This is a genomic window from Tractidigestivibacter sp. (assembly GCF_057241865.1).
Map to the genome: position 1 here is coordinate 1 of NZ_DBHHPX010000008.1, position 57,671 is coordinate 57,671.

Sequence of the window (57,671 nt, forward strand, 5' to 3'; positions counted from 1 at the left end):
CGTTTACCCAGTTCATATAGGGTAAACGGCCTTCTTTTGCTGCCAAAGTCAGGTTTATGCATCCGTCGTTATGGCATCGGGCACGGCTTCCGAGGGAGCCTGGTTGGGGGCGAGAGGCGCGGCCGGCTCCTTAGCAGCCGCCTCGTCCAGCGCCAGGACCTGCTCGACATAAATCTTTGCGGCAAGGCTTACAACCGCGGCCTCGATGGTCCTGTCAAGGGGCGAATCGACCCGCATGCCGTTGGCATCACGCAGGTCTATCACGGGTTCGACCGCCGGCGCCACGAAATCCGGTCCCACGGCAAACTGCTCGGCAAGCGCACATTCCAGCGCCTTGCAGAGCTCATCGTAGGTGTGCGCAAGGTCGAGGTTCTCCTCGTCCACACGGTGGATGAGATTCGCCACCTGCTCGATCGAGAGTATGCGCTTGAAGAGGCACACGCAGGTCACGTAGCAGATGTGACGCTTGGTGTAGCGGTGCTTGACAGGCGCGGGAACCACGTGGCGCTTCACGTAGTTGTTCACCATGGAGCCCGTGACCAGGGGGCCTTCGTCTGGCAGGCGCATGAACGAGAGCTCCTCGTCAACCAAGGAGAGCAGCTGGTCCAGGTAGAGCTCTATGCGCGGGAGTTCCGAGAGGCGCGAGATGTGGACGCCCGTCATTCGATCCGCAAGGTTGCAATACGCGCTGGAGCTGCTGGAGTGACGTGCGTGGTCCTGCTCGTCTGCCATCGTTACTCCTCTCCACGACGTCTTGAATTCTATTGATTAGATTATCTAGTATCAAAAACTAGATGCAATGGCTATAGTTGTTACAATAAAAAAATCGGATGCGCCCTCTTCTCCGATGTTCTTTGGAGGGAACGTTGAATAGCCAGAAGATCGCAGTCATCACCGACTCGGGCACGGATACACCCACGGTCTTCGCGCGTGAGCACGATGTTCGCGTCGTTCCGTTGCGTATAAACTTCTCGGACGGCTCGACGTACGAGAGCGGCGTTAGCATCACGCCCGAGCGGCTCATCGAGCGTATGGCCACCGAGACGCCCACGACCTCGCTCCCCTCGCCCGCAACCATCCGCCGCGAGTTTGACCGCGCGCACGACGACGGGTACGTGGCGGCGATCTTCGTGAGCATCTCGTCGGGTCTCTCGGCCACCTGTGACACCGTGCGCATGGTTGCCGACCAGCTGGACGGCTTCCCCGTAGTCGTGGTGGACACCAAGAGCATCGGCATTGGCGCAGGCCTCGTTGTGATGGAAGCCGTTCGGATGGTCGAGGACGGCATCACGCTGCAACACATCGGGGCGATGCTCGAGCTGGTGGCGCGCAAGAACTCCGTGTTCTTCTCGGTAAAGAGCCTGGATTACCTCTACAAGGGCGGGAGGATTGGCACCGCCGTGTACCGGCTGGGATCCGTACTCAACATCAAGCCTGTAATCACCTGTAACGAAGGGGGCTCCTACGTGGTGGTGCGCAAGGCGCGCGGGTGGGAGCGGTCCATCGACACGCAGGTCTCCCTGGTTGAAGAGCAGGCGAGAAAGTACGACAAGGTGCGCATGGCCATTTGCTGCTCAAGTGCGTGCGAGATGTTCGACGAGCTTGAGGAACGGTTGCTTGCCCAAATCGATAACGCCGTGGAGATCATACGGTCCGGCGTCTCGGCCGACCTTCTCGTGCACACTGGCCCCGAGGTCGTGGGCATCTGCATCCAGGGGGCGTAGGGGCGACGCGCGGGCATTGGCAACGCAGGGCCTCCTTTTGCGCTTCTCGACGATAGACACCCCCGGCGTCACGCTCGTTTAGCGCACCGCGCTTTGCCTGAGAACCAAGGGTTCGGGATGGCGGGACGTAGCTCTCTAGCGCTGGAATCGCAAAATGACGGTTTGTGGCAGTTTCGGGAAAGTCTTTTATATATTACATGTGTGGTGGCAATTTCCTGACCTGCGGTTTATCAGACCTCAAACCATTTTGTACTTTGGGGGTCCCCGAAAAACTGCCACCAACCGCCAATTCGTGCCATTGGGGGAGTCCGCCGGGGCCAAGAGGGGTGATGACGGGTCATGCGCTCGGAAAGTCGCAGCTCACAACGCAGGCCCCTCGGGAGTGCGGTGGCAACCTCAACGAGCGCACCTTCCTACTCCCCCAGGCGCGTCACCATGCACTCCACGATGGCGGCGCAATGCTCGGCCGCGGCCGTCTCAAAAGCGGAGTACTCCATGGGCGTTGTCGACCCCGGCTTGTCAGAGATCGCACGCACCACCACGAACGGCACGCGGTTGAGCCACGCCGCCTGTGCAACCGCGGCACCCTCCATCTCGCAGCACATCCCGCCAAAGTCGCGAGCAAGACGCTCCCTCTCGCCAGCATCCGCCACAAAGACGTCACCCGAGACCACGCGCCCCTCGAAAGCCCGCACGTCGCCCGCGACGTCGTGCACGGCGGCAACCGCCTGCGCACGCAGGCCCTCGTCTGCCGAGAAGCCCACGCATCCCAGCTGCGGGATCTCGCCCGGTTCGTAGCCAAATACCGTTGCGTCCACGTCGTGGTAGCGGCAGTCGGTCGAAACCACAACGTCTCCCACGTCGATACGCGCGTCGAGCGACCCGGCTATGCCCGTGTTGACCACGTGGGTCACGCCGTAACGGTCGACCAGCACCTGCACGCACATGCCAGCGTTGACCTTGCCCACACCCGATCGCACGACAACCACCGGCACGCCGTCAAGCGTCCCTGAGTGGAAGTCCATGCCCGCAACAGTCGAGACCGACTCGCCCTCAAGGCTTGCCACAAGGCGCGACACCTCGACCCCCATGGCGCCAATAATACCAACTTTGATATGAACGCGGGCGTCGCTACGCATCATGGCTCTCCTCGTCCTTCCCGCCGTCGAGCAGTGCCGGATACGTGAGGTGCGCGTCGTCGATAACCTCAAGCGTGTTGGCGAGGTAACGGCGCGCCCACCAGTGCGCCAGGTTGAGGTCGGCATCGTGCCAGTTGCCGCAGGCCTCGGGCCTGGCTCCGGGAATCTCTCCCTCGAAGTCGCGGATGAACCCAAAGCACCTACGCACGAGCGGCAGCACCTCTCGCGAGCTGCATTGGCCAAAGACCACAAGGTAGAAGCCCGTGCGACATCCCATGGGACCAAAGTAGACCACGCGGCTGGCCCACTCGGGATCGCTTCTCAGGAAGGTCGCACCCAGGTGCTCGATTGCGTGGACAGCTGCGGTGTCCATCACCGGCTCGCGGTTGGGCGCCGTAAGGCGCAGATCAAAGGTCGTGACCACGGCTTCGGTGGCGGGGTCCTCGTCCACACGACTCACGTAGACGCCGGGCTCGAGCACCAGGTGGTTCACGGTGAAGCTTGCGATGGTCTTCATGTGCGTCACTGCCTTTCAGTTGGTTGCGCCCTTGTCCGCTGCTGCCACGTTGGCGGCAGCCGTTGTCGGCCGCGCAATCCACGGCGCACGCGAGATGGCACGCACGAGGGCGTCGGCCTGCACCGAGTAGTTCGTTCCGGCAACAAGATGCAGGTGAGTCGTGCCGTGAATGCCCAAGGGACCGAGGCCGTCGAAAAGGACCTCAGTCGTGAACCCGGGCGCAAGCGCGCCCCCGCAGACCTCGCGAGCAAGGTGCCGCACCTCGAGGGCCACAGCATCAAGGTCGCAACCGGGCTCGGCGTAGAACTCCACCGGGCAGTCCGTGACCGACCAGTCCGTCTCGCGCGTAAGTGCGGTCTTGTTGAGGACGGAGTTGGGGATGACCTCAACCTTGCCACCGCGGTCGCGCACCATCGTGGAGCGCCAGGTAACGTCTACGACCTCACCGGAGAAGCCGCCAATGGTAACCTGGTCACCGGGCCGGACCACGCGCCCCAGCATAAGACCCAGACCAGCAACGACGTTTGACACCGTGTCCTGCAGGCCAAGGGAGATGACCACGGAAGTCACACCCAAGGCGGCAACGAAGGCCGTGGGCTGAATCCCAAAGACCGGCTGGAGCACGGCAAGAAGCGCAAACGCCCAGATGATGGTGCGAACGATGTTGACAAAGATCGATGCCTTGGGCACGCCCGCCGCATCCAGCGCGCGCCGCAGCCCATGCACCACCACACGTTGCACGAGCAGCGCGACTCCAATGACAACGGCAAGAAAGGCAATCTTGCCGACAAGCACCGACGTGTCGATATTTCCGAGGAAATCCTCCATCACGCCCCCAGACGTGGAAGCCGAACGTTTCGTGAGAGGCAATGATACTCTCCGACGCCCGACGAGGCGACGCGGAAGGGCGCGGGGGTCCCGTCCCGCGCGAGGTCGCCACAACACGTGTGGCCGCAAACGATACGCTCACCGCGCCAAACGCAGCCCGCTCGGCCGCTTTTCTCGCCGTGGTACGGCCTTGCCGCGTACTCGCTCATACGATGGTCTGACGGTGAGTCGGCAACGCGACGAGGCGATAATGGCATGGGGGTGTGGGCCCTTTTGGCACGAATTGACGGTTGGTGGCAGTTTTTTACGGGTACCCGAAGTACAAACTGGTTTGAGATTTGTTGAAGTGCTGGTCAGCGATTTGGCACTGGAACGGAATCATATCAAGAATTTAGCCCAAACTGCCACCAACCGTCAATTCGTGCTATCGGGAATACCGCGCCTCCCATATCGAGGGTGAAGGGTACGGATGCTGTCTCGGAGTATTGCGCGCGTTTTTATCGGATTCTAAAGCTCAACTGGGCAATCGTGCAGCAAGCGTAAAATCGCGCGCAATAATCCAGCGGCCGGCGCGGCCAGCAGACATCCTCCACCGGTCGCGCCGGTCCCCTACCCCTCGATCTTCACAATGGGCGCGAAGCCCTTCATCAGCTTCTTGGTCTTGCCCGTGCGGGTAAAGCGGACCTCAATGGTGTCGCCCTTTGCCGAAACCACCACCCCAGGCCCAAAGGTCTTGTGTGAGACGCGATCGCCTGCCGAGAAAGACTCCACGGCCTTTGCCGCGTCGCGTCGCGGAGCCTGCGGGCGAGGGGCCGCCGCACTGGGCACAGCCGGGCCACCCGTCGAGCGCGTACGCGAGCCAAAGACGTGCCCACCGTAGACCTCGGAGCCTCGCCCGCTGCCAAAGGTGCCATGCCTGTCCCCGCGCTTCTCCCAGCCCACGCCCGAAAAGCCCGAAGAGCCCACGCCCACGGCCTCGATATCCGCAGTGGGCATCTCGTTCACAAAACGGCTACGGGGGTTGGCCTGCACAGAGCCAAAGGTGCGGCGCGTAAGCGCGTAAGTGAGGTAGAGCCGCTTGCGGGCACGCGTGATGGCAACGTAGGCCAGGCGGCGCTCCTCCTCGATCGAAGCCGGATCCCCCTCGTGCGCGGAATGCGGGAAAATCCCCTCCTCCATGCCGGCGACAAAGACCACCGGGAACTCTAGGCCCTTGGCCGAGTGCACGGTCATCATGGTTACGGCACTCGACGAGCCCGCAAGCGAGTCCAGGTCCGAGCGCAGCGCGAGCCATTCGAGCAGTGCCGGGAGCTTCGCAGCCGCAACGTCAGGCAGCCCTGCCCCACCCTGCGGCGCTTGCTCGCTCGCGTCATTCGCGGAATCGCCGCCAGGGGAAGTCGAGCTGCTCGCCAGACCCGCCGCGCGGAGCTGCTCCAAGTTCTCAAGCGTCTCGACGGCGTCGTCATGGGTCTCGTCGAACTCGGCCGCAACGCCATAGAATTCCTTGATGTTCTCGATGCGGCTGTCCGCCTCGACGGAATGCTCGGCTTCCAGCGCACGAACGAGGCCTGACCGCTCGACAATGGCCTCGACCACGTCCGAGAACTCACCGGTCATGTGGCGGCCGGCCTCGATCGTGCCCGTGAACTCGGAGAGGGCGTTGCGCACCTTGGGCGAAAGCAGGCCCTGCTCGGCAATGCACGCCTCGCATGCCGAGAAGAACGATAGGCGGTTCTCGGCTGCATAGGCGCGAATCTTGCTGATGGACGTGGAGCCAATGCCGCGGCGCGGCGTATTGACCACGCGCAGGGCGGCCACGTCGTCATCCGGGTTCACGACGACCTTGAGGTAGGCCATCACGTCGCGGACCTCCTGGCGATCGAAGAAGCGTGTGCCGCCCACTACTTTGTACGGCACGCCGGCGCGCAGAAACATGTCTTCCAAGATACGCGACTGCGCGTTGGTGCGGTAGAAAACGGCCATGTCATCATAGCTTGCGCCCTTGTCGTGCAGCTTCTCGATCTCCGAGCCGATCCAGCGGCCCTCGTCGCGCTCGTCGGCGGACTGGTACACGCGGACCTTCTCGCCATCGCCCGCGTCGGTAAAGAGGCGCTTGGCCTTGCGGTACGAGTTGTGGGCCACAACGGCGTTGGCCGCGCTGAGGATGTGGCCGGTAGAGCGGTAGTTCTGTTCGAGCTTGACCACGTGGGCATCAGGGTAGTCCTTCTCGAACGAGAGGATATTCTTGATATCGGCGCCGCGCCAGGAGTAGATGGACTGGTCGTCGTCGCCTACGACCATGAGGTTTCTGTACTTGCGCGCCAGAAGGTTGGTGATCGCGTACTGGACGCCATTGGTGTCCTGGTACTCGTCCACGCTGATCTGACGGAAGCGCTCCTGGTAGGCGTCGAGTACCTGCGGATTCTTGGCGAGGAGTTCGAAGGCCTTCACCAGGAGGTCATCGAAATCCATAGCGTTGGCACGCTCCAGGCGATTCTGCAGCACGCGATAGACCTGCGCCGCCTTGCGCTCGAGCGGCGTCTGGGCCTGGCCCTGCATCTCGTCGGGCATGATGAGGCCGTTCTTTGCGGACGAGATCTGCGAGCGGATCGCCTGGATGGGAAACTGCTTGGGATCGACGTCGAGCTCTGACATGATGGTCTTTACCAGGCGCTTCGAGTCATCGTCATCATAGATCGTGAAGTTTGGCCGGTAGCCCACGAGCTCTGGGTCATCGCGGAGCATGCGCACGCACATGGCATGGAAGGTGCACACCCACATGCCGCGCGTGCCTTCGGGGAGAAGCACGTCCAGGCGCTCACGCATCTCGGCCGCTGCCTTGTTGGTGAACGTGATGGCGAGCACCTGCCACGGGCGCACGCCCTCGTCGGCCACCATGTGTGCGATGCGGTACGTGAGAACGCGCGTCTTGCCGGAGCCAGCGCCCGCGAGCACGAGGAGCGGGCCGTGCGTGCAGAGCACGGCGTCGCGCTGCGCAGGGTTGAGGCCATCGATATCGACGGCAGAGGGGCGCCTGGCAGCTGCCCCGGGCCGCGTGGTAGCCGTGGGTTGTGCGGCCTGAGCTGCGGAGAAGAACGAGAACTGCTGGTCAGAGGGCATGCATGTCTCCTATGGGTATCGAATCGCCTCACAAGAGTCTAACGCCCGGAGACAACACTAATAGGAACCTCCAACAGAGTTCCGCATGCAGTGGCGTACAGCAAGGGGCGCTACCTGAGTCGAGCTGGGAAGTCGTCAAACTCACCAAGAGGCGCCGCGTGCGACGATTAACGCCACACATTCGGACACGAACCTGTGACCCGCGCAGGTCGATACACATTCGGAGGACGAATGTGTGGCGTTCTCTCGCCCTTGCCCCGGAACGGGACCCTACGACGGGCGCGGCGCGAGCCGGAGCCTCGGTGGAAACGCGCCCTCCGGCGCCGCCGCAACGTACGTACGGCTGCAACGTGCGCGCCGCCGCACGTCGCCGGCGCGCTCCCTATGCCCCCAGCACCGCGGAGTAGGCGGCCATGGTGTAGTAGTTGTACGACTGATTGAAGTGCGGGAGGAAGAAGATGTCGAGCAGCGCCAGGCGGTCGATGGTCAGCCCCTCCTGGATCGCGAGCGAGAACATGTGGATGCCCGCGCTCTCAATCACGCGCCAATCCACAGTGCCATGTCATACCCAAGAAAGCTGTTGTTACCGTTCTGATCGATAATAACAACCTCGTTACCAGGATGGTTGTCGAGGATGGCATTGGCTGCCACGGTGCCCGCGTGGTTTGCGCCGACAATGACGATCTTGCTCATGTGCTCCCCTACTCTCCGCGCACGTTGGCGCGGCACATGGAGCCAGCCCGCGGAAAGATTCGGCGGACCGCTCGAGATTAATGTCATCTACTGTATAGCATATATGGCAGCGCACGATGACGGTTCAGGCGCCGGCTGCACTGGGCGAGGCATTCTCTACATTCTCTACTATGCCCGCGGGCGCAAGGAGCCCCATGGGATGGGCACTCCCGTGGTCAGCGCCCCTTGGCGAGAAGAACGTCGAGCATGGCGACACAGCCAGCCATAACGTCGTTGTAGGTAACATCGAAGTTGCCCGTGTACCAGGGGTCGGCCACGTCGCGGGGATGTCCTGTCCAGTCCAGGAGAAGCGACACTTTGCGCCTGGGGTCGGCCTTGCGAACGAGCTGCTCCGAGACGGGCGGCCAGCTGAATCCCATGCCCCTCTCGCCCAAAAGCAGCCGGTACATGCCATCGTAGTTGTCGCGGTCCATGCCCACGATGTAATCGAAGCGGTCATAGTCCTCGAAACCCATCTGGCGGGCAGCGTGATGGCCGCATGGAACGCCCGCGCGGCGCAGTCGCTCGCGCGTGCCGGGGTGGACATCGCTACCAAGCTCCTCGCGGCTGGTGGCGGCAGAGTCGATGAGGAAGTCGCTCTCGCGCCCAGCCCTGCGGACCAGATCCCCCATCACGAACTGAGCCATGGTCGAGCGGCAGATGTTGCCGTGACAGACGAACAGGATTCTTGTCACGTCGACGTTGTTGCTGGCAGATGGTACGTCTTGGGTTTTCTCGCTTGTCATTCGCGCCTCTCCTTGTGACTGCAGTTCTTGGCGGCGGACCCGGCGGTCCCGGCGACAGGCCCCGCGTAGCGAGTATGACAGCTCCACGAACCTGGAGGTTCGGCCCTGCCCCCGCATATGCCCCCGCACACAACGTCGGCACGCGAACTACGCACGGATGGGCTTAAGCCTTGCAGGTGCCTGGGGTTTGCATGCCCACCTCTCGACTGTGCGCAATTCCTCTGGGGGAGGCAGGATTTCCTGGGCTCTGGCAGACGATTGTGCGGGCCTCACAACCGTTGCGAACCGAGATCGGGCAAAAGAGTGCGGTCATGCGTACGCACAAGCCAGGTTTTCTGCCGGAGAAGCCCCCGGAGAGACCCGTTGGGCAGTTTTTCTCGGTCGTGCGTACGCACGAGCAAGGTTTTCTGACACCCACGCGGCGTTTGCCCAGGTGAGCGAGAGGGGCCTGGCAGCAGGAGGGGGTCGTGCGTACGCATGACCCGGGTTTCTCGCCAGCAGACACCCCTGGAGGGGCCAATCGGGCAGAGACGGCCGATGGTGCGTACGCATGACCAGACTTTCTCGCCGGCCGGCCTTGGCCCTCAATTCCCGCTCCACGACTCACTGATAGGATTACCCACGCACACCAGAACGAGGAGGCCCCCATGAACGAGACAGACGATAGGGACGCAGACCGCAGCACCGCCCAGGCGGCGCTTGCCCGGGCTGCCGAGCGTTGTGGCTGGCCGGCTGAGTTTGGCGAGGCTCTCGCCCTCTACCTGGGCTCCGTCGGCACCATGGAGCGCATGGCCGCCTATCTCATGCAGGTTCGCCCCAAGACCATGGAGGAGGCCGCAGACGAGGCCGTAGCCATCGTCGAGCAGCGTGACGCCTGGGCCGAGCACAAGAAGAGCGAGTACTACAACGCCAGGGTCACGGAGTTCTACAACCGTGAACGCGACGAGGAGAAAGGCCCCGACCATGCTGGGCTGGTTCCATAAGAGAGGCGGCGCAGACGCCACACCAACCGGGGCCCCCGCCCCTGCACCCACCGAGGGCGGGCAGCTCCTCCCCGTGGGCGACAACTGCCGTGAGCTGGGTGGCTATCCCCTACCGGCAAGCCCCGGCCGCACATCCAGTGCAAGCACGCTCCGCAGACGCTTCCTGCGCTCCGGCTCCACCTCGACGCTCTCGCGAAAAGAGCTGCACTACCTGCGCGAATACGGCGTCACCCGCGTCATCGACCTACGAAGCGTCCCAGAGTGCACCAGCTCGCCGGACGTCTTTGCCAGCCGTCCCGGCATCACCTACGTGAATGTGCCGCTCTTTGGCATCAACATGCACGACCCCAGGCTGCGATTGCCCGGCGACACGCGCGACTACCTCGCCACCGGCTACCTCAGGATGCTCGACAACCATGACGCCGTACGTCAGGTCTTCTCAGCGTTCGCAGAGGCGACACCCGAGGAGTGCGTGCTTTTCCACTGCGCGGCGGGCATGGACCGCACCGGCATTACGTCGATGCTGCTTCTGGGCCTCTGCGGTGTGGACCGCACGAGCATCGTGGCCGACTACACCTACTCATTTGCCTCGCGCGAGGAGGTGGACGCCTATATCTACCAGGGAGTCTCCCCCAGCTTCACCACGGTCGACATGCTGGCAAAGCTCATGGGACGCGTCTTTGACGGGCTCATCGAGAGCTATGGGTCGGCCGAGGCGTACCTTCTCGCCTGTGGCGTCAGCCAGGCGCAGCTCACGTGCGTGCGCAAGCATCTCGCGGGCTAGCCCCGGCCCCAATCCGCGCCGAGACAACCAAAGGGACCGGGGCCGCGACACCTCGTCGTGACCCCGGTCCCACTTACAGCCCAAAATAGTGAGCCTCGCAGCCCCTACGAAAGCACCTTCTCGGCAGCCGCCTGCAGCTCGGCGCGCACGGCCTCGGCCTCGGTGCGCGTGGCACCCTTGGCGAACAGGTATGCCTTGACCTTGGGCTCGGTGCCGGACGGACGGAAGATCACCTTGTTGTCGTCCTCGAGGCGGTACTCGATAACGTTGGCCGCAGGCAGCTCCTGTGCGGACTCCTTCTGCAGGCCAGAGACGCGCGGCATCTCGGCACCCTTGCCAAAGTCGGTCACGCCAACGACTCCGTAGCCGGCAATATCGGTGAGCGGGTTCTCACGCAGATCGGTCATGATCCGGACCATGCGCTTGGCGCCGGCCTCACCCGGGAACTGCGCGTTCACGGTGCCGTTGAGGTAGTAGCCGTACTGCTTGTAGAGTTCCTCCATGGCCTCGTAGAGGTCCATGCCGCGCGCGGCGTAGTAGGCCGCCATCTCGACGCACATCTCAACGGCGACAATGGCGTCCTTGTCGCGCGCGTGAGTTCCCACAAGGTAGCCATAGGACTCCTCGAAGCCCATGAGGAAGCGGTCCTCCTCGCCCTCGTCCTTGAGCTGGTCGATCTGGTCGCCAATGTACTTGAAGCCGGTGAGCACGCGGCGCATCTCAAAGCCGTAGTGCCTGGCCAAGGCGTCGGGCATTACGGACGAGACGATCGTAGAGACGGCCACCTTGCGCTTGGGGTCCTCGCCGCGATCGATTGCCATCTTGATGAGCCAGTCCATCATGAGGACGCCCATCTCGTTGCCGCTGAGCAGCTTGTACTCACCATCGTGCGGGATGGCGGTGCCCATGCGGTCGGCGTCGGGATCGGTGGCCACAACGAGGTTGGGCTTGACCTTCTCGGCAAGGTCGAGCGCCAGCTGCAGCGCCTCACGGAACTCCGGGTTGGGGTACTTGCACGTGGGGAAGTTGCCGTCTGGCTCGGCCTGCTCGGGCACCACGGTCACGTCGTTCACGCCGATCTCCTTGAGGATGCGCGTGACGCACTCCATGCCCGTGCCGTTGAGCGGCGTGTAGACGACCTTGTAGCCCTCGGGCGCCTTGAAGCCGGGGATGGAGACCTTCTTGACGGCCTCGATGAAGGCGTCGAGAACCTCTTCGGGCGTCCACTCAATGAGGCCCTGCTTGATGCCCTCATCGAAGTCCATCATCTTGACGCCGCCAAAGACGGGCGTCTCCGCGATGGAGGCACTGATCTCGTCGGCCGCCTCGTTGGCGATCTGGCCGCCGTTGTCGTTGTAGACCTTGTAGCCGTTGTACTGCGCCGGGTTGTGCGACGCCGTAAGCACGATGCCCGCGGAAGTGTGCAGGTGGCGCACCGCAAAGGAGAGCGTGGGAACGGGCTCGATGCGCGGATAGACATAGACGTGCACGCCATTGGCCGCAAGCACGCCCGCCGCAACGCGCTGGAAGTCCTCGCCCTTCAGGCGAGAATCGCGCGCGATGGCAATGGTGGGGTGGCCGTAGTGAGCGTTCAGGTAGTTGGCCACGCCCTGGGTTGCCTGGGCCACCACGTAGACGTTCATGCGGTTGGTGCCCACGCCGAGGGTGCCGCGCAGGCCTGCGGTGCCAAATTCGAGGTTGCGATAGAAGGCGTCGTTGAGCGCGTCCTCGTCCCCAGCGCTGACAAGGGCGTCGAGTTCGGCCTTGAGGTCTGGCTCGGTGACGTTGTCCTGCCAAAGCTTGATGGTATCCTTCACGCCTGCGTCCATGGTTCCCCCTTGCTTCCCTGCCATGCGTGCACGTGCGGTGCAAGCATGGCTGCCAACGAACAAGTGCGAGCATTGCTCCTTAGATTCTATCCGTGCCGGGCTCGCTTGGCGCGCTCATGCGGACGAATGACTTTGTGGAGCTGTAAGCGGCTGCATAGGTGTCGGCGGGCGCACGGGACAAGCAACACGTATGATGGTCGCAACGGAATTCGCGGCGCACGGGCGTCGCTAGGCGTGCCGGCTGACACGCAGGTTACGGGCGAAAGGTGTCCCGATGGAGTTTGTCGCAACGTGTCCCAAGGGCTTTGAGTCGCTTCTGGCAGGAGAGCTTCACGCACTTGGCGCCAAGGGCGTGCGTCCGCTCGTGGGCCGGGTCTCGTTCACGGGAGCGCTGAGAGATGCCTACCGCTGCTGCCTGTGGTCGCGCCTTGCCTCCAATGTGACGCTCGTGCTGGCACGCGTGGATGCCACCAACGCCGACGCGCTCTACGAGGGCCTCTCGGCAATCCCTTGGGAGGACCACGTGGCACCCGGCGCGACGATGGCCATCGAGGCGCACGGCACCAACGAGCAGCTGAGAAACACGCAGTTTGTGGCGCTGCGCTCGAAAGACGCCGTGGCCGACAGGCTCCTTTCGCGCAGGGGAGCGCGCCCCGTAGTCAACACTGATGTGCCGGATGTGGGCATCGTGGTGCGCCTCTCGCGCGAGCGCGCAACCGTGGGCATTGACCTTGCGGGCGAGCCGCTCTTCAGCCGCGGCTGGGAAGCGGCACCTCCCAGCCGCGGTCGCCTTTCGCCGAGGCGTGCGGACTACGCTGCAGCGCTCCTGGAGGCGGGCTGCTGGTTTAGGGATGTGCGCCACGGGTCGCCCGTACTGGTTAACCTCTTTTCCGGAACAGGGAGCGTTGCCGCCGAGGCGGCAGCGCAGGCGCTTGACCGCGCGCCGGGGCTGCTGCGCGTGCGATGGGGCTTCTCGCGCTGGGTCGGCCATGACGAAGACGCTTGGGTCGAGCTTGCCACCGAGGCCGCCGACCGCGCCGCAGTGGGTGCTGAGAACAGCGTTGACCTCGTGCTTTGCGACACGCGTCCCGGCGCGGAGGGCGCGGCGAGAAGGTCGCTGCGCGGGGCGGGCATGGGCGTGGAGCCGCGGTTTGTCTCCGCAGGGGAGCTCGCTGCCGCTGTGGGCGGTGCCTCTCCCCTCGTGGTGGCTGACCTTGCGTGGCCGCAGTCGGATGACCTTGCCAGCGAGGCCGAGGCGCTCTCGCTCTTCTCGGCAGGGGCTGGGGCTGTTGCCGGACACGACGGCGCGGGCGCGGTCGCACTCTGTGCCGACAACGCCGCGGACGCCGCGGCGGGCGGCGAGCCCGCAGGGGCCATCGACGTGATCGTTGGTCGCGATGATGCAACGATCCGCTGCTACGATACCATGTCCCTCTCGGCAGAGCACCCCGTGGTGGAGCTTCGCGGGGGCACCGGAAGCGTGCCCGTGCTAGTGGGGGCCTCTGACCAGTTTGCCGCGCGTCTCGCCAAGGTGGCGAAGCAGCGCGCCAAGTGGGCGGCGCGCGAGGACGTGAGCTGCTACCGTGTCTATGACGCCGACCTGCCGGACTATTCCGTCTCGATTGACCTGTACCAGGGTTCTGAGACACCGGGACGCTGGCTCTATGTCTCAGAGTACGCCGCCCCACGCGACGTGGATGCGGGTCTTGCGCGCAGGCGCCTTCTCGACGTGCTGGCAATTACCCCGCGCGTGATGGGCGTCAAGCCTTCCAACGTGTTCGTGCGCGTGCGCACGCATGCGCGTGGCGGCTCGCAGTACGCAGACGGCGGGCGAGAGGGGCGCGGCGGCTTTGGCCGCGAAGGTGGCCGCGACGTGCGCCCCTCACGCAGGCATGACGGGCGCGTGGAGCTTCCCCGCGGTGCGCACCTCGTAGACGAGGGTGGCCTTACGTTTGAGGTGAACTTCTCTGAGCGGCTGGACTGCGGCCTGTTTCTCGACCACCGCGAGACGCGCTCGATGGTGCGCGAACTCATGAAGCGCACCCCGGGCGGGAGCTTTCTCAACCTCTTTGCCTACACTGGCACGGCAAGCTGCTACGCCGCAGACGGCGGCGCGGGCCTCACCACCACGGTCGACCTCTCGCGGCCGTCTCTCGATTGGGCGCGCCGCAACATGGAGAGAAACGGATTTTACGGCCGCAGCCACGAGTTTATCCAGGCAGACGTGCTGCAGTGGGTGGCCGACCGCCGCCACGAGCGCCGCTACACCTGGGATCTCATCTTCTGCGACGTGCCCACGTTCTCCAACTCAAACCGCATGCACGCTAGGTCCTGGGACGTGCAACGCGACCACGCCGACCTCATCATCTCGGTCTCGAGGCTGCTCTCGCCCGGCGGCTGCGCGATTTTCTCGTGCAACCTGCGCAACTTCAAGCCCGACGTTGAGACGCTTGCCAAGGCAGGCGTAGCCCTCGAGGACATTACGGCAAAGACCATCCCTGAGGACTACGCGAGAAACCCCAAGATCCACCATGCCTACCTGGTGAGGCAGTGAGACAAGGGGGCAGCCCCCTTGTCTCACTCGTAGAACGCGTGGAGGTCGCGGTCCATGGCCTCGAGCGTGGGCTCGTCCACGTAGGCCATGTGTCCGCAGCCGTAGCGCAGCCACGTCATGCGCCCCTTGAGCGCGGGCGAGAGGAACTGGCAACTCAGGTCGTGACGCACGTTCCAGAACGTGGTCGCCGCGTCGTAGCAACCGCCGATGATGGCAAGCTTCATCGTGGGGTTGCGGCGCAGCGCAAGCGCCACGTCACCGGTCACGTTAGGCGCACCGACCTTCTCGCCCGTCCCCGGCACCTCGTGCTGCCAGACCCACTTGTGGCCAACCTTCTCCCAGTTCTGCCCTAGGTAGACGGAGGGTCCCTGGTAGCCAAGCTCGTCTGCGCAGAACGCGCGGAATGCGTTGGCCCAGTTGGCCTCCACGGCATCGTCGGCCGCATCCTCGCCGCCCAGCCAGTCGAAGCTTGCCTGCATGGGCGAGGGCTCGTCCGAGCAGAAGCGCATGTCGAGGCGGCCACACACACGGCCCTCGTCGCGCAGGAGCTCGCGGCGGAACTCCGTGAGCTCGACGCGTAGGTGGTGGCGGACAAGGTACCCGACGGGTAGGCCCACAAACTCCGAGAGCTGCCGGGCAACGTCGCGCTCGAGCTCCTCGCCCAGGCGGTCGCCGCGGAGAAGGGCCGGGGCCAGCGTATCATCGGCAAAGCCCATCGCACGGTCAAACCAGACATCTGGATCCACGCCCTGTCCGGCACGCCCAAAGAACTGCGCCGCAGCGGCGTAGGTGGGCATCATGCCCAGGTAGTAGAGGTCCTCGCCGGGAAGCGTCTGCACCCAGTCCCAGATGGCGGAGAGCATCACCACGCCCGTGAGCTTCACGGACCTCTCGCCCAAAAGCCTCATGAGCACGGCGTTCCTAAAGGTGCCATAGGACTCGCCAAAGAGGTAGATGGGGCTTGACCAGCGGTGGTTCTTCTCGAGCCAGTCCATGATCGCACGTGCGAAGGCGTCAGCGTCACCGTCGACCGAGAAGACCGTCGCAGGGTCGCAGTCATCGGCGACAACAGACCAGCCGGTGCCCAGCGCGTCGAGAAACACGAGGTCGGAGTCCTTGAGCAGCGTGTGGGGGTTGTCGGCCACCGGGGCCGAAGCGGCGAGGTGGTTCGTGCCGTCTGTCTGGACTCGGCGAGGGCCGATACCGCCAAAGTTGATGGGCACCGACGCCGAACCCGGGCCGCCGTTGTAGGCAAAAGTCACCGGCCTGGCTGCGTTAGGCTGGCCCTCCTCGTCTACTGCGACGTACGATAGCGAGAACATCTTGCCTTCGAGGCGGCCGGAGTCGTCGCGCACGTCGAGATGGGCGGCCGTGGCCACGTAGTCGATGGTCTTCTCGCCGTCTGCCCACGAGAGGCGCGCGCTTGCCGGGTCCGGCACGCCTCTCACCGCGTTTGCGGGCACGTCCTCGTGCGGACGGCGCGACGCCTCCGCCGCGGGCACCGTCTGCGTCTGGTTATCTGCCATGAGAGTCCCTTCCTTGTGAAGTGCCTATTACGAGATGGTAAGCGTGCCCCATTCTAGGCGAGTGCGCGCTGCGGCGTGGTGGCAGCAGGCGAGAGGGACGAGAGGGGCAGGCGTCGCGGTGAATGCCGCAAATTCCGAATGGTTACGGCCGCCCAACCGGCGATTCTTCACAAGACGAGGGGCGCGCCGGAAATTCCGGACGGTTACGCGTCCTCCGCTGCCGCGCGTGAGGCACCCAAACGCCAACGCAGCGCCAGCCCTTCTCGCCATTGCGAACGCCACCGGGCAAAACCCGCCCCAACTGCATATACTTGTCAGAAGAGTGGAGCACTCGTACTCCTTTCAGGAGAGTGCTATAGGAGAGTGCTATATTTAGCGACTTGTATCTGGGATACGTCGGGAAACACGGGGTTACGCAGGTAGGACCCACGGAAATTGGAGCGTCATGGCCACATCCAATGCACCAATCGCAGCCAAACGAGCCAGGAAGTCCGCCAGGAAGGGCGGCATTCCACTCTCGGCGGGGATGGTTCTCGTAACGCTGGGCGTCGTCTACGGCGACATCGGTACGAGTCCCATGTACACCCTCAAGGCAATCATGACCGGCAACGGCGGTCTGTCCACGATGGGCGAGGACGTGGTCCTGGGGGCGCTGTCGCTACTCATCTGGACCATCACGCTCATCACCACGGTCAAGTACGTGCTGGTGGCAATGAAGGCCGACAACCATAACGAGGGCGGCATCTTCGCGCTGTACAGCCTCGTCAAGCGCTGCGGCAAGTGGCTCATCATCCCCGCCATGATCGGCGGCGCGGCCCTTCTCGCCGACGGCATTCTGACGCCCGCCGTCACGGTAACCACCGCCATCGAGGGCCTGCGCACCATCGACTTCTTCTACGGCATCATCGGAACCAACCAGGCCATCGTGGTCGGCATCACTCTTATCATCCTCTGCATCCTCTTTGCCTTGCAGAGGGCGGGCACCTCCACCATTGGCAAGGCCTTTGGCCCGGTCATGACCGTGTGGTTCCTCTTCCTGGGCATCGCCGGCCTTCTCAACGTGGGCCTCGACCTCAACGTCTTCCGTGCGCTCAACCCGCTGCGTGGCATCATGTTCCTCTTTGACAACCACCTCAACGCCGCCGGCCTCATGGTCCTAGGCAACGTCTTCCTCTGCACCACCGGCGCCGAGGCCCTCTACTCCGACATGGGCCACGTGGGCAAGGCGAACATCTACCTCTCCTGGCCGTTCGTGAAGCTCTGCCTCATCCTCAACTACTTGGGCCAGGGAGCCTGGATCGTCGCCAACCACGGCAGCAGCGAGCTTGCCGCCATCACGGACCTCAACCCCTTCTTCCAGATGCTGCCCGAGGAGTCCCGCGTCTTTGCCGTGATTCTCTCCACCTTCGCGGCCATCATCGCCTCGCAGGCCCTCATCACCGGCTCCTACTCCATTGTCTCTGAGGCCATCCGCCTTGACCTCATGCCCCACATGAAGATCAACTACCCCTCCGAGACGCGCGGCCAGATCTACATCCCGCTGGTCAACAACATCATGTGGATTGGCTGTATGGGTGTGGTCCTGCTCTTCCAGACCTCCGAGCACATGGAGGCAGCCTACGGCCTGGCTATCACCTGCACCATGCTCATGACCACGATCCTGCTGTTCACGTACCTCTCGCACACCCGTCGCAAGCCCGTGGCGGCCGTGGTGTTCCTCGTTTTCTTTGGCACCGTCGAACTCATGTTCTTCTTCTCGAGCCTCACCAAGTTCTTCCACGGCGGGTACGTCACCGTTCTTCTCGCCACGGTGCTCTTCCTGGTCATGTACATCTGGCGCCGCGGCACGGCCATCGAGCGCACGCAGTCCGTCTACCTGCCGGTCCGCAAGTACCTCGACCAGCTCTTCGACCTCTCGCACGACGAGTCCTATCCCCTGCTTGCCGACAACCTGGTCTTTCTCACCAACGATTCGTCGCTCGACAAGCTCGACCGCGACATCCTCTACTCGATCCTGGACAAGCGCCCCAAGCGCGCAAAGGCCTACTACTTCCTTAACGTCCAGGTGACCGACGAGCCCTACACCCATGAGTACATAGTCAACGCCTTTGACACCGACTTCGTGTTCAAGGTGCAGCTGCGTCTGGGCTTCCGCGTAAACCAGCGCGTGAACACGTACCTCTACCAGATCGTCGAGGACCTCGTGGAGCACAACCAGCTGGCGCCGCAGGACCACAAGTACTCGATCTACCGCAAGCACAGCATCGTCGGCGACTTCCGCTTCTGCCTGATTCGCAAGGTTCTCTCACCCGAGACCGACATCTCCGGCACAGACACGCACACCATCGAGATGAAGTACTTCATCCGTCGCCTGTGCGGCACGCCCATGCGCTGGTACGGGCTCGAGAACTCCTCGGTAATCTTTGAGTACGTGCCGCTCTTTGCCAAGACCAAGCGTCAGCACAAGCTCACACGCATCCCACTTGACGCCAACGCGGTGCTGGCAGCGGCACCCAAGGCCCCAGCCAGGCCCGCCGAGAACAACGACGACTCCGATGACGAGGACATCTTCTCGGCCTCCATGCACAACGAGCGCGAGGAGAACGCGTCGGACGCCGAGAGGACCCTGGTTGGCGGTGACACGGCAAGCTTCAAGCCGCTGCGTATCGACGACGGCGACGAGGAGGACTCCGACGGGGAGGAGGAACAGGAGGAACTCGAGCGCGCCGTGAGGGCGGCGGAGGCTAAGCTCAACCCCGATGACCGCGACGAGTCCAACTAAGGGCCGGCCGAGAAGAGCCACGAAATCTTGTTGCGGCGCCCTGCGCGCACGCGCAGGGCGCCGCTTCTTGTAGTGAGCGCGGGGCATCGGCGGGGATGCTGCGGCGGAAGGTCGGGTTCTGGGCACCAGGAGGCTGGGTTTGCCGCCACCCGGGGCCCGAGCCCCGACCCAACAGTCCAGAAGCCTTAGCGCAGCACGGCTCCGGCCTTCGCGGACTCCACCTGTTCCGCATACCGCTTGAGCAGGTGCCCGCCATTCTCGCGGATGACAGGCTTCCATGTCGCACGGCGCGCGGCAAGCTCCTCGTCTGAGACATGCAGCTCTATGAGGTTCTTCGAGAGATCGACGTGGATCTCGTCCCCATCCCGAACCAGGGCGATTGCCCCGCCATCGAGGGCCTCTGGGCAGAGGTACCCAACGGAGAGCCCGCCCGAAGCTCCAGAGAAGCGTCCGTCGGTGATGACCGCGGAGTTGGGGATGCCCTTCATGATTTCGGTCACACGGTGCAGCTCCTTCATGCCGGGGCCGCCCTTCGGACCCTCGTAGCGCACGACGACGCCGGTGCCGGCCGTGATGGCATGCCGGTTGTACGCCGCAAACGCCTCCTCCTCGGAGTTGAACACTTGGGCACGACCAGTCCAGACATGCTGCCCCGCAGGCACGGCGCTTGTCTTCACGAGTGCACCCTCGGAGGCCAGGTTTCCATACAGCACCTGGATGCCGTTGCACACGGAAGCAGAGTCGTCCTGCGTGCGAATGACGGCACGGTCGACCTGCACTTCTCGGTCAAGGTTCTCGCCAAGGGTCCTTCCGGTGACGGTCATCACGGAAGTGTCGAGGTCTCCCTCGATGGTCTTGAGAACCGCCGGGACGCCGCCTGCCTTGTAGAGGTTGATGCAGCTGATGTCCCCGTTGGGGACCACATCGCACACGACCGGGGTTCGGCTGGTGATGTCCGCGACCTTGTCCCATGTGACCTCCAGCCCCAGCTCGCGGGCAAGGGCAGGCAGGTGCACCATGGCGTTGAGAGACCCACCGATGGAGGCAAGGAGCCTCACCGCGTTGTCGAGCGATGCTTGCGTCATGATGTCCGAGGGCCGGATGCCCCTGCGCACGAGGTCAACCACACGAGCACCGGTCTGACGTGCCGAGAAGCGCCGTTGGCTTGTAGAGCTTGGCCAAAGGGCACCGTACGGAAGCATCATTCCCAAGCCCTCGGAGAGGCACCCCATGGTGTTGGCGGTGCCCAGGAAGGGGCAGACGCCAGGCCCGGTGTAGTACCTGAGCGTACCCTCGATGACCTCGCGCTCCGTCGCCTCGCCGCGAAGGAAGCGCGCCCTCAGCGCCTTGGACTCGGACGGCCTGATCTCGTCATAGCAGGGACCAGCGGTAACGATGGCCGAGGGGAGGTCGATTCGCGCGGCGGCGTTGAGCATGCCGGGGATGATCTTGTCGCAGGAGCCCATGTAGACCACGCCGTCAAAGACGCCTTCGCCCACGATCATGGCCTCGCAGGAGTCCGTGATGAGGTCACGGTGGGGCAGGCAGTAGCGCATGCCGGGATGCCCCTGCGCAACGCCATCGCACATGCCAATCGTGTTGAACTCGATGGGCTCCCCACCCGCCTCGAGTATTCCCTTCTTGACCTCCGCCGCAAGCTGGCGCAATGGCTCGTGGCCGGGACATACCTCGTTCCAGCTGTTCGCAATGGCAATGAGGGGCCTGTCGGGATCCTCGAGCGAGTCGATGGAGATGCCGGCCGAGGCAAGGTGCGCCTTGGAGATTGCCCTCTGGAACGGCTCGAGCTGATCTATCTTGCGTTGCATATCTACTCCTTGCACGAAGGCGGACACTGTCCCTACGGCAGCATCCGCCTTTCGATCCGTCAGGGCAATGGGAATCCCACTACTCCTGAGCCTGCTCTGCGTATGCCTGAATCTTCTCCATGGTGACCTTCTCCTCGACAAACCACCACACGAAGGCAAACACCGCAACGAGAATAGCGATGCCGAGCCAAGGATTAGCGGAGATGCAGGTCCAGAAGACGATTGCAGTCTGGGTAAGAGACGGGCCAGCCATAGAAGCAATCTGGCCATCAAAAGCAAGACCGGCGGACTGAGCAAGCCCGGTCATGAACGGCGCGGCAGCGGTCCCAGCGTAGAGAATGGCCGCCATGACAGGAATCGACACGAGAATGGAGCGGAAGACATTGCCACGGCAGAGGGCCACAACCAGAGCCACTCGGAACGTGACAACAGCAAGGTCGGCAAGCGGCATCATGTGGTTGCCCGGAAGGATGAAGGCGAGAAGAATTGTGATGGGGATCATGATAAGGGCCGTGGTGATAACGTCAGGGTTTCCAACAACAACCGCCGCATCCAGTCCGATGGTCAGGGCCTTTCCACCAAACTTCTTGGAGGTGAACTCCTGGGCAGCCTCGGAGATGGGCATGAGACCCTCGACGAACATGGAGGTCATCTTGGGCATAAGCGCCATGACGGCAGCAACGTTAACTCCGGTGAGGACAACCTGGCTCCAAGGCAGCCAAGCAAGAAGACCCATTGCGCAGCCAAGAATGAAGCCAAGGATCATCGGGTCGCCAATGAAGCCAATCTTCTTCTGCACGCCCTTAATGGAGAAGCTGATGTCACGCACCCCGGGAATGCGGTCAATGAGCCAGTTGATAGGAGCCGCAATGATGATTGAGGAGATGTAGGAAACCGTAGGCAGGGAAACGTCGGGAATGCCGAAGAAGTGCTCGACAAGCGGCTGGGTCCAGTCGCAAAGCTTGAAGGAAATGATGGCCATCAGACCAGTTGCAACTAGGGCAAGCACGAAGTTGCTGGTCACAAAGAAGACGAGGATTCCGGCAATCATCATGTGGTGGTAGTTCCAGATGTCAACATCCATGGTGTTGGTCTTCTTAAGGACAAGCATGAGGATGTTGATGCCCAAAATCTCGAACACCAAGAAGGCGACGATTGGTGACGCCCAAGTAACAGAAGAGACGGCACCCCAACCTACATCAGTCACGTCAAGGGACAGGCCAAAGTTGGTAACCATCCCCGATGCCGCAGGGGTCACAGCTGTCTTCAAGAGGTTTACAAGGAGGTTAATCCCAACAAAGCCACACGTAATGGTGATGCCGCACTGGAACGCCTTGGAGACCTTTAGTCTAAAGACCAGTCCAAGGACGGTAATAATCACGGGAAGCATCACGTATGCGCCCGCACTCAGGAAGGCTTGGAACGCGGCGTAGATGCCGTTAACAACAACGTCCATTCAGGATCCTTTTTCTCGGGAGTTCTGCCGTATCACTACTCCGCCCAGTCTCAAATGCAGCGGGCATTTAGTCCTTCACTGCCTGGTAAATCTGCTCGAGGGTCTTGTCGGCACCAATGCCAGTCAGAAGGCTGATGCCCATGATTACGGGCGTCTTGATGTCGGGATCGGAGAACTTGCCCGAAGTCACAATCAGGTCGTATCCATCGCCCTTGTCGTGTAGCTCAATCATTCTGCACTGATTGGTCTGAACATCCAAACCCTTAGACTTGCAGTAGTCTCTAATCTTGCTTGCGACTACGGTTGACGTTGCGACCCCATTGCCACACGCAACCAATATGCGCTTTGCCATTTCTAATCCCTTCCCTATCCGCGTACCATCACCATTACGTACATCAAACCCTATGCAAGACTGCCTTTCAGCAGCTCGAAGGTCTCTTCTTTGCTACCAGAAGCGATGATTCTCTTCATGAGTCCTTGGTTTTGGATGAGAGAAACGACCTTCTGCAGCATGTCCAAATGCGCATGGGCCTCAACAAGGGCAAGCATGGCAACCAGCGACACCTTGCACGTTGAGTCAGGGTCATCCATCTTGCGCCAGTCCACAGGCTCCTTGAGTACCCCAACACATACGGCTGCCTTGTTCACGTTCTCCACGGCACAGTGCGGCATTGCGGCGTTTATACCTTGGACATCAAGAGCGGTTGGATAGTCAACCTCGCGCTCGGCGATGGCCTGTGGGTAACTCTCCTTTGCGTACCCCAGCTCTACGAGCCTACTTGCAAGTGCCTTCTCGACATCCTGATAGCTCTTGGCTCCGTCGAGAATCACAACGAGCTCAGGGCCAAATGCAACGTCTGCCATTCCGGATCCTCCTCTCTCCTACCAGCGGACCTTTTGCTCAAACGCCTCGATATCCGCCTTGAGCCCCGCGTCATCGGCTTCGATGATGTGCTTGGGGTCAAAGATCCCGGAGCCGATGCCTGCATAGCTGGCACCGTTGTCAAAGAATTCCTGGCAGTTGTCGCCATTCACCCCGCCCACGACCATGATGGGCATGGGGTTGAGAGGCGCCTGAATATCCCTTACGTACTTGGGGCCAAGGGTCCCCGCCGGAAAGACCTTCACGATGTCTGCGCCCATCTCGAACATGTTCCAGACCTCGGAAGGCGAGAAGGCCGAGGGGACGGTCATGAGGCCGTTTGCCTTGCAGATGCTAAAGATCTCCTGCGTGAAGCAGATGGGCGAGAGCGCAAAACGAGCCCCTGCCTCAACTGCGGCATTTGCCCGGACACTGGAGATGACGGTACCAGCGCCAACTAGAACCTCATCGCCAAATTCCCTGGAGACTCCCTCGATGATCTTCGCTGCGTCAGTCGTGTTCATGGCAACCTCGACGGCTCTCAGCCTAGTGCCAACCATGTTTTTTACTACGCATCGAACTTGCTCATACGTGTATCCCCGGAGAATGACCGTTACTTTGGGGAACTTGGTGATACTGGGGTCAATCACGTCATACCCTCCTGATTTGCATTGCGAGCATACGTTGAGACAATTGCATTAACTGTGCTTGTTAAGGAAATTTGACCACAATCTCACCATAAGTACAACCAGTATTTTTGAATGCGCATTTTTTGTATTAATTTGTGAGATTAAATGCCATTATTCATGGTATTTAAGAATTTTAAATGCATACTTTTTAATGATAGAGAGGTATATTCATCATTTCTTCATATTTTAAACGCAAGACTGATGTCTTCTCTGTCATTAGGAATGCATCAACCTACCAATTGCATGCATAAAGAAGGACGACGCCCGCCGGCTAAGCCGGTGTGTGGGCCTGAAGAGTCCGGTCCTACCCATCTGGCACGGTAGATACCACAGGACAAGCCGTGGCCTACTGTTTCCCGGTGGACTGCCCCATCACAATCATCGACTCGTAGAGATGCTGAGGCGTAATGGGATCAGGGGGCTCCACCCCAGACTTCACAGCCAGTATGTTGTCCACCACGATATTGCCCATGCGACGGCTACTCTCGAAAGTATTCCCGGCAACGTGAGGTGTGACCAGCACATTGTCGTAGTCGTAGTAGGGCTGGTGCTCAGGCGGCTCCTTGGAGAACACGTCAATCGCAAAACCGGCGAGCGCGCCTGATTGGAGTGCGTTGTCGAGCGCACCGTGCCTAACGATTCCCGCTCGCGCCGTGTTGATGAGAATGGAGCCCGGCTTTACGAGCCTAAGCTCACGCGCCCCGAGAAGGTTCCTCGTCGATTCGTCCAAAGGCAAGTGAATGGTGATGATGTCAGACCTTCTCAGCAGGTCGTTGAGGGTGGTGTAGACAACCCCGTAAACCGTGGCCTCATTGCGCTGGACAATGTCGTAGCCCAATATGTCCATGCCAAAGCCCATTGCTCGTCGGGCAACAGCGCAGCCAATCTGCCCCACCCCTATTATGCCGATGGTCTTCCCGTAAAGGCTGGTCCCAGTGAGTTTGGTCCAACCGCCGGAACGAGTGTCAATGACCATCTGCGAGATATAGCGCTCCAGGTCAAGGATGAGACCAAAGGTGAAATCTGCCGTCTCCTCTCGGTTGGAAGCCGGGGCATAGGTGACCTCGATACCCAGGTCACGTGCCTCGGCAATGTCAACGCCATCAAAGCCGACGCCATACCGGGCAATGATGCGGAGCCTCTTCAGACGGCGAATGACGCTGGCGGGCAGGTCATCGTTGCCCAAGATAATTGCGCTGGCATCCCCCGCGAAGTCGAGCATCTCCTCCTTTGTGAGTGGGCGGCCATACGGGTTGAGGCGAACCTCGCAGCCGGCAGCCTTGAGCCGCTCGATGGGCTCGTCCGAGCCCCTGCCAAACGTAACTGCTGTGGAGCACACAATCCAGTTGGAACTCATATCATTCTCCGCAAGGACGCCTGAACCCATAGAGCCCGAGAGCAGCGCGCTGCTCTGCGTCACATTGTATGTGCCCGCACTGCCTGACGCAGCGCTTAGCCAAGGATTCGCAAACTCCGTCCATCAGGGCCTCTCGCCCGCTTGGATATCACTTCCCCGGCATCCTGCTTGCCGCATAGTCGGCAAAGCCTGGCAGGCAGAGGCTTGCGACGCCATCGAGAGCGGCAGATGTGCCAACCGCAACCCAACCGTTTGCCTCGACGTCTTGGCAGGGAGACAAGCGTCGCGGCGGGCGGCGCAATCTACGCCCCCAGCACGCCCTCCAGGTACGTCGCGAAGCCACTCTCGGCATTAGTCGCCGTCACGTGGTCCGCTTCGCCTCGCAGTGCGTCGCACGCGTTGCCCACGGCCACGCCATCCCCCGCCGCGCGAATCATCTCGAGGTCGTTGGGAGAGTCGCCAAAGGCCACGGAGGCCTCGACAGAAATCCCCAGGTACCCGCAGAGCCACGTGAGCGCCGCCCCCTTGGAGGCGCGGGCGTCGACGATCTCGATGGCGCTCCCGTACGAGCCGGTAGGGCGCAGTGTGGGGTCACGCTCGACGGCAGCACGCGCAGCCGCGCCAACCCCAGCCGCCCCCGGGACGTCCCCCCAGCACATGCCCACGCGCTCCACCAGCCCAGCCTCGCGCATGAGTCGCGGCAGCGGCAGCGTCGCAATCGTGCGCGACCGACGCATGTAGGCAAGCTGCACCTCAGAGAGGCCCAAACACCCCAGGAGGTCCCATCCCGCCTGGTCCACGTACACCAGCCCATCGGCAAACACGTCGAAGGTCGCTCTGTCGAGAAGGCCCTCAACGCGCGAGAAGAGCGACAGCGCACGATTGACACCAACGGCGCAATCGAAGATCACGTGCCCTGACGGTGCCTCCACCACCACCGAACCATCGTCTGGCACGGCATAGCGTGTGGCCGGATGGCACCGGACCGCGGTCGGAATGGAGCTCCAAGCGCGACCCGTGCATGGCACAAACTCGATGCCCTCCTCGGCGAGACGGTCGAGCATGTCCATGTTGCGCGGCAGCAGCGTCTTGTCTGGGGCGAGGAAGGTATCGTCCATGTCGGCGAAGACGATGCGCGGCCGCACGCGGTTGCCAGAAGCACCACCCGAGCCGGGATGCCAGCTAGCGGCCATCCGTCTCGCCCTCTTCGACACCCGCGTCCGCAGCCGCGTCGCTCCCTGCTGCGGCTCCGCGCTCCGCCAGCGGCACATAGTCGCGCATGTCGAAGACCGAGCGGTACGCCGGTCGGATGATGCGGCCCGCACCGTAGAGCTCCTCCATGCGGTGCGCAGCCCAGCCGGCCACGCGAGCCATGGCAAAGATTGGGGTGTAGAGGTCCTTGGGCACACCCAGCATTGAGTACACAAAACCGGTATACATGTCGATGTTGGCGCAGAGGGGCTTTTTGGTCCCCTTCACGTCGCGCATGACCTGTGGCCCCAGGCGCTCGATGCTCTCGATGAGGTCGAGCTTGTCCTCGGCGCCCTTCTGGCGCGCGAGCTTGCGCGCGTAGCGCTTGACCAGCTGTGCGCGGGGATCGGAGAGCGTGTAGACCGCATGGCCCAAGCCATAGATGAGCCCAGTCTGGTCAAACGCCTCGCCTCGGACGATCTTTTCGAGATAGCCTGCAACCTCGTCGTCATTGGTCCAATCGGCCACGTGTGCGCCGATGTCGTCAATCATCTGGCCAACCTTGAAGTTGGCGCCGCCGTGCTTGGGACCCTTGAGCGAGCCCAGAGCGGCAGCGTAGGCGGAGTATGCGTCGGTGCCCGAAGACGACAGCACGCGCGTGGTGAACGTGGAGTTGTTGCCGCCGCCGTGCTCGACGTGAAGCGTGAGCATCACGTCGAGCATCATGGCCTCTTCGTGCGAGAAGCCCTCGTCGCCGCGGAGCACGTCGAGCACCGTCTCGGCCATCGAGAAGCCCTCGCGCGCGGGCGGCACCACCAGACGGTCCTCGTTCATGGCAGCCTCGCTTGCGGCGTGCGCCACGGCAGCCGTGCGCGGCCAGCGGCCGAGAAGCGAGAGCGCCACGTCAATCTCGTGCTCAGGTGACGTGTCGTCAGGCATGGGGTCGAAGGCATACAGCAGGAGCGTCGCGCGCTGCAGCACATTCATGATCGAGTGGCTGTAGGTAGTGCGGGGGAAGATCGAGAGGTAGCCGTCGGGAAGCTGCCTGCGCGAGTCGATGCGGGCACGGAAGTCGTCCAGCTCGCCAGCCGTGGGCAGGTGCCCCGTGATCACAAGGTAGGCAACCTCCTCGTAGCCAAAGCGGTCCTCTCTCTGCGGACCTGCCACCAAGTCCTCGATATGGTAGCCGCGAAGGATGAGGTCGCCCTTGTCGGGCATAACAACGCCGTTCTCCTTAGCGTAGCCATGCACGTTCGAGATGGTGGTGAGACCCACCAGCACGCCAGAGCCATCGGCGTTGCGCAGGCCGCGTTTCACGTCGTAGCGGCCGTAGAGGCCTCCGTCAAAGACGTCGGCGTCCTTGTAGCCCTCGTAGAGGCCATCAGAGACGGGAGGCCGTCCCAGCCCCTTGGAGGGCATGGGGTAGGCATCCACCACGTGGGTCATGGCGGAGGTGTCGAGCGTCGAGAGGATGGGCCCAAAGACCTCGTTCCTGCTGCGGTTTGTTTTGAAAAGGGGCATTGCCTAACACCTTTCTCTCCGCCCTAAAACGCGGGGCGAACGCAAAACTGGCCGTGTATTTGCGCGGATATGGGTTACAGGCGGTACATATAGTGGAAGACTTCCTCGCGCTGGATGCGAATCTGAACGCCCAGTCGCTCCGAGAGCGCGTCGAGAGCCCCCTTGAGTTCGGAGAAGTCCGTCTCGACCTCGGCCAGGTCCACGAGCATGGTCATCGTGAACGTGCCCTGCAGAATGGTCTGCGAGATGTCGAGGATGTTTACGGAACGCTCGGAGAGCTCCGTAGACACTGCTGCAACAATACCCGGGCGGTCATGCCCTAGGACGGTGATGATCGCGCGGTTCTTGTCTGTCTCGTCTGCGGTAGGCACGAACCCTCCTCGGTCGAGGCCATCTTGTATTTGGAGCTAATTCTACTCAAGAAGAGCGGCACAGGTCGCCTGCCACCGGGAATGGCAACGCAGCGGAAAGAATGCGCACGACAAGGGTCGCATACGAGAGAGCGCCGACCGCGCGTGGCGGCCGGCGTTGTGTGGGAGGCAGCCGGCGGCGGTTGCCGCGGAATCGTGCTTCTCTCGCTAGTTCTCCCCTTCTGCGGCGTCGAGTGCGCCCTGGAAGAGCGCCTGGACGTCCTCGGGCGTAGTGTCAAGCGCGACGGAGAGCTCCTGGAGCGAGCGGGCGGTTGCCAGCTTGAGTATGCGGTCGAATGCCACGGGTGGCTTCTTGTTGCGGGACTTGGCCTTGTCGATGCGCTCGCGGAAGGTCTTCGCGATGCGCACGGAATCTAGGCAGCTGCCACGGCGAATCTCGTCCTTGAAGTGCTGCTCTTCAAGGGTCCCACTATGCTCTGAGTACGGCTCCGCCTCCATGGTGGGATACTCGTCAATAATGGCGCGAGCCTCTTCGGCCGAGAGGACCGGACGCAGGCGAGACTCACTGGAGACAGGGTAGCTGATGCGCATGGGGCGGCGCTCACCCACGGGCATGAGCTGGTAGCAGGGGCTGGGACCATCCGTCACATCCTCGACGCGGCACACGCCCTGACCCGGATGGACAACATACTCACCAATCTCATACATGCAGAATCTCCTTTCTCATGTATGAGATTATAGCAGCATAGCAGCGTTTTTTATAGCTTTTTGATATACCCCTTGCCATATGGCGCAAAGGCCACTATTTTATTACGTTTATTTCGATGACGTGATGCACGATTTCCAAGACGTCGGATGGGCCGCGTACAGGCGCCGGGAGCAAAACCGCCAGCGCCGGCGTTAGTCCGCCATCGTGATGGAGGCAATCACCGGCTGGTCCCCGGCGGGAAGAATGCCGTTGGAATCTCCCTTGTCGGCCGTTGCGTCCACGATGGCGTCAACCACGTCCATGCCATCGGTCACGTTGCCGAAGGCGGCGTACTGCCCGTTGAGCGACGAGGCCGCCTTCTGAACGATAAAGAACTGCGAGCTGGCCGAGTTGTAATCCGACGAACGCGCCATCGAGATGGTGCCGCGCACGTGGGCAATGCTGTTCGTGACCCCATTGGCAGAGAACTCTCCCTTGATGGTTTTGTCAGAGCCGCCCGTGCCGTCGCCATTGGGGTCGCCGCCTTGAATCATGAAGTCCCTCACCACACGGTGGAAGGTAAGGCCGTTGTAGAAGCCCTGCTCGACAAGGCCGGCGAAGTTCGAGACGGTGATGGGCGCAACGTCGGCGTTGAGCGCGACCGAGATGGTGCCGTAATCCGTGACGTCGATGGTCGCGTGGTGGACGCCCGAGGCGTAGGTCCCCGTGGGCTGGCCGCTGGTGTCAGCGTCAGTCGAGACGCTGGTGGAGCCATCCGAGGAGGAAGTCGTCGAGCTTGTGCTGCTCTCGCCACTCGCGTCAGAAGGGGTGCCGCAGGCGGCAAGCGAGAGCGACGCCGCAACAAGCGTCAGGGTCAAGAATCCCCGCCTGGTAAGGGCTGTGGCTGTCGTACGTGCGCTGTTCTCGCCGAACGTGTCCTGATCCATGTGCGTGCCAATCGTCTGGGTGTGCCGTTTCCTCCGCTAACAATAGCAGGAGACAGAGGGACAGCCCCCTTGTCTCACTTCAGTATTCACACAGGGACCTTTGAGAGTTGATTCAACGTTATGCCCACGTGCTGTCGATGCGCCCACGACGCGGGAGCCCAGCCCTTGGCTGGACATACTGAGGCCAGGGAACGTTGCCAGACCACATCATAGGAGGTCCGGGATGAGAAGAGACAATATGGGGTGTGTGGACCAGATCGTACGCAAGGCAGGCGTCGCAGTTGTCACAGGAGCGCTGCTCCTCTCGCTTGCTCCCCTACCCGCGCTGGCAGCGGGCTCCAGCACCAGCGGCTCCGGCGCCGAAGCAAGCCAAACTGCCCCGTCGGGACAGCCGCCCTCCGGTGGAGGCGAGGCACCCGGCAACGGAGGCGCGCCCGGCGGCGCAGGCGGCGGAGCCAACACGATGACCTACGACTACACGGGCGTCCTCTCCGGCACCCTCGTGGCCAACGGAGACACGCAGGAGGCCTCAAGCCAGACCATCACCGCGACCGATGCAGACGTCAACGCGGCGCTGGCCGAGAACGGCGGCACACTCGCGCTCTCCGGCGTCACGCTCGAGAAGTCCGGCGACGACACCAACGGCGACAACTGCAACTTCTATGGCGTGAACTCAATCCTTCTCGCCGTGGGCGATGGGACAACCGCAAAGGTCTCAAACTCCAAGCTCAATGCCACAAGCGAGGGTTCCAACGCAATCTTTGCCACCGACGGCGCAACCATCTACGCAAACGGCGACACCATCACGACCTCGGCCGACAACTCGCGTGGCCTTGATGCCACCTACGACGGCACCATCATCGCGAACGAGATGGGCATCTCGACCGAGGGCGACCACTGCGCAAGCATCGCCACCGACCGTGGCGGCGGCAACATCTCGGTCACCAGCTCCACGCTCTCGACTGCGGGGTCCGGCTCGCCTCTGCTCTACTCGACCGGCGACATCGAGGTCTCGGGCATGACGGGCACCGCCACCGGCAGCCAGATCGCCGGCATGGAGGGGCTCAACACCATCCTCATCAACAACTCGACGCTTTCGAGCACCATCACCGAAAAGACCGCTTCGGACCCCGTGGCCAACGCGGTCATCATCTACCAGTCCACCTCGGGTGACGCCGAGTCGACAACCGGCGAGGCAGCATGCTTCCAGGCGGTTGGCTCCAAGCTCTCGAGCGCCATCCAGTCTGGGTCGTTCTTCTACGTGACCAACACCACGGCAAACATCCTGCTTGAGGGTACACAGCTCGATTACGACTCCTCGGCAGCCAACCTCATCCAGGTCGAGGGCAACGACTCCAACAACTGGGGTACGGCTGGCTCCAACGGAGGCACGGCAACGCTGACGCTTGCGGATGAGAGTGTCAGGGGCAACGTGAGCGCGGACATGACCTCCTCGTTGGCGCTCTACCTTACAGACAGCAGCACCTGGACGGGCGCGGCCTCGATCACTGAGAACGCCAACGGTTCTACCAGCGACTCCCCCATCACCGTAAACGTAGACGACGGGTCAACGTGGGTTGTGACGGCAGACTCGACCGTCTCGGCGCTCAACGTGGCCTCCGGCGGAAGCGTGGTGGACGAGAGCGGCAAGACCGTGACAATCGTGGCCAACGGCCAGACCATGGTCCAGGACACCTCCGACCTCACCGTCACCGTGACAGGCGCCTACTCCACGACCTACGACGGCACGGGCGCATCGACTGCCAGCACCGACCTCATCGACCGCAGTACCTTCGACGCGGAATGCGGCACGAGCACCACATTTGCCATGGGCGACTCAGACATCACCGCTGCCACCACTGTGTCGGACACAGCGCAGGATGGCACTGCAACCTCGGAGGAACCCACCGCAAGCGGCTCCACGAGCACGGGCAACGTCTTTCTCGACATCTGGAACGCAATCGTCGATTTCTTCTCAGGCAGGTAGGCTGTCCCTCCTCTTCCCCAGCCTTGCTGCCATGCACATACGCCCCCGGTATCCCACCTACTGGGGGCGCACTCATGAGACAAGGGGACCGTCCCTTGTCTCATGCGCAGCAGGAGACGATCCAGGCGAGAAGGTTGTCGTTCGCGGTGCCCGAGCGCTCGGCCATCACGTGGCCCTGACCCCACACGGGCACGTAGGACACATCCTCGACCCCGCTAAAGTGACGCAGTGCCAAAGCCAGGTTGGCCGAGACGGCAAGCGGCGTCGTGGTGTCAAAGACGCCGTCGCTGATGCGCCAATGCGGCGCCACCGCACCCGTGCCATAGCCTGCGTAGGTGCCACTCAGGAAATAGAGCGGGTTGAACATCGAGACGCGCGTGACCATGTCGGTGTCGAGGGAGTCGGTCTTCTCGAGGTCGTCCTGCCAGGCCGTGGCAAAGGACCCGTCCCAGCCCTGGAGCGTGGCGTAGCTGTCCGCGTTTGCCGCCACGCGATTGCCAACGATCTCGTCAAAGTGCAGGGTGCTCTCCTCGCCAATGCCAAAGAGCTGGTTGGTCTTGGTGGAGCGGTCAGCAGCGTCGAAGGCGGGAACCGAAGCCTCGGCGGGGCACAGATGCGTCGAGAAGTCGCGCAGGCTCGAGATCGAGACCGTCTGGCGGCTCACGTTGTAGTTGATCCACCAGTAGTCGGAGTTCAGTGCCGAGAAGTAATTCTGCACGGTGTCGTAGATGGTGGACTGCACCTGCGTGGTCCCCGTGGGGGGCGTCGTGGTCGTGGTTGTCGTAGTCGTCGTGATCGCGTCTGTCGACTCCGTGGTCTCCGTGCTGCCGTCGGCCGATGTCTCTGCCGAAGACTGCGCCTCTGCCGAGGACTGGGCTCCCTGTTTGGCCGCCGCCACGGCAGCCTCTGACGCTCGCGTGGTCGCAAGGTTGGGATCGCCGGGAAAGGTTGGGTCGTCGATACGCTGCGGTGTGTACGTGTACGGGAACGTGGTGTCCGAGACAAAGTTGGTCGCAGACTCGTCGAGGATGGAGAGGATCTGGCTCGCGTAGGAGCCCAGCGTGTAAACGCTGCCCTCCGACTCGTCGAGCGTGAGCTGGGAGTCATCGGAATCGCGTAGGTCCATCGCGTTGATGTAGCTGGCGTAGTCTGCGGCAAGCCCCTGTGAGAGAGCTGCAGTCCATGTGCCGTCGGCGCGTGTGGCCGCGGTCGAGAACTGCCCCATCATCCACTCGTAGGAGGCGTCGGCAGTGTCGAAGGAGGTAACGGGGCACCATGAGGCGCTGCCAAAGATGGCGTCGGAGACCGTGTTGCCTTCGGCGTCGTGCGTGATGGCGCCAATGGAGTCCAGGTAGGGCTGGTAGGCCTCCGCATCACCGGCAGAGCCGAGGAGCGCGCTTACGCCGCCGCCCGCCGAGAAGCCAAACGAGAAGACCCGCGACGCGTCACAGGGGAGCACGCCCTTGTTGTAGCGCAGGTAGCGGATGGCGGCCTTGAGGTCCACCACCGGCCAGGGGGCGCCTCCGGGATAGAGGTCGGTCGAGCCGTTCGAGGAGTCGTAGCCGGCACTTCTCCCGCGAAAGCCCGCATAGACGTAGATACAGCCGGCATCGAGGAAGGTGCCCAGCCCGTCATAGCCGTACTTGGTGGGACTCGCCTGCGGGGAGAGCGTGCCGCTGTTGATGGGCAGAAGGATGGGCGCCGTCGACGGCGTGAAGCCACCCACCACGGCCTTATCGTTTATGGTGCAGGAGTAGGTGTCGCCTTTCTTCTCGGCGGTGAAGTACTTGCCGGGGACGAAGATCGCCAGGGATTCGTAGGTGGTCGTGGCGGGCTTCAGGCAGTACGTAAGGCCAAGCTGGTAGTAGACGTCGTTGTCTGCATCGTACTTCCAGGCAGTGGTGTCGAGCGCCAGGCTCTTGAACTCGCCCAGGTCAACGTTCTCCGCGGGCTGCAAGGTCGAATCGACCGACTGGTCTGTGGTGTCACTAGGCTGCTGCCGCGTGGGAGCGCTGCAGGCAGCAAGGCCCACGCTCGCCGCGCCAGCCGATGCAAGCTCGAGGAATTCCCTTCTTGTCCAGCTCATTGCAGACCTCCCCTGGATGCGATGGGGCACGCTGCCCCAGAAAACGTGATTGGTGTGGCGAGACGTGCCTACTTGGCCGACTTGCCCTTGTTCTTGGCATCGTTGTACCTGTCGTCGCGACGGTCCGGACCCCAGAAGCAGCAGGAGTACATGCCGGGCCCAACGTGGCAGCCGATGGTTGGGCCAATGGTGGAGCGATAGACCTTGAGCGTGTGCTCGGACGGCTTGAGTATGCGGGCGAGCGAGTCACCGTCGGCCACGCAGTCCGCGTCGCCAATGGCCACCACATGGCCGAGGTAGGACGAATCGTGGAGCTCCTCGTAGAAGTCGGCCATCTTGCGCATGGCCTTCCTGCGCCCGCGCGCCATGCCCATGATGGCCAGCGAGCCGTCGAGGTTAAAGGTGAGAAGTGGCTTCACGTCGAGAAGACCGCCCACCACGGCAACCGACTTGGGGATGCGTCCGCCGCGGTGCAGCGCGTCGAGGTTGTCCACCATGAAGATGGTGTGCGCGTGGAAGCGCGCATCCTCGGCCCACGTGACAATCTCCTCCGCGGTCATACCCTGGTCGCGCTTCTCGACGGCAGCGTGGACAAGCAGGTTCTGCGTGGTGGAGCCGATAAGGCAGTCAATAACGTAGATGGGCGTGGGGAGCGTGCCGCCGTGCCTCTCGCACACGCGCTCAAGGGCCGTAACGGCACCGTTATACGCGCCGGAGATGCCGCTGGAGAGGGCAAAGTGGACCGTGGGGACACCGGAGGCAATGGCCTTCTCGAACGCCTCCTCGTAGACCATCTGCGAGGGCTGCGAGGTCATGGGGCAAGCGCCGTTCTCGATGGCGGAGTAGAACTCATGGGCGGTGCGGGACTGGAAGAGGTCATCGACACCCGAGAGGCCACCGTCGGGCTTGCCGGCCTCGGTGTAGGTGAACGAGAGGCACGTGATGCCTGCCTGCTCGACCTCCCCGACGGAAAAGTCGCAGCACGAGTCCGTCATGATGTTGCACTTGGTCGCCATGTGGTCTCCTCAGTTGCCCTTGATATCCGGGTAGTATTGTAAGCGTACCCGTGTACGCGGGCTGCTGTGCAGGCAACAACCACGAGAAATGGAAAGCCGGCAGGGGGCTTGGTGACGCAGGCGGGCGTTCGAGGGAGGTACCATGTTTGGGAAAAGGCACGAGGGCAGGCGAAGGGACAACGCGACGGCTGGCGGCGCAGCGGCGGCTGGCGGCGGTGGCACGCGGCGCATCCGCGTGCGCTTCGTGGGCCAGGTCCAAGGCGTGGGCTTTAGGTGGACCAGCCAGCGCGTGGCACTTGATCTTGGACTCACCGGCTGGGTGAGAAACGAGCCGGACGGTTCCGTGAGCATGGAGCTCCAGGGGCCGGATGAGACTGTCTCCACGTTCTTCACGCGCCTCCTCGAGAGCTACCGGCGTTTCCCCATCCGCTACTCCATCGACGCCAAGGAGGACATCGCGCCCGTCCCGGACGAGACCGAGTTCTCCGTGCGCTTCTAGGCGTCTCCATGGCGACGATTGAGACCGCGCTTTTCTCGCTTGATGCCGTTGCCACATCGGGTCAGGTCTTCACGTGGCGGCAGGTCGAGAATGGCTGGCTCGTGGCCAGCGGTCACAGGCGCTGCCTGCTCTCGCAGAAGGGCGGTGCCGAACAGGGCGCGGTGTGCGTGCGACGCGCCAACGGGGAAGACGTTGAGATCGGCGAACTTGCCTTCTGGTGCCACTACCTGGCCCTCGACGTGGATTACGAGAAGATTCTGGGCGAGCTTGCGATGCCTGACGAGGTGATTCGCGTGGGCGCTGGAATCCGGGTGCTTGCGCAGGACTGGTGGGACACTACCGTGAGCTTTGTTGTGTCGCAGAACTCGAACATCGCGCGCATACAGAGGACGATGGACGCACTGCTCGACGCGGGTGCGGGATACGTCCCTGGACCAAGCGAGCTGGCGGCGCTTCTCGCCGACGAGTCGTTTGCCGAGAGACTCAAGCTGGGATACCGCAGGCCCTACCTTGAGGCGCTTGCCGAGCGCGCGGCCACGTGGCATCCCACGCGGCTTGACCGTAGCGACGTCACGCTCGAGGAGTCCATGGAAGAGCTCGAGGAGAGCGCAGGCATTGGTCCTAAGGTGGCAAGTTGCATCTGCCTCTTTGGGTTGGGATATCTCGAGGCAGTGCCGCGTGACACCTGGATCAAGCGAGCCGAGCGCGAGTACCACGTGACGTGGGACCCGGTGTGGGGCGGAATCCAGCAGCAGTTCGTGTTCGCGTGGATGCGCGAGAAGGGGCGCGAGAGATGAAGGTTGTCAACATCCTGGAGATTGCGGACGTCAACGAGGCACTGCTCAACGCAGGCATTCCCGCGCGCGTGCGGCTGCGCGATGCGTGCGGTGGACAGTCGCTCTGGGTAGAGGTGAGCCGCGAGGCAGTTGCCGAGAAGGACGAGGCGGCGGTGCTGGCATCGGCGCGCGAGGTTGTGAGCTCGTACTTCGTGGGGCGCACGAAGCCCGTGGCATTCGACGAGGACGGGAAGTCGTTTCGGCTTGCATAGGGGCCGGGCGGCGGCGGGAGTGCCGGCGTTGCAAACCGCGGAGTCTCACCGCTTGGGCATCGCTGGCCGTCCAAAATCTCGCTGCTGGCAGAAAAGTGCCATCGTGCGTACGCACAACTGGGATTTTCTGCCCAATTGACCCTTTCATAGCCGCCGCATGGCAGAAAAGTGCTGTCGTGCGTACGCACAACCCCAAATCGTTGACGTGTCTCTCTCGCCCAACTGGGCAAACGCCGAAGCCTTGTCAGGAATTGTCAGTCGTGCGTACGCACAACGGACCTGTTCTGCCATAACATCTCAGCCAAGGCCCCAATCTGCCAGTTTTTCTCCATCGTGCGTACGCACGATGGCCAACTTCCGCCACACAAGCGATATCGGTGCTGAGAGACCCAGGGAATCCAACAAGCAAGCCATCCCCAAAGCCATCAGGCCCAGTTCCAAGCCACAGCACAACGATGATTTTCTCGTTTGGCAAAACTTTGGCGTTGACGTCTGCTTCCGGTTTGATATAGTAAACGAGCTTGCAAGAGCAAGCCTTTTGGCTGGGTAGCTCAGTTGGTAGAGCAGGGGACTGAAAATCCCCGTGTCAGGGGTTCGATTCCCTTCCCCGCCACCAGTGAATTAGGCCCCGTATCTGCGAAAAAGCGATGCGGGGCTTCGAATTTTGATAAGGGGTCCCAAGAGCGCTTGTCGGCCGGGAGCGCATGCGCCTCTCGCCCTCGCCGGTAACCTCCACAACCTCTGCCCAGAGCGTCCGCGCTGGTTTTCTGGTAGGGCACCTGCTTGCCTCGGTGCCCGCATATACCGCTGAGAGACGTCACGACCTTGGGAGTCATGCGGGTCGGCAAGCGGTTCGCTCCCATCCGTACAAACCCGGCAGGCAGTCACATGGCTGTCTGCCATACGGTACTAGATAGCATATGGAGAGATTGCCTGACCCCTCGGCTCTCTCAAAAGTTCCGCTCGACCCCAAAGCCTCATCTTCTTCGGCGGCATTAGCTGCTCTCTCCGCAATGCCCCAGCACAAAAGATGCGGGACTCCGGGTTATCCGGAGCCCCGCCGTCTATCAAGCAGCCCTAGGCTTCCCTACTTGCCAAGCTTTTTCACAATCGCCGCGGCAAGCGCGTCAAGCTCCTCAAGCGCGGACCCGTCCACCACAGAGGTCACGTGCACGTGCGGGTCGAGAATCTCCATGCCCTTCATCTTCTGGATGGCGTCGAGCATGAGATGCCCGGCCTGCGGGGCCCACGAGCCGTTGTAAATCACGCCCACGGTACGGTTCTTCATCGCGTGGGCGGCAAGGTCCTCGAGAAGCTCGCGCATGCCGTCAAAGATGCCCATGTTGTACGTCGCAGAAGCAAAGACCAGCGTCGGCGAACGGAATGCCTGGGAGACCAGCTCCGAGACAGAGGTCTTGGAGACATCGTAAACGCGCACGTTGTGGACACCCGCCTCGGCCAGTTTGACAGAGAGAATGTCCGCAGCGTTGGCGGTTCCGCCATAGATCGAGCCGTAGTAGATGACAACGGAGTTGTCCTCGGGCTCATATGCTGCCCACTTGGCATAGAGAGAAAGAATCTGGTCAAAGTCGCGACGCCAAATGTGCGCGTGCAGGGGAGCAATCTCCTTGATGTCGAGCTTCGAGACCTTCTTGAGTAGCGAGGCAACCTGAGGACCGTACTTGCCCACGATGTTGGCGTAGTAGCGACGCGCCTCGTCGGCCCAGTCACGCTCCCAGTCAACCTCGTCGGCAAAGATGGCACCACCTATGGCACCAAAGCCGCCAAAGGCATCTGCTGAGAAGAGCGTGCCCGTGAGCTGGTCGAAGGTCACCATGACCTCAGGCCAGTGAACCATGGGGGCAAGGACAAACTGAAGGGTATGCCGACCCAGGGAGAGGGTGTCGCCTTCCTTGACCTTGATGGCATGGGGCTCGGGGTCAAATCCGTGGAACTGGCGGATAAGATCGAAGGTCTTGGGGGTTCCCACAAGCTTGAGGTTGGGCCACCTTTGGACAAGATCTGGAATAACGGCGCAGTGGTCGGGCTCCATGTGATCAATCACGAGATAGTCAAGGGTGCGGCCGTTCAGGACGTGCGCGAGGTTCTCCTCGAACTGGCGAGAGACGGACTCGTCCACGCCATCGAGAAGGCAGGTCTTCTCGTCCATGATGATGAAGTTGTTGTATGACATGCCATTGGGGACCGGATGGGTGTTCTCAAACAGCTGAATCCTGCGATCGGATGCGCCTAGCCACCACGTATCCTTGTTGATCTCGCGCACGTTATACATTTCTCTCCCTTCAGCTGCCACCAGTGCAGCAGCAGCGCGCACACGCCTACTAGTTGACCGCATTCATGCCAAATGCCCCGCATATCTTGCACCGGGGCGTTCGGCACGCACTCAAGTAGTCCGCACTGATGATATTCGATTCCAAGAGGCTCCACGAGCCAGAGCCAAGAGAACCCCAAACTCATACGAGAGAAGCACTTTCTGTTGGGTAATGCTCTGATGCACGTGCCCGCACGGGTTGACGAAAAGAAGTCGGCGAGGCGAGCTGATGCCGCTAGAAGGCACCTCCTCCGCCGCCACCGCCAAAGCCGCCGCCACCGCCGGACGAGAAGCCGCCGCCAAAGCCGCCGCCACTTGAGTCGGAGGATCTTGCAATCGCAGCAACCGAGGCCTCGTGAACAGCACTGGTAAAGACATCCGCGGGAGAGGCCATATCGGACCGGCCAACGTAGTACCAGTAGTAGACCGGCATGAAGTCCGGATTGTCGATAATCTCGGGCTTCACCATCTTGAGCTGCTCAATGACCTCATCTGCAATGCCAAGCGCCACCGCCATCACCAGCAGGCGGTTCCAGAGGATAACGTCACCCGGTACCGCCTCCTCAAGGCGGGTGAACTCCGTAAGCCAGCGCTTAAGGGCGATGACCTTAGCCTTTGCCTCGACGGCCTCCAGGCTGATGTCCTTCATATGGTTCTCGCTCATCATGAATAGGGTAATCGCACCGCAAACGCCACAGATGACAGCGACCGGAAGGACGAGAAGAGGGTCACCGCCGAACCAGACGCCCACGACGAACACCTCGAGAATGGCTGCCAAGATCGAGAGCGATCCGAGCGCAAGCGCAGTTCCTCGACCAGTCCCTTTGAGAGAGCCATTGCCCGAGAAGCGTCGGAAGTACTCGCCCTTGATGGTGTCCTGCCAAGACTCGTAGGCCTTTGCGTACTTCTCGGAAGACCTCTTTGCGTAATCCTTGATGGTAGAGAAGTAGAGCGCCGGCTCGTGTCCAGTATACGAGGGATCATCCGGCGGCTCAATCCTACCTGCGAGCTGCTTGAAGAGGAACTTCTTGGTTTCAAGGTCAACGCATCGGGCAGACTTGCGCTCCTGGGCCGTCCCCATCGTTGGCTCGGGCACCTCTCCCACGAGCGACGCACGGTAGTCGTCCACCTGCTTCGAGCCAAACATCCTCTTCTTTTCCAACTTGACCTTGTCGAGCTTGACGACATGCTCGTCGGTAAGGCGCATGAGGGATGAGGTGAGCGCCTCAGAACCCGGATCTTCATCCGAGACGAGCATTGCAAGGACAGCAGGGTGGTCTCCCGTGGGGACGTCACGGAAGTAATCGTCATCGAACTGCGCGGTGTGGGTCTCCTTGTACTTGCGTTTTGCGATAACGGCAGCCGCAATCGCAGCAACCGCAACGGCAAGACAGGCAACCGTCAAGCCGTACAGGGCAAAGCGTGCCGCAGCGCGGCGGGCGTTCGCCTCGTCAGCGTTCTTCTGCTCCTCCGAAAGGATGGAGCTCAGCATGGTACCCGACGTCTCGGGACAGTCGGAGATCCAGCTTGCGGGGAACACGATGCGAGCCTCGGCGTACTCGCTGGAGCCAACGCCCGGGACTGTGTAGACAACCTCATTCCCATCAAAAGACAGGCTTGCATCCAGCGGGCCGTGTCCCCAGGCGCGAACGTTGTCTCCCGCCTTGACCGACTCCCCCTCGGGTACGGGTAGCGTGACGGTGCAGGTGACGTTTTGCGACTCGACGTCCCAGCCGTCCGAGACGAACTTCCAGTACAGTTCCCCCGTGTCAGACCAGCGCGTGGCAATGCCGTCGGCAACGTAGATAATGAAGAACTGTGTCGTGGTGTCGCTCTGGGCAGAGTAGAGCTTCACCTGCAGATACGACCCCATATCGGTGATTGAGTACGTCTCGTTCGCACCCGAGGTGGTCTCCGTGAACAGTCGGGCATTGCCGCCCTCGACCACGCCCGCACCTTCCACCTGCACGCTCACCATGCGCCCGTTGGAGCTGTTCTTCCCCTTGGGAATCTTCCAGTAGACACCATGGAAGTCTCCGTCGAAGTCGAAGGTGCGCACCTCGGTCACAGTGAGCTTTCCGGCTATGTCCAGGCTCGCGTTGATGTTTGTCTTCGTCATGCTGTAGTCGTCTGCCCGTGCCGGAGTGGCACCAAGCGCCACAGCAAAGAGCAGCGTGAGCAGCGACAAGGTGAGAAGCAATAGCCGGTGATATCTTGAGGCACAAACAGGGCGCCGGTCTCTCATAGAGTCCCCCAATGCATGGTTGTGGAAAATCCTGTGGCATCGCGACCCCAGAATAGCAGAGCGCAGGTCACAACTCGGCCTGCACCGCCGTGACGAAAGTGCCACAGACAGAGACTGTCCAACCAAGTGGGACGAGAACCTCCCCTCTCACCTCCCTTCCGGAGAACGTTGCCGGGTTAGTGGCCCCCAGGTCTACAACACGCATTCCCTTCTCGCCCTCTCCCGCAGGGAGTATTCGCACATGCGAGCGAGACACGGCACGGGAGTGGAGAACGACGTCGCTCGTGGAGTCACGGCCTAGAACGAGGCCCTTCTCGGGTATGGGCAGCCGCACGTCGGCAGATGGCGTGCGCACCCAGCAGAGGATCTCGCTAGGAGGTGGCGAGGTCTCCACGCCTGCGTCGCGTGGGCCGCCTGTGCCTGCGTCGGTTGGGCTGTCAGCGACGGAAAGGTCCAAGGTGTCGTCCTCCCACCCCGGAGCCGACTCCATCGGGGAAAGCCCGGCATCCCACAGGAATGGCTCGTCCTCCCTAAGCTCGGGTAGCTCAGCGTATTGCGAGGCTGCGCCCGTCTCCCCTTCCACGGGCTTCTCGCTATCGCGTGTTGCCGCGCCATCCTGTTCGGCAGGGAACTCGTACAGACATCCGTAGCACACGTGCATGTCGGCAAAAAGCACCTCGCCGCAACGGGGGCACACCTTTGTCTTGTACGCCTTCATGACCCAATCACCTCCCTTACAGGCTCAAGAAGCCCAGCGCACCGCTGCGTCGCACGCCGGGGAACAAACGAGAGCGAGGCGACTCGCAGCGTCTCTCCCACACCCGGCCACGGACAGGGACTTGCAGGGCGTTCGAAGACACAGAACCCCTCGGCACAGGAGAGGACATGCCCTGGCCGCAGCGCCCGCACGGAGGCGAGCACCTCTCCGCACTTTCCCACAATCGCAACGTCAATGGGATACGCCATCCCATACGTATGAATCGAGCCGCACCTCATGAGTGCCACAGGCAGCGCAGACGGCCCGGTTCCGAGAAGACCTATGAGTTTCTCAGCCCATGATGAGAGGACCCTGAACCCCAACGCAGGCGAGTCCTGCTCGACTGTCGGGCTCTCCATCTCGACGCACATCCACCTCATCAGACCACCACCCCCGGTCGGTACCTATCGATAACGAGCGTTCGCTCGTGCCGCAACTCAAGCGGAGCGACGTACGTGATGCCCGGAAGCCGAAGCTCTCTGGGCCATGGTCGAAACACAAGCGTGCAGGTGTAGCGCGTGAGGAGCGGGGCTACCGAAAGAAGCCGCTCGCCCTCCCCCGCAACGACACGCTCCGCTCGCACCTCAACGTCACAGCGTTCCTCCCGGCCCAGCGCGGAGCGAAGGGCCTCCTCGACCGCAGCGACCGAAGCCGTCATGCTCTGCTCCCCTGCTGGGGAAACGCCTTCGGCGATGACCTCGTCGAGACTCAGGCGGTCAAACGCCGCGCAGGCGTCCACGAACTCCATGAGATTCACCACAATCAGGGCAACCACGATGATCACGGGTACGAGAACGGCAAGCTCCACAGTCATCTGCCCGGATTGCTTGCCTGGACTCCCAACGCGCTGACGCCCACAGGCCGCACACCTCCTCATCCCGCTCATGGTGACCCCAAGAGGTCATCGAGCCTGATGGTGAGCGGGATCGAGATGTCTGTCCCCGGAATCGAGAGTTCGGCCACCGTAATCTCACCATGGCCGAGCGAATCGGCCGCCCACACACCCAGCGTCTTTGCAAGGTCGTACGAGCTCGCCCCTGCGGGAAGTGCCTCGACCATCTGTCGCACCTTGCCGGCGGCGTCGTACCCGGACTGGTCGAGAACGCGCGTCCACCCTACAAGTACGGGCTTCATGAGCCTCATGTCCACGGGTTCGAACCCGCAAGCGGTGACGGTCTCCTTGATCTTGCCGCGCAGCCATGACCCCACCGTTCCCCCGAAGACCCCATCAAGGCCGTCGAGAAAACCCGTCACCGAGGACGAAACTGACTCGTACTTTGAGCCATACCCCACCAACAGGCGTCCCCAGAGCCCGCAGACTCCGTCGAGGGCACCGCCCAAGACAGAGCCCGATCCCTGCGAGGTCACACCATCGAAGAAGCTGGCCAGCACGTTGTTCTCGGCCGTGGATTCATCCGGCGCAAGCGCGGCTGCCGAGACCGCAGCGCCTGCAGGGAGCTCGCCCGAGGAAAGGAAGGCCGCCGTAAGCTCCGTAGGCACAGTCGTGGCCTCGGCCCTGGCGACTACGGCAACGCAGCCCCAGGCACCCGGAGGGCATATCCGTGGCCGCACGACCGAAAGCTGGTCGAGGGCGCGCTCGAAGGCGCCGTGTGCGTCTTCCGCCTTGTCACGCAGGTCGCTCTCAGCCTCTGCCTGACGGTTACGTGCATCTTCGTAGTCCTCCGACGCTTCGACAATCTCCCGCCAGTAGTGCTCGAAGCCATTGGACGTGGAGGTCGACGCGGCCGCAACCGAACCCATAGCAGAAAGGTCCATGCCGCAGGTCTCGCACCGTGTCACCGTGCCTGCATCAAGGTCCTCGAGGGAGGCATAGCCAGCCGAAGGGCCTGTTGCCGCCGGGCACGCGGACGAGGCATGAAGGACCGTCCCCGAAGACTCATTGCTACAGGGCCAGAGGTCGTCGGTGTAGAGTGCGCACGCCTTGGTCTCCTCGGCGTTGTGTGGGAGGCCCGGAAGATCAATCTCGACTGAGCCATCCTCATGCTCCACATAGACACCGCTGCGTACCACCCCGAGCGCATAGCCATAAAAGGCGGATCGGGCAGCGGAGTTCGTGAGCTCGTCCACCGACGCATTCAGGGGCTTCTCCTGCGCGGCACGGGCGGCGTAGTACGCACGGGACCGCAGCAGAGGCGCGCCAAAGCTCCACGCCTCTACATTTGAGTAGTGAGGGTTACTCTCACCTGGGAGGCCAGCGAGCTTGGAGGCGCGTTCCTCAAGACAGTAGGGAGTGCTCCCGCAATCCGCCACCCACCCACGCTGGCGAGCCTCGTCGGCAAGAGCCTTGGCCTCGTCTGCCTGCTCCGCAAGTTCTCGCAGCTCCTCGGCGTCTTTTTCCATCTCCTCCGATGACAGCTCGGCAGCAAGCGACGAGAAGTCCGACTTGGACTCCGTTGGGAACGGCACCGCACAACCAACGTAGGGCAACCCTTGGGCATGGGCGTTCTCTGCGACGCAGGCGGCGGAATTGGCGACCACGACCGCAGGCAGGACCTTCTCAAGGCGTTCGAGTCCCTCCGCTGAGCTTCGTGCGAAATCCCGTCGCGCATCGAGGATATCCTTCCCCGCTTCGCAGACGCTGCCCCCAAAGGCTCCAGCCGCAGGGATGCACGAGAGCACAAGGCCCGCGCCGAAGACTGTCACCCCAAGAAGGCCCAGACTGAGCACGCAGGCGTCGAGCACCCGTGCAATGGTGGTATAGGCCGCCACGGCATTTGCCCCGGCTGTCGCGGCGGCATCTGCCACGGGCTGGACCTCGTACGAGCGAACCATCACCCATTCTGCAGACGCAGCCGCAAAGACGAGCGATATGCTCACAAGCAGCGCCACCGCCACGGCAACCGTGGTGTAGCCGCCCTCGTCGTCCAAGAAAAGCGAGAGGCCTAAGCGCGGCCTTGCTGGTGCTTCGATGGCGCCAGGCGCCATGTTGTCAGTCCCATGTGGCAATCCAGTCATCATAGTCACCCCCAACCCACTCGGCGCGCATGCGCCGCTCGGCCATTGCCGAGAGGAGCACGCCCTCCTCATCCATCTGGCCAACCAGCCCCGCAGTCACTCCTACCAGAGGCAGCGGACTCGCATGGCCTCCTATTGCCACGCACACGCGACCTTCGCTTTGCTCGACATCCACATCCCAGGCGTCAGGGCCGCCCTCATGGAAGCAGGCAACGTCCGGCACCGCCCTGAGCCTCCTTCTCACGTAGGCGCCCACGAGGGAGTCCACCTCGTCTTGAGTTGCAGTCGTGGCGAGGCGGGCTCCCTCCGCGGCGGCCCCGCTCATCACTGCATGCGTGTAGAGAAGCATTGCCGGCTGCAAGAGCAGCGCGAGCACAACCATCACGGTGGGAAGAAGGACTGCCGCCTCGACGGTTGCCTGACCATTCTCGTAAGCGCACGCGTCACGCCACAACGCACGCCATCCCCGGGCCCTCATCTCAGAACCCCATGAGGTCCTGGAGCCACGACACCGTGTCTGCAGGTGCCCCATGCGACGCAGCATCCGTCGCCAGTCGCACAAGGGTGCCGTCGCGCGCAGCATGCCACACAAGCCCCAGTGCCGCCACCATGGAGAGAAACGCAACGAGCACCAGTGCGTACTCAAGCGTCGACTGGCCATGCGTCTCGGCTAGCCACCTAACCCAAGCGCATCGAGGGATGCCGCCCACTCCGAGACATCCATGTGCATGACCTTGGTCTCGCTTGTCCCGTCGTTTGCATCTTGGACTATGCACACGTCGACCCATCCTGCCCCCTCCACAACCATGCTCCAGACCTGTCCCGAAAGGTCAAGGTAGCCAGACCTCACAAGCACGCAATCACTGCGTTGCTCGTACTCACGCACGAGGCTGGCAGCCGCCTCCGGCACCGCACTGGTGCCGGAGGGGTCTTCCGTCTCACTCGCAAAGCCCTTGGACTCCACCGCCTCGCTGTACGCAAGGTCCCCAGGGGTGCCGCCTATGGGAGCACCCGCCAGGGAAGGCCCCGCGTCTTTATCCACGCGCAATGCTCCGCGGCAGGCTAGCGTGCCTGCCGCAAGGGCAATCGCGCACCCCAGGGCTGCCACGGCAAGGCCTGTCCGCCTCCGACTCACAGGGAGTTGATGCCGCTTGCTATGGCCTCCCACAGCTGTGAGACCCGCTCCCGGAACGCCAGGATTGCCACGATGGCGATAACCACCAGCACCCCGACGAGAATCGCGTATTCCGTGGTGCCCTGCCCGCGCTCGTCGCGGAGCGCGCTCGCGGCCGCGCTCCGAACCCGTAGACCGATTCCTGCCCATGTCATGTGACGCTCCCTTCCACCAGACTCACTGGCTACCTTCCAAACGAGGCCGCCGAAGCAAGAAGCGGCCCCAGAATCGCGAGAAGCATCGCCGGAACGACAAGGACGCCCAAGGGGATGAGCATCTTGACCGGCGTCTTTTCGATCTCCTCCTCCACCTGCGCACGCTGCTCGTCCCGAATCGCCCTCGCCTGCACCTCGAGCGCCGCCGCAAGCGGCGAGCCAAAGGCGAGCGACTCCCCCACGACCGTCGCGAATCGTGCAAGCGCATCAACGCCCAGCTCACGAGCCATGTCCTCAAGCACCTCCTCTCTGCTCCTGACACCCATCCTCCAGCTGAGCATCGCCTCCGAAAATGCCTGCGACAGTTCCGTCTGGTAGCGGTCGCAGTAGAGCGACAGCGAGGCGTCAAACGAGAGACCCGCAAAGAGCCCCAGCGTAAGGACATCGATCAGCACGGGCATCTCGTGCAGGCAGGCCGATCTCCTGCGTGCAAGCGCGTCTCGCTCCCTCGCCACGCGTACGGCAGGAATGGCGCGAAGCCACGCGTGCGCGTCGGTCAGGAATCGGTCGATACCATCCGCAAGCGACGCGTTTCGAACAGAACCGCCACGTACGCCAAGGGTGGGCACAAGCCCCGCAAGCACGGCACACGATGCGCTCGCCACCACCAACGCAAAGCCGGCCATCAGAGCACCGTCCCCATGAGCCGCCGAATGACGAGGACGGCAAGCGCATCAAGGAAGGCCGCCAGAGTGACGCTGCCCATGCCCACAGGTGAGACGAGACCCCGTTGGAAGTCCGGCGAGATGATGGCGAGCAGTGCCACCATGAGAAACGGAAGACCGCACACGATGCGTGCAGAGAGCCTCACCTGGGCCGTCTTCACCTCGAGTTCGCGCTCGAACTCCCCCTGGCGCTCGACGAGGGCAGCCGAGCGCGAGAGCAAGTCACGCAGGGGACTTCCCGTTCGATGCGATATCACAAGCGCAGTGGTGAGAAGCCCCATCCCCGGCGCCTCAAGCTTGTTCGAGAGCGCCTCGAGCACATCCTCCGTGGACTCGCCGCAACGAAGGCCAAGCGACGCAGACGCAAAGCCTGCCGCAACCGGCCCATGCCCATGGGACCCCACGTACTCGATGGCCTGGGCAAGGGTCTGACCAGCGCCAAGGGCAACGGAGAGCGTCCGGAACACGCCCGGCATCTCCTGGGAAATCTCGTGCGCTCGACGGCGGCTGAGCGACGAACGCCACACGGAAAGTGCGACCCGCTCGGAAACGGCGAGGGCAAGTGCCGAGACTGGGGACAGGAAGAGGATCCCTCCCACGCACGCGATTCCAATGCCGGCGACGAGAAGTGCGGCACATGCAGACTCTCGGCGCAGGGTTGGTTGACCCTCATGAGACAACCCGGCAAGGGCATGAGAGGCCTCGCTCCAGTCTTCACCCTCGAGAAGGGCCGCTACCACCCTGCTTCGCCCAAGAGACTCAAGACGTCGAGCAGCCCAGCGCTCGAACGACCTGTGCATCCGCGACACTAGGGTCTTGGCATCCCTTTCCCCGCTCGCAACAAGCACGCGCGTCGCTACGAACGAGCAGATCGCCGCCATCAGCGGCAGGACGACCTCCATTGTTCCACCTCACCTTCGTCGAGAATCCCGTCGCTCACCCCTTGCCCTACGAACTCTGGCTCGCGAACGAGCGCCCAAGTTCTCTCCGCAACATCAAACGAGACGCATTCCCCAAGGTCGACGGCCTTCTCCTCGCGCGACCACCCAACCTCGTGGGTCGAGGTGATGAACCGCATGCCATCTGGTGACCGCCGCGACATCACGATGAGGTCGAGCGCCGAGGCGATCTGCTCCTCGATGATGTCGGCGGGCAAATCCATCCCAAAGCGCGCCATGAGCACCAGGCGGAGCACCGCCTCCTCGGCAGTACCGGCATGCAGCGTAGTCATCGAGCCGTCGTGTCCCGTGGTCATTGCGGCGAGCATGTCCACGCACTCCTCGCCACGCACCTCGCCCACCACAATGCGGTCGGGCCGCATACGCAGGGAGTTCTTGACCAGGTCACGAATGGTGACCTCGCCAGAGCCCTCGATGGAGGCACCCCTCGCCTCGAGGCTCACCACGTCCGGATGTGCGTCGAAGCGCAGCTCGGCAGAATCCTCGATGGTCACGATCCTCTCGCCCGGGTCTATCTCGCAGGAAAGGGCATTGAGAAGCGCGGTCTTGCCAGATCCCGTGCCACCTGCCACAGCAATCCCTCGACGCGTCCTCACGGCCCAACGCAGGAGCTGCGCGTACCACGCAGGAAGCGACCCGAGTTCAACCAGCGCATCCAAGGACGTGATGCGGTTGGAAAACCGCCTGATAGTGACCACCGGACCGCCTATGGCAACCGAGTCCGCCACCGCATTCACGCGGTCGCCGTTGGCAAGCCGTGCATTCACGATAGGGCTGCTGCGGTCAAGGCGTCGCCCCAGGGGCGCGAGGATGCGATCGACCACGATCATGATCTGCTCGGGCGAGTCGAAGATCGCCGGTGCCGAGAAGACCTCGCCATCGCGCTCGTAGAACAGTGCGTCGCAGCCATTGATCATTATCTCGGAGACACCTTCGTCCTCGAGGAGGGGCTGGATGGGGCCAAGACCACATATCTCGTCTGTCACTTGGCGCACCAGGTGCGCGAGGTCTTCCTGCGAGAGCCCCTCATAGCCACCAGTATTGATGATTGCGTTGCAGGTCACGGCAAGCGCGGAGCGCGCCTGGGCGACGTCCGTCGCGGAGAGCATCGAGGCAATGGTGGTAAGCCCCAGCCGCTCAACCAGGGCAGACTTGAGGCACTGCCGCTGGAAGCGAAGGTCACGCACGTCTGGGGCGACAGTCCCACGCCGCGCTTCCTCCTCACGGACCATATCGAGTACAGACACCTAGACCGCCTCTCTCCTTCTCCCAAAGAACCTCTTGCGCCGCGGAGCAAGGCCTTCCGCCGCACGCTGCGCCCCCTCGGCCTCGGGGAGCGCCCCAAGCTCCTGGAGGAGCTGCGCCACGCAGGCGGCGACCGACTCCGCAAACGGGGAGCCCACCTCCAGAAGGCCAGCGGCATCCCCGTATCCCAGGTAGTCCGCAACCTCGTCGCCACCCTCAAGCACGCTGAAGGCGCGAGCGGCCTCAAGCCCCACCTCTGCCCGGCCAAACGCCTGGTCTGTCCTGTCTCGCACGTTCACTCGGTTCTCCAGTCGAGCGATGCGCGTGCGTGCAACCCCCAAGCGCACTGCCAGGCCACTCGTCCGTGCAAGAGATGCCAGAGAGCCCGGTCTCCTGTCGTGGACGAGCACCACGCGGTCGCTCTCGCGCACGGCTAGCGCCACCGCATCCGAGAATGTGGGCGACGTGTCAACGAGAACAAGGTCAGAGTTGCGTACAAGGGCAGCCAGCAGCCCCGGCACAACTGCCGCGGCAAGCTCCGACGTCTCGGGCCGTTCGCAGGGTCCCCACACGTGAACGCGCTCGCCGCAGGGGGAGCCAAGCCTCCCCAGTCGTTCCGAATCTCCAAGGTCATCCACCGAGAGGCGCGAAATATCCGTCCCTCTCGCAAGGCCCAGCGATGCATAGAGGTTTCCGCAGGAGAGGTCTAGGTCCACCGCCTCCACCCGCATGCCCCACGAGGCAGCCGCCGCTACGGCGCAGGCCACGACCGACGTCTTTCCTACGCCCCCTCTCCCTGAGCAGAACGTGAGGATGGGGGCATGCACCTGGCTGAGCGTTGGCGCCGGCCCCGGAGCCACCGAGACGCGACCCCCATCACATTCCGACAAAGGCCCCGGAACCGACGCAACGCCCTTCTCCGCAGACGACGATGGGACAACGTCGTCCAGGTCGATGACATGGTCGACACCAGCACGGGCGGCACGAGACCTAAGCGACCCCGAGGGAGACCTCAGCGCAAGCACGACCTTCTCGGCATTTCCGTCAGACACGACGGCAGCCGCAAGGTTCACGTCGGAGACCCCGCTTCTGGTGAGGCCGATAAGAGCAGACCTCTCGCCTCGCCCGGATGACGCCACACGCTGCCGCAGCTCTTCGGCATCCTTGGCGAACTCGCAGTCCATCTGGGAATCTATCGACTCGAGTGCCGCAATCATTTCTGCTCGCTCCTCGGGCGGGCAGAGAACGCTCCAGGCATGTCCCACTACTGGCTCACCTCCTGGTCAACCTTAGTAGGAGCGGAGGACGTGCCTACGTCCACCGTCTGTACGTCATCCGCGGGCAGGCCAAACCTCAGGCTTCCCTCGGTAGACGCTGCCAGCACGGCAGAGACGTCTGCAGGCGCAAGTGCCACGGTCATGGTCTGGGTTCCCGATGAGAGCGACTTTGCGCCCTCGGGGATGGAGAGCACCGAGACCTCCCTGGCAAGCACAGTGGCGGTGCCCTCGACAATCCGGTAGGCAACGAGACGGTCGCCCGCAACCACGCCCTTACCCACGCCGAGCTTGTCGGCCATGGGAATGGAGACTGCTATCATGCCCGAGGGGACATCGACGGCAGCAGCCGTCTCCCTAAAGTTGAGCTGCGTGAGCGGCGCGCCTGAGGCCACAGCAACCGTGACCCGCCTGCCCACGACGTCATCCAGATTCGTGATGGCACCCTCGGGCACGAGGTCTGAGACCCAATCCCTCCGGGCCACGTCGCCCGCAGACACGGCCTGTCCCTCATCGAGCTCGCTCGTTGCCACCACGAGGCTCACCACCTCGCCGCCGTAGCGCGTGAGCGCCTCCTGGCGACGCGTCTCCTCCTCGGCCCGCACGCTCTCCCCGTACGCAAGGCACAGCACGACGGCAAGCACGGCAAACGCGCCAGAGAGCAAGGTCTTGAAGCGGCGTGACATGGGCTCCCCCTTCCCTTCGCCAACGTAATGGGCTGGGACAATTGTCCCGTGGGGAAAACCCTGGGCTGCTGCCCTTCCAAGAAAGAGCGGCCGGTTACGGACACCTTTCTTGCAGCCAGCTGGCACATATGATTGTTATTGCGGGAATAACGCCATGCGCAAAATAGATTTCGTGTTATCAGGCAAAGGCATCGGCATCGCCACACAAACGGGCTACGGAGACCATCCGGGCAGCCCGCAGCCCCTGTTTCAAGGTATGAAGGAATTGTGTGCAAGCCTCAGGAGGACCCTCTGCCAAAAGGGGGTGTCCTGCGCGTGCCCCTGATGTCACGCAGCGCTGCCGCAACAGTGTTGAAAAACCCGTTAGCTGCAGCAAGACACGAGCTACAGCACAATATCCGGGTCGAGAGTACGAGCGCTCTCGCGCATCTCAGCGGCAAGCGCCACATACGCCTCGTAGCGACGCTTCGAAATCTGGCCTGCGGAGAGCAGCCCACGCACACGGCATCCCGGCTCGTGCATGTGCGTGCAGTCGCAGAAGCGGCAACCCTTCGCAGCATCCGCGACCTCAGGAAACACCGCCGCAAGTCCACGCTCGTGGCCCACGATGGGAAGGCTCCTCAGCCCTGGCTCGTCCACGATCACCCCACCGCCCGGCACCGAGACCATGCGACGCGCAACCGTTGTATGCCGTCCCGCGTCATCTGACCCGCGTACGGCACCGGTCGCAAGCACGTCGTGCCCGAGAAGGGCATTGAGCAGCGTAGACTTGCCAGCACCAGACTCCCCCAACACGATGGCGACGGTTCCCGCAGGCACGAGCGAGCGCACGACGCAAGGCCCCCAGGCAATGCCGAGAGCCCCCGCGTCCTTCTCGGCACGCTCTGCCCCTATCCCGCCCTCCGAGGAGGTCATGACCAGGCTGCAGCCCTCGCCCAAAACGTCATGCACAGCCGCAACGTCTTCTGCCAGCACGTCGCTCGATGCCCGGTCGGCCTTCGTGAGGACAACGGCGACCCTCGCGCCGCAGTCGCGCGCAATCACGGCAGAGCGAGCGACCCTCTCGCATGAGATGGGCGCAGAGCCCAGCTGCTGGACGACAAGGACCACGTCCACGTTTGCGGCAAGCGTCTGCCGTTCGCCACGAGACCCTCCCCTCCAACGGGCGATGTCGCTCTCGCGCGGAAGAATCTCAAGGATGAGGCCCATATCGTGTCCGGCTGGCACGCGCGCCAGGACCCAGTCCCCCACAGCAACGCGCGAGTCCTTGCCCTTGGTGAGGTGCGCCGAGAACTCCGCGCGGAAGAATGCGTCCTCGGTCACCACGGCGGGAAAGCCTCGGTCCAGGCGCACCACACATCCAAGCGCCAGCTCGTCGATATCGCAGCCCAAAGCTCTCGAAGCCGAGGCCGCCGCCTTGCCAAAGGCGCTTTTCTGCCGTTCGGATGCCGACAGCTCAGAGAAGGCAGGCAGGTCCGCAAGGGAAGAGGGGGCCGGCAGGCCCTGCTGGGACCTGCCGGCTCTCGGGATGCTGCGCTTGCGAGAACCCCTCTGGGAGCCCTTCTTTGGCGCGCGCTTCCCCATGGACAGCTACGCCTTGTTCTTTTCGACCGCACGCATGATGGCCTTGTAAATCTCCACCAGCGGAATGATGGCGGCCGCAAGCAGCATGGCAATGCCGTACTCGTAGGCGTTGATCTCGGCGAAGTCGAAGGCCTGCGCAAGCGGGGTCTCGATGACCACGAAGGTGAGGACGAGCGAGGCTGCGAACGCAGCCCACAGCCACTTGTTCTGGGTGGGCAGCTTGAAGATGGACTGACGACGGCTGCGCATGTTGAACGAATGGAACATCTCGACCATCGAGAGCGTGAGGAAGGCCATGGTCATGCCGTCGAGGCCCTTGTTGACACCAGACAGCACGGATGCCAGGGGCACGCCCTCGATGTTCAGGCCAATGAAGTACGAGGTGAGCGTGAGGACGCCGATGAACGTCCCCTGGACCAGGCAGTCAAGCCCCATGCCGTTGGCAAAGATGCCATCGTCGGCACTGCGAGGCTCGCGCTCCATGATGCCGGGCTCGGCCTCCTCCATTGCCATGGCAAGCGCGGGGAAGCAGTCCGTGATGAGGTTGAGCCACAGAAGGTGCGTCGGCTCGAGGATGGTGAAGCCGATGAGCGACGCCACGAAGACCGAGATGACCTCGGCAAGGTTGGAGGAGAGCAGGAAGGCAATCGACTTCCTGATGTTGTCATAGATGCGACGGCCCTCTTCGCAGGCGTTGATGATCGTTGCGAAGTTGTCGTCGGCAAGCACCATGTCGGCCACGTTCTTGGTGACGTCGGTGCCGGTGATGCCCATGCCCACGCCGATGTCGGCGCGCTTGATGGACGGGGCGTCGTTCACGCCGTCGCCGGTCATGGCAACGACCTTGCCCAGCTTCCGCCACGTGTTGACGATGCGGGTCTTGTGCTCGGGCTGGACGCGGGCATACACGCCATAGTTGCCGATGTCCTTCGCAAACTCCTCGTCGGACATGCGGTCGAGCTCGGAGCCGGTGATTGCCTGCGAGCGGTCGACGATGATGCCCAGCTCCTTTGCAATGGCAACGGCCGTATCGATGTGGTCGCCCGTGATCATGACAACGCGCATGCCGGCGGAGTGGGACTCGGCCACGGCCTGCTTGACCTCGGGACGAACCGGGTCAATCATGCCACAGAGGCCGAGGAAGGTCATGTCGTGCTCAAGCGCCTCGGGCGAGAAGTCCGCGGGCGCCGTCTTGCCGTAGTTCACGCGCGCGGCAGCCATCACGCGAAGCGCATCGTCTGCCATGGCCTTGTTGGCCTCCATGATGCGCTGGCGCCACTCGTCGGTGAGGGGGACGTCGCCGTTTGCGGTGTGGACCATGGTGCAGCGGGCGAGAATGACGTCGGGGCCACCCTTGGTGTGCTGTATGTAGTTGCCATCCGGCGCCTTGTTGACCACAGACATCATCTTGCGGCCCGAGTCGAAGGGCGCCTCCCCCACGCGCGGGTTGGCAGAGTCGAGGTCATCCGAGGTGAAGCCAAGCTTGGCGGCATCGGCCACGAGGGCGGCCTCGGTGGGCTCGCCCACGGCGTCCTCGTGGGCCGCATCCCACTTGGCGTCGGAGCAGAGGGCCATGCAGCGCACGAGACGATCCTGGTCCTCGGTGAAGTGGCGCACGACCGTCATCTTGTTCTGCGTGAGGGTTCCGGTCTTGTCGGAGCAGATGACCTGGGTGCAGCCGAGCGTCTCGACGGCGGAGAGCTTGCGGATGATGGCGTTGTGCTGGCTCATCTTGGTGACGCCGATGGAGAGCACGATGGTCACGACGGCCGCAAGGCCCTCGGGGATGGCGGCGACGGCAAGCGAGACGGCCACCATGAACGTGCTGAGGACGAGCGTCATGTTGTCGAAGAAGCCCATGCCATGCTTGAGCCAGGTGACAACGAAGACCAGGGCGCAGATGATGATGCAGAGGGCCGACAGTATCTTGGACAGCTCGTCGAGCTTCTTCTGGAGGGGCGTCTCCTCGTCCTCGGCACGCGTGAGGGCATCGGCGATCTTGCCCATCTCGGTGTCCATGCCCGTTGCCACCACGACGGCGCGGCCACGGCCGTAGACCACGGTGGAGCCCATGTAGCACATGTTCTTGCGGTCGCCGAGAGGGACGTCCTTGCCCTCCTCGAGCACGTCGAGAACCGTGGCAGCCTTGTTAACCGGCACGGACTCCCCCGTGAGGGCGGCCTCCTCGATCTTCATCGAGGCGCTCTCGATGATGCGGCAGTCAGCGGGGACGGAGTCGCCGGCCTCAAGGACCACGAGGTCGCCAACGACGAGTTCGGAGGATGGGACGGTGAAAACCTTGCCCCCACGCACGACCTTACTCTGGGCGGCAGACATCTCCTGGAGCGCCGCCAGGGCCTCCTCGGCCTTGGACTCCTGCACGACGCCAAGGACGGCGTTCACCACGACGACGAAGCAGATGATGATCACGTCGGCGAAGTCCGCCTCGCCCTGGGCCAGGCTCGTGAGGGCCGAAATGACCGCAGCCACGATGAGCATGATGATCATCGGGTCGGCCATCTGCGAGAAGAAGCGCTTCCAGAGCGGGTCCCTCTCGGCCTCCTTGAGCTTGTTGGGGCCGTTCTTCTGGAGACGCGCCGCCGCCTCCTCCGAGGCCAGGCCATAGGTGTCGTCAGACGCGACGTCCTTGACGACTTGCGCGGACTCCTGCAGGTACTCCTTCAATTCTTTCCTCCTGGGTCATGGGCGGCCGGGAGGCCGCCAAGCTCGCATGCCTGGCAGATTGATGCCCGATCGTAATTCCCCAGGAGGGGCAAGGGCTCACCAAGGTTGCCGTGCCAAGCACCTTTCCTGACACATACTATCGCAAGGCGACCGGAGGCCGCTCCTCGCGCGTGACGGGCAGAGCCACTCCCTACTCGAGCAGCCAATCGATGAGGTTCACGATCCGCACCCCCGTTTCCGTCGTCCCCGTGTGGAAATCGTCGAGCGTGAGCAGGAGGCAGGGGAACGAGTCGGGCAGGCCCCTGAAGGGAGCGAGCTCTCGCTCGTAGGTTTCCTGCCCGGAAAGCGCCTCGCACACCTGGATGTATTGGCGCTCCGCGGACCGCTGCGCCACGAAGTCAATCTCCCCGCGGTGCAGGGTCCCTACCTCCACCTGATACCCACGGCGCACAAGCTCGTTGAACACCACACATTCGAGCTGGGCACCAAAGTCTGAGGGCGAGAAGCTCGTCATGAGGTTGCGCAGGCCGTTGTCCACGGGATAGAACTTCCTCTGCGGTCTCAGGATCTGCTTGCCCGCCAATCCAACCTGCTCGCACTCCCCTAGGATGTAGGCATCCATGAGCGCCCGCAGGTAGTTGTCCACCGTGTCCACACTCGTCTTTCTGCCGACACTCACCAGGGCATTCACGATATTGCGCGTGGAGAAGAGGCTTCCCGAGGTGGAAAACACGTAGCGCACGAGCTTGGACAGGAGATCGAGGTCGCCGATGCGCGTGTGCATGGCGACGTCATTCAGGATGACCGTGTCATAGATGGCGGACAGAAGCTCGAGGAGGCGCCTCTCGTCCCTCTCGGGCAGACCAAACTGGGCGGGCATGCCCCCGTAGCGAACATACGAGGCGAACAGGGCCTCCCGGCTGGCAAACTCGACACCGCAGGCATGGGAGAACTCACAGAACTCCGCGAACGACAGCGGGTAGACGCGGATGGTCATGTAGCGACCGCCCAGCAGCGTCGCGAGGTCCGATGAGAGCACGTGGGCGTTCGACCCGGTGATGTAGACATCCGCCTGCGGCTGCGTGTGCAGGCGACGCACCACCTTCTCCCATTCCGCAACCTCCTGCACCTCGTCGAGGAAGACGTAGAGCTTCTTGGACGAGTCCGAATGGGCAAGCGCATCGGACACCTCGCGCTCGAGCCAAGCGGCGTCGGGAGAGAGAGGAATCCCAAGCGCGTCCATGCGGCGATAGAACACGTTGGCCGGCCCCACCTGCTCCTCCATGCGATGGGCGAAGGCCTCCATGAGGGTGGACTTCCCGCAGCGACGCACGCCGGTCATGACCTTGATGTCGTCTGTGTCCCTGTGTGCCTCGAGAAGCTCCTCGTAATGAGGGCGGCCTATGTATCCCTGCCCCATCTCTCGCCTCCAAATTGTCGATTCCTCTCGACAATCAGTCTATCAGACTCAAAAATGTCGACTAGACTCGACAACTTTATATTTTGAGAGAGGATTGTCGAGAGAAGCCGACAATCCTCTCCGCCAGGGCCTAGCCCTCGTCCCAGAACTCGTCCGTGAGGATCTTGAAGCAGATCTTCTTGATGGCCGCCGGACCAGTCGTGGCGCAGATGACGTTGGGCATGTGGGGCTCGCTCGCCACGAAGAGCGCGAAGTGGCCCTTCTCGAGCGTGCCCTCGATCTCGTCGCCGTTATCGGCTGCGGCGTCCACGTACTGCTTGTCCTTCTCCTCGTCGAAGGGCTCGCAGGCATCGACGGGGCCGGAGGTCACGAAGAAGCGCTCGTTGCCATCCACGTCCACCTGCAGGTCCATGTAGCGGTGATGCACCTCGTAGTGGGCGTTGCCGTAGGTGCGGGTCTTGGTGTTCTGCACGTTGGCGAACACCCTGTCGCCAAAGATCTCGTGCCTGCCCGCCTCGAGCGTTCGGTAGTCGTTCTCCGCGAGCCAGTCGATGAGGACGTCAAGCCCCTTCGAGAAGCCCTTGTAGCGATCGATGACCGCCATGCCATCGTAGATCATGAATTCCCCTTTCGTCGTGTCCAACGT

50 protein-coding genes and 1 tRNA gene are annotated in these 57,671 nt (G+C 62.7%); 10 read left to right on the forward strand and 41 right to left on the reverse strand.

Annotated elements, in window-relative coordinates:
- Positions 1–54 precede the first annotated feature (54 nt).
- Positions 55–732, reverse strand: coding sequence for a DUF1836 domain-containing protein (locus tag ACO59D_RS03935; protein WP_485125854.1), 678 nt, complete (start codon positions 730–732; stop codon positions 55–57).
- A 134-nt stretch (positions 733–866) separates the two neighbouring features.
- Between ACO59D_RS03935 and ACO59D_RS03940 the strand changes: the two genes are divergently transcribed.
- Entirely contained in the window at positions 867–1,724 is an 858-nt protein-coding gene (locus ACO59D_RS03940; RefSeq protein WP_485125855.1) for a DegV family protein, read from the forward strand.
- Positions 1,725–2,137: 413 nt separating this feature from the next.
- Here the strand turns inward: ACO59D_RS03940 and ACO59D_RS03945 are convergent, their stop codons facing one another.
- From ACO59D_RS03945 to ACO59D_RS03975, 7 genes are all read right to left on the reverse strand, one after another.
- Complete coding sequence (locus ACO59D_RS03945; protein ID WP_485125856.1) at positions 2,138–2,866, reverse strand: 5'-methylthioadenosine/adenosylhomocysteine nucleosidase; 729 nt, start codon at positions 2,864–2,866, stop codon at positions 2,138–2,140.
- Positions 2,856–3,380 carry an S-ribosylhomocysteine lyase gene (locus ACO59D_RS03950; protein ID WP_485125857.1) on the reverse strand — a complete coding sequence of 175 codons (525 nt, stop codon included), beginning with the start codon at positions 3,378–3,380 and terminating at the stop codon, positions 2,856–2,858. Before ACO59D_RS03950 ends, ACO59D_RS03945 begins: the two co-directional genes overlap by 11 nt.
- Positions 3,381–3,395: 15 nt before the next feature.
- On the reverse strand, positions 3,396–4,208 hold the full coding sequence (locus ACO59D_RS03955; protein WP_485125858.1) for a mechanosensitive ion channel family protein: 813 nt from the start codon (positions 4,206–4,208) through the stop codon (positions 3,396–3,398).
- 609 nt (positions 4,209–4,817) lie between these two features.
- Positions 4,818–7,328: an ATP-dependent helicase gene (locus tag ACO59D_RS03960; RefSeq protein WP_485125859.1), complete on the reverse strand. Its 2,511-nt coding sequence runs from the start codon at positions 7,326–7,328 to the stop codon at positions 4,818–4,820.
- 382 nt (positions 7,329–7,710) lie between these two features.
- Positions 7,711–7,869 (reverse strand): hypothetical protein, encoded by a 159-nt coding sequence (locus tag ACO59D_RS03965; protein ID WP_485125860.1) that lies wholly within the window; start codon positions 7,867–7,869, stop codon positions 7,711–7,713.
- Complete coding sequence (locus ACO59D_RS03970; RefSeq protein WP_485125861.1) at positions 7,866–8,021, reverse strand: hypothetical protein; 156 nt, start codon at positions 8,019–8,021, stop codon at positions 7,866–7,868. The genes ACO59D_RS03965 and ACO59D_RS03970 overlap by 4 nt, the downstream gene beginning before the upstream one ends.
- Positions 8,022–8,236: 215 nt before the next feature.
- On the reverse strand, positions 8,237–8,806 hold the full coding sequence (locus tag ACO59D_RS03975) for a low molecular weight protein-tyrosine-phosphatase (protein ID WP_485125862.1): 570 nt from the start codon (positions 8,804–8,806) through the stop codon (positions 8,237–8,239).
- Positions 8,807–9,453: 647 nt separating this feature from the next.
- On the opposite strand from ACO59D_RS03975, the gene ACO59D_RS03980 reads away from it, so the two are divergent.
- Complete coding sequence (locus ACO59D_RS03980) at positions 9,454–9,789, forward strand: hypothetical protein (RefSeq protein WP_485125863.1); 336 nt, start codon at positions 9,454–9,456, stop codon at positions 9,787–9,789.
- Complete coding sequence (locus ACO59D_RS03985) at positions 9,770–10,573, forward strand: tyrosine-protein phosphatase (RefSeq protein ID WP_485125864.1); 804 nt, start codon at positions 9,770–9,772, stop codon at positions 10,571–10,573. Before ACO59D_RS03980 ends, ACO59D_RS03985 begins: the two co-directional genes overlap by 20 nt.
- A 104-nt stretch (positions 10,574–10,677) precedes the next feature.
- On the opposite strand, the gene ACO59D_RS03990 is transcribed toward ACO59D_RS03985, so the two are convergent.
- The gene (locus ACO59D_RS03990; RefSeq protein ID WP_485125916.1) at positions 10,678–12,402 is read right to left on the reverse strand and encodes a phospho-sugar mutase; all 1,725 of its coding nucleotides are present in this window, start codon (positions 12,400–12,402) and stop codon (positions 10,678–10,680) included.
- A gap of 274 nt (positions 12,403–12,676) precedes the next feature.
- Between ACO59D_RS03990 and rlmKL the strand changes: the two genes are divergently transcribed.
- On the forward strand, positions 12,677–14,956 hold the full coding sequence (gene rlmKL, locus ACO59D_RS03995; protein ID WP_485125865.1) for a bifunctional 23S rRNA (guanine(2069)-N(7))-methyltransferase RlmK/23S rRNA (guanine(2445)-N(2))-methyltransferase RlmL: 2,280 nt from the start codon (positions 12,677–12,679) through the stop codon (positions 14,954–14,956).
- Between the two features lie 23 nt (positions 14,957–14,979).
- Here rlmKL and ACO59D_RS04000 read toward each other — a convergent pair whose 3' ends face one another.
- On the reverse strand, positions 14,980–16,482 hold the full coding sequence (locus ACO59D_RS04000) for a S10 family peptidase (RefSeq protein ID WP_485125866.1): 1,503 nt from the start codon (positions 16,480–16,482) through the stop codon (positions 14,980–14,982).
- 445 nt (positions 16,483–16,927) lie between these two features.
- On the opposite strand from ACO59D_RS04000, the gene ACO59D_RS04005 reads away from it, so the two are divergent.
- Positions 16,928–19,264 carry a KUP/HAK/KT family potassium transporter gene (locus ACO59D_RS04005; protein ID WP_485125867.1) on the forward strand — a complete coding sequence of 779 codons (2,337 nt, stop codon included), beginning with the start codon at positions 16,928–16,930 and terminating at the stop codon, positions 19,262–19,264.
- A gap of 185 nt (positions 19,265–19,449) precedes the next feature.
- Here the strand turns inward: ACO59D_RS04005 and ilvD are convergent, their stop codons facing one another.
- From ilvD to ACO59D_RS04060, 11 genes are all read right to left on the reverse strand, one after another.
- Positions 19,450–21,090: a dihydroxy-acid dehydratase gene (gene ilvD, locus ACO59D_RS04010; protein WP_130812999.1), complete on the reverse strand. Its 1,641-nt coding sequence runs from the start codon at positions 21,088–21,090 to the stop codon at positions 19,450–19,452.
- Positions 21,091–21,169: 79 nt separating this feature from the next.
- Positions 21,170–22,546 carry a PTS galactitol transporter subunit IIC gene (locus ACO59D_RS04015; protein ID WP_130812998.1) on the reverse strand — a complete coding sequence of 459 codons (1,377 nt, stop codon included), beginning with the start codon at positions 22,544–22,546 and terminating at the stop codon, positions 21,170–21,172.
- A 67-nt stretch (positions 22,547–22,613) separates the two neighbouring features.
- The gene (locus ACO59D_RS04020) at positions 22,614–22,898 is read right to left on the reverse strand and encodes a PTS sugar transporter subunit IIB (RefSeq protein WP_130812997.1); all 285 of its coding nucleotides are present in this window, start codon (positions 22,896–22,898) and stop codon (positions 22,614–22,616) included.
- 50 nt (positions 22,899–22,948) lie between these two features.
- Positions 22,949–23,410, reverse strand: coding sequence for a PTS sugar transporter subunit IIA (locus tag ACO59D_RS04025; RefSeq protein WP_130812996.1), 462 nt, complete (start codon positions 23,408–23,410; stop codon positions 22,949–22,951).
- Between the two features lie 18 nt (positions 23,411–23,428).
- Positions 23,429–24,058, reverse strand: a complete 630-nt coding sequence (locus ACO59D_RS04030; protein ID WP_130812995.1) for a bifunctional 4-hydroxy-2-oxoglutarate aldolase/2-dehydro-3-deoxy-phosphogluconate aldolase — start codon at positions 24,056–24,058, stop codon at positions 23,429–23,431.
- A 385-nt stretch (positions 24,059–24,443) separates the two neighbouring features.
- Positions 24,444–25,517, reverse strand: coding sequence for a phosphoglycerate dehydrogenase (locus ACO59D_RS04035; protein WP_485125868.1), 1,074 nt, complete (start codon positions 25,515–25,517; stop codon positions 24,444–24,446).
- Between the two features lie 239 nt (positions 25,518–25,756).
- Entirely contained in the window at positions 25,757–26,647 is an 891-nt protein-coding gene (locus ACO59D_RS04040) for an HAD family hydrolase (protein ID WP_485125869.1), read from the reverse strand.
- Positions 26,637–28,166, reverse strand: a complete 1,530-nt coding sequence (locus ACO59D_RS04045; RefSeq protein WP_242622276.1) for a citrate synthase — start codon at positions 28,164–28,166, stop codon at positions 26,637–26,639. Before ACO59D_RS04045 ends, ACO59D_RS04040 begins: the two co-directional genes overlap by 11 nt.
- 74 nt (positions 28,167–28,240) lie before the next feature.
- A complete protein-coding gene (locus ACO59D_RS04050; protein ID WP_130812992.1) occupies positions 28,241–28,537 on the reverse strand; it encodes an ACT domain-containing protein in 297 nt (98 codons plus the stop codon).
- A gap of 207 nt (positions 28,538–28,744) precedes the next feature.
- On the reverse strand, positions 28,745–29,245 hold the full coding sequence (locus ACO59D_RS04055) for a CarD family transcriptional regulator (protein WP_130812991.1): 501 nt from the start codon (positions 29,243–29,245) through the stop codon (positions 28,745–28,747).
- Positions 29,246–29,437: 192 nt separating this feature from the next.
- Entirely contained in the window at positions 29,438–30,172 is a 735-nt protein-coding gene (locus ACO59D_RS04060; protein ID WP_485125870.1) for a peptidylprolyl isomerase, read from the reverse strand.
- Positions 30,173–30,395: 223 nt separating this feature from the next.
- Here ACO59D_RS04060 and ACO59D_RS04065 point away from each other — a divergent pair, with 223 nt between their 5' ends.
- Positions 30,396–32,159, forward strand: coding sequence for a beta strand repeat-containing protein (locus ACO59D_RS04065; RefSeq protein ID WP_485125871.1), 1,764 nt, complete (start codon positions 30,396–30,398; stop codon positions 32,157–32,159).
- A 100-nt stretch (positions 32,160–32,259) separates the two neighbouring features.
- Here ACO59D_RS04065 and ACO59D_RS04070 read toward each other — a convergent pair whose 3' ends face one another.
- Together ACO59D_RS04070 and ACO59D_RS04075 are read right to left on the reverse strand one after the other, a co-directional pair.
- Positions 32,260–34,245 carry a subtype A tannase gene (locus tag ACO59D_RS04070; RefSeq protein WP_485125872.1) on the reverse strand — a complete coding sequence of 662 codons (1,986 nt, stop codon included), beginning with the start codon at positions 34,243–34,245 and terminating at the stop codon, positions 32,260–32,262.
- Between the two features lie 68 nt (positions 34,246–34,313).
- Positions 34,314–35,261, reverse strand: a complete 948-nt coding sequence (locus ACO59D_RS04075) for a DegV family protein (protein ID WP_485125873.1) — start codon at positions 35,259–35,261, stop codon at positions 34,314–34,316.
- Positions 35,262–35,403: 142 nt separating this feature from the next.
- On the opposite strand from ACO59D_RS04075, the gene ACO59D_RS04080 reads away from it, so the two are divergent.
- The 4 genes from ACO59D_RS04080 (at position 35,404) to ACO59D_RS04095 (ending at position 37,424) form a co-directional block, all read left to right on the forward strand.
- Complete coding sequence (locus tag ACO59D_RS04080; RefSeq protein WP_485125874.1) at positions 35,404–35,760, forward strand: acylphosphatase; 357 nt, start codon at positions 35,404–35,406, stop codon at positions 35,758–35,760.
- Positions 35,761–35,768: 8 nt separating this feature from the next.
- Positions 35,769–36,557, forward strand: coding sequence for a DNA glycosylase (locus ACO59D_RS04085; RefSeq protein ID WP_485125875.1), 789 nt, complete (start codon positions 35,769–35,771; stop codon positions 36,555–36,557).
- Entirely contained in the window at positions 36,554–36,808 is a 255-nt protein-coding gene (locus ACO59D_RS04090) for an RDAC family protein (protein ID WP_130812984.1), read from the forward strand. Before ACO59D_RS04085 ends, ACO59D_RS04090 begins: the two co-directional genes overlap by 4 nt.
- Positions 36,809–37,348: 540 nt before the next feature.
- Positions 37,349–37,424: transfer RNA gene (locus tag ACO59D_RS04095), tRNA-Phe, on the forward strand.
- A gap of 471 nt (positions 37,425–37,895) precedes the next feature.
- On the opposite strand, the gene ACO59D_RS04100 is transcribed toward ACO59D_RS04095, so the two are convergent.
- From ACO59D_RS04100 to ACO59D_RS04185, 18 genes are all read right to left on the reverse strand, one after another.
- On the reverse strand, positions 37,896–39,101 hold the full coding sequence (locus tag ACO59D_RS04100; protein WP_130812974.1) for an FprA family A-type flavoprotein: 1,206 nt from the start codon (positions 39,099–39,101) through the stop codon (positions 37,896–37,898).
- A gap of 274 nt (positions 39,102–39,375) precedes the next feature.
- Positions 39,376–41,340 (reverse strand): DUF2207 family protein, encoded by a 1,965-nt coding sequence (locus ACO59D_RS04105; RefSeq protein WP_485125876.1) that lies wholly within the window; start codon positions 41,338–41,340, stop codon positions 39,376–39,378.
- 112 nt (positions 41,341–41,452) lie between these two features.
- On the reverse strand, positions 41,453–42,103 hold the full coding sequence (locus ACO59D_RS04110; protein ID WP_130813150.1) for an FHA domain-containing protein: 651 nt from the start codon (positions 42,101–42,103) through the stop codon (positions 41,453–41,455).
- A 418-nt stretch (positions 42,104–42,521) separates the two neighbouring features.
- Positions 42,522–42,956, reverse strand: a complete 435-nt coding sequence (locus tag ACO59D_RS04115) for a hypothetical protein (RefSeq protein ID WP_485125877.1) — start codon at positions 42,954–42,956, stop codon at positions 42,522–42,524.
- Positions 42,957–43,024: 68 nt separating this feature from the next.
- Positions 43,025–45,031 carry a hypothetical protein gene (locus ACO59D_RS04120; RefSeq protein ID WP_485125878.1) on the reverse strand — a complete coding sequence of 669 codons (2,007 nt, stop codon included), beginning with the start codon at positions 45,029–45,031 and terminating at the stop codon, positions 43,025–43,027.
- Positions 45,032–45,092: 61 nt separating this feature from the next.
- A complete protein-coding gene (locus ACO59D_RS04125; RefSeq protein WP_485125879.1) occupies positions 45,093–45,596 on the reverse strand; it encodes a TadE/TadG family type IV pilus assembly protein in 504 nt (167 codons plus the stop codon).
- 1 nt (position 45,597) lies between these two features.
- Entirely contained in the window at positions 45,598–45,750 is a 153-nt protein-coding gene (locus ACO59D_RS04130; RefSeq protein WP_485125880.1) for a hypothetical protein, read from the reverse strand.
- A 38-nt stretch (positions 45,751–45,788) separates the two neighbouring features.
- Complete coding sequence (locus tag ACO59D_RS04135) at positions 45,789–46,160, reverse strand: hypothetical protein (protein WP_130812972.1); 372 nt, start codon at positions 46,158–46,160, stop codon at positions 45,789–45,791.
- Positions 46,161–46,249: 89 nt separating this feature from the next.
- The gene (locus ACO59D_RS04140) at positions 46,250–46,447 is read right to left on the reverse strand and encodes a Flp family type IVb pilin (RefSeq protein ID WP_485125881.1); all 198 of its coding nucleotides are present in this window, start codon (positions 46,445–46,447) and stop codon (positions 46,250–46,252) included.
- A 29-nt stretch (positions 46,448–46,476) separates the two neighbouring features.
- Positions 46,477–47,133 (reverse strand): type II secretion system F family protein, encoded by a 657-nt coding sequence (locus tag ACO59D_RS04145; protein ID WP_130812970.1) that lies wholly within the window; start codon positions 47,131–47,133, stop codon positions 46,477–46,479.
- Complete coding sequence (locus ACO59D_RS04150; protein ID WP_485125882.1) at positions 47,133–48,074, reverse strand: type II secretion system F family protein; 942 nt, start codon at positions 48,072–48,074, stop codon at positions 47,133–47,135. Before ACO59D_RS04150 ends, ACO59D_RS04145 begins: the two co-directional genes overlap by 1 nt.
- Positions 48,053–49,378: a TadA family conjugal transfer-associated ATPase gene (locus tag ACO59D_RS04155; protein WP_485125883.1), complete on the reverse strand. Its 1,326-nt coding sequence runs from the start codon at positions 49,376–49,378 to the stop codon at positions 48,053–48,055. Before ACO59D_RS04155 ends, ACO59D_RS04150 begins: the two co-directional genes overlap by 22 nt.
- A complete protein-coding gene (locus tag ACO59D_RS04160; RefSeq protein ID WP_485125884.1) occupies positions 49,379–50,593 on the reverse strand; it encodes a MinD/ParA family ATP-binding protein in 1,215 nt (404 codons plus the stop codon).
- A gap of 47 nt (positions 50,594–50,640) precedes the next feature.
- Positions 50,641–51,336, reverse strand: coding sequence for a Flp pilus assembly protein CpaB (cpaB, locus tag ACO59D_RS04165; protein ID WP_485125885.1), 696 nt, complete (start codon positions 51,334–51,336; stop codon positions 50,641–50,643).
- Positions 51,337–51,720: 384 nt separating this feature from the next.
- Complete coding sequence (gene rsgA / locus ACO59D_RS04170; protein ID WP_485125886.1) at positions 51,721–52,920, reverse strand: ribosome small subunit-dependent GTPase A; 1,200 nt, start codon at positions 52,918–52,920, stop codon at positions 51,721–51,723.
- Between the two features lie 6 nt (positions 52,921–52,926).
- Entirely contained in the window at positions 52,927–55,605 is a 2,679-nt protein-coding gene (locus ACO59D_RS04175; protein ID WP_485125887.1) for a cation-translocating P-type ATPase, read from the reverse strand.
- Positions 55,606–55,795: 190 nt separating this feature from the next.
- Positions 55,796–57,025, reverse strand: a complete 1,230-nt coding sequence (locus ACO59D_RS04180; protein WP_485125888.1) for an ATP-binding protein — start codon at positions 57,023–57,025, stop codon at positions 55,796–55,798.
- A gap of 130 nt (positions 57,026–57,155) precedes the next feature.
- Positions 57,156–57,644, reverse strand: a complete 489-nt coding sequence (locus ACO59D_RS04185; RefSeq protein ID WP_485125889.1) for a NanQ anomerase/TabA/YiaL family protein — start codon at positions 57,642–57,644, stop codon at positions 57,156–57,158.
- Between the last annotated feature and the right edge of the window lie 27 nt (positions 57,645–57,671).

Coding starts and splice junctions, on each gene's coding strand:
- ACO59D_RS04020 (WP_130812997.1), bottom strand. CDS start 22,898: ATGGCAAAGCGCATATTGGTTGCGTGTGGCAATGGGGTCGCAACGTCA.
- ACO59D_RS03950 (WP_485125857.1), bottom strand. CDS start 3,380: ATGAAGACCATCGCAAGCTTCACCGTGAACCACCTGGTGCTCGAGCCC.
- ACO59D_RS03960 (WP_485125859.1), bottom strand. CDS start 7,328: ATGCCCTCTGACCAGCAGTTCTCGTTCTTCTCCGCAGCTCAGGCCGCA.
- ACO59D_RS04075 (WP_485125873.1), bottom strand. CDS start 35,261: ATGGCGACCAAGTGCAACATCATGACGGACTCGTGCTGCGACTTTTCC.
- ACO59D_RS03970 (WP_485125861.1), bottom strand. CDS start 8,021: ATGAGCAAGATCGTCATTGTCGGCGCAAACCACGCGGGCACCGTGGCA.
- ACO59D_RS03975 (WP_485125862.1), bottom strand. CDS start 8,806: ATGACAAGCGAGAAAACCCAAGACGTACCATCTGCCAGCAACAACGTC.
- ACO59D_RS04140 (WP_485125881.1), bottom strand. CDS start 46,447: ATGACATGGGCAGGAATCGGTCTACGGGTTCGGAGCGCGGCCGCGAGC.
- ACO59D_RS03980 (WP_485125863.1), top strand. CDS start 9,454: ATGAACGAGACAGACGATAGGGACGCAGACCGCAGCACCGCCCAGGCG.
- ACO59D_RS03990 (WP_485125916.1), bottom strand. CDS start 12,402: ATGGACGCAGGCGTGAAGGATACCATCAAGCTTTGGCAGGACAACGTC.
- ACO59D_RS04065 (WP_485125871.1), top strand. CDS start 30,396: ATGAGAAGAGACAATATGGGGTGTGTGGACCAGATCGTACGCAAGGCA.
- ACO59D_RS04080 (WP_485125874.1), top strand. CDS start 35,404: ATGTTTGGGAAAAGGCACGAGGGCAGGCGAAGGGACAACGCGACGGCT.
- ACO59D_RS04070 (WP_485125872.1), bottom strand. CDS start 34,245: ATGAGCTGGACAAGAAGGGAATTCCTCGAGCTTGCATCGGCTGGCGCG.
- ACO59D_RS04185 (WP_485125889.1), bottom strand. CDS start 57,644: ATGATCTACGATGGCATGGCGGTCATCGATCGCTACAAGGGCTTCTCG.
- ACO59D_RS04115 (WP_485125877.1), bottom strand. CDS start 42,956: ATGACTGTGGAGCTTGCCGTTCTCGTACCCGTGATCATCGTGGTTGCC.
- ACO59D_RS03955 (WP_485125858.1), bottom strand. CDS start 4,208: ATGGAGGATTTCCTCGGAAATATCGACACGTCGGTGCTTGTCGGCAAG.
- ACO59D_RS04045 (WP_242622276.1), bottom strand. CDS start 28,166: ATGCCCCTTTTCAAAACAAACCGCAGCAGGAACGAGGTCTTTGGGCCC.
- ACO59D_RS04025 (WP_130812996.1), bottom strand. CDS start 23,410: ATGGCAGACGTTGCATTTGGCCCTGAGCTCGTTGTGATTCTCGACGGA.
- ACO59D_RS04060 (WP_485125870.1), bottom strand. CDS start 30,172: ATGGATCAGGACACGTTCGGCGAGAACAGCGCACGTACGACAGCCACA.
- ACO59D_RS04160 (WP_485125884.1), bottom strand. CDS start 50,593: ATGATTGCGGCACTCGAGTCGATAGATTCCCAGATGGACTGCGAGTTC.
- ACO59D_RS03935 (WP_485125854.1), bottom strand. CDS start 732: ATGGCAGACGAGCAGGACCACGCACGTCACTCCAGCAGCTCCAGCGCG.
- ACO59D_RS04180 (WP_485125888.1), bottom strand. CDS start 57,025: ATGGGGCAGGGATACATAGGCCGCCCTCATTACGAGGAGCTTCTCGAG.
- ACO59D_RS03985 (WP_485125864.1), top strand. CDS start 9,770: ATGCTGGGCTGGTTCCATAAGAGAGGCGGCGCAGACGCCACACCAACC.
- ACO59D_RS04100 (WP_130812974.1), bottom strand. CDS start 39,101: ATGTATAACGTGCGCGAGATCAACAAGGATACGTGGTGGCTAGGCGCA.
- ACO59D_RS04145 (WP_130812970.1), bottom strand. CDS start 47,133: ATGGCCGGCTTTGCGTTGGTGGTGGCGAGCGCATCGTGTGCCGTGCTT.
- ACO59D_RS03945 (WP_485125856.1), bottom strand. CDS start 2,866: ATGATGCGTAGCGACGCCCGCGTTCATATCAAAGTTGGTATTATTGGC.
- ACO59D_RS04125 (WP_485125879.1), bottom strand. CDS start 45,596: ATGAGGGCCCGGGGATGGCGTGCGTTGTGGCGTGACGCGTGCGCTTAC.
- ACO59D_RS04015 (WP_130812998.1), bottom strand. CDS start 22,546: ATGGACGTTGTTGTTAACGGCATCTACGCCGCGTTCCAAGCCTTCCTG.
- ACO59D_RS04000 (WP_485125866.1), bottom strand. CDS start 16,482: ATGGCAGATAACCAGACGCAGACGGTGCCCGCGGCGGAGGCGTCGCGC.
- ACO59D_RS04055 (WP_130812991.1), bottom strand. CDS start 29,245: ATGTATGAGATTGGTGAGTATGTTGTCCATCCGGGTCAGGGCGTGTGC.
- cpaB (WP_485125885.1), bottom strand. CDS start 51,336: ATGTCACGCCGCTTCAAGACCTTGCTCTCTGGCGCGTTTGCCGTGCTT.
- ilvD (WP_130812999.1), bottom strand. CDS start 21,090: ATGCAACGCAAGATAGATCAGCTCGAGCCGTTCCAGAGGGCAATCTCC.
- ACO59D_RS04005 (WP_485125867.1), top strand. CDS start 16,928: ATGGCCACATCCAATGCACCAATCGCAGCCAAACGAGCCAGGAAGTCC.
- ACO59D_RS04110 (WP_130813150.1), bottom strand. CDS start 42,103: ATGAAGGCGTACAAGACAAAGGTGTGCCCCCGTTGCGGCGAGGTGCTT.
- ACO59D_RS04090 (WP_130812984.1), top strand. CDS start 36,554: ATGAAGGTTGTCAACATCCTGGAGATTGCGGACGTCAACGAGGCACTG.
- rlmKL (WP_485125865.1), top strand. CDS start 12,677: ATGGAGTTTGTCGCAACGTGTCCCAAGGGCTTTGAGTCGCTTCTGGCA.
- ACO59D_RS04150 (WP_485125882.1), bottom strand. CDS start 48,074: ATGGAGGTCGTCCTGCCGCTGATGGCGGCGATCTGCTCGTTCGTAGCG.
- ACO59D_RS04040 (WP_485125869.1), bottom strand. CDS start 26,647: ATGGCCGCTAGCTGGCATCCCGGCTCGGGTGGTGCTTCTGGCAACCGC.
- ACO59D_RS04085 (WP_485125875.1), top strand. CDS start 35,769: ATGGCGACGATTGAGACCGCGCTTTTCTCGCTTGATGCCGTTGCCACA.
- rsgA (WP_485125886.1), bottom strand. CDS start 52,920: ATGGGGAAGCGCGCGCCAAAGAAGGGCTCCCAGAGGGGTTCTCGCAAG.